The organism is Micrococcus cohnii, assembly GCF_014205175.1.
Classification (GTDB): Bacteria; Actinomycetota; Actinomycetes; order Actinomycetales; family Micrococcaceae; genus Micrococcus; species Micrococcus cohnii.
Genome location: NZ_JACHNA010000001.1, coordinates 455,820 through 513,010 on the forward strand (window position 1 = coordinate 455,820; position 57,191 = coordinate 513,010).

The window sequence follows — 57,191 nt, forward strand, 5'->3', positions numbered from 1 at the left end:
AGATCGAACCGAAGGCGGACGCGGGATCGCGGCAGGCGAAGGTCGCCCTGTACGCGATCGAGCACGTGACGCAGATGCTCGCGGTGTGCCAGCTGGGCATCACCGTGTGCTCGCTGCTGATTCTCAACGTGTCCGAGCCGGCGCTGCACCACCTGTTGGTGGCCCCGATGCAGACGGTGGGCCTGCCGACCTCCGTCGCGGACGTGGCCGCGTTCGTGCTCGCGCTGCTGGTCGTGACGTTCCTGCACGTGACGATGGGCGAGATGGTGCCCAAAAACGCGGCGGTGTCCTTCGCCGATCGCGCCGTGATGCTGTTGGCGACGCCCCTGGTCTGGCTATCCACGGCGCTGGCTCCGCTGATCTGGGCGCTGAACTGGCTCGCGAACCTCGCCCTGCGCGCGATGCGCGTCGAGCCGAAGGAGGAGGTCGCCTCGGCCTTCACGCTCGAGGAGGTTCAGTCGATCGTTGCCGAGTCCACGCGCTCGGGAACGCTCGAGGACGAGTCCGGCGTGCTGCATTCAGCGCTGGAGTTCTCCGACCGCAGCGCCGGGGACGTCATGGTGCCCCTGGCCGATGTGGTGACCTTGCCCGAGGACGTCACTCCGCAGGCCTTCGAGTGGAACGTGGGGCGCGTGGGTTACTCGCGATTCGCGGTGGCTGACGGCACCGGCGGACTCACCGGCTACCTGCACCTGAAGGACGTGCTGACCGTCGACGCGAGCGCGTACGAGCGGCCCATCTCGGTGACCCGGATCCGCTCGCTGGCGAACGTGCGGATGGACGACGAGATCGAGGACGCCCTCGCGCTCATGCAGCGCACGGGCTCGCACCTGGCCCGTGTGATCGACGGCGGCGGCATCACCGTGGGTGTGCTGTTCCTCGAGGACGTGCTCGAGGAGCTCGTCGGCGAGATCCACGACGCCACGCAGTCGCGGCGGCGTCTGCGCCCGGTGTGACGGGGCTCGTGCCGGGTGGGCGCACGCAGCACCTCGCCGCCGGTGCTACGATGAGAATCGTTTTCATTTAATTCTCTCGCTTCGGCCCTGAAAGGTGCGTGACCTCGTGTCCGCTTCATCGTTCCGCGCCCCGGCGCGCGTACGCCGCCAGTGTGTCGGCCTCGGCGTCGTGCTCGGCGCTGCACTGCTGACCCTGACCGCCTGTGGCGGGTCCTCGGGGGCGGGCTCCGGGGGCGGCGGAGACGGTGAGGTGGTCGCGGTCGCGACGACCACGCAGATCGGCTCGGTGCTCGACGAGATCGCCCAGTGCAACGGCGGCTCCGCGACCTCCGTGATGGGTCCGGGCGACGACCCCCACGACATGGCCGTCTCCTCGCAGCAGGTGGCTGAGATGACGCAGGCCGGCCTGGTGTTCAGCAACGGTCTCGGTCTTGAGGCCGGTATGGGCTCGGCGTTGCGCAACGCGCAGGCTGACGGCGCCGAGATCATCGAGGTCGCACCCGAGGTGGACCCGCTGCCCTTCGGCACCGGTTCGCACGGCGACCATGACCACGGCGGTCACGATCACGGTCACGCGCACGCAGACCAGGACCCCCATTTCTGGATGGACGTGGCCCGCATGGCTGACGCGGCCGAGATGATGGGCGAGAGGCTCGCAGCACACAAGGACGACGAGAAGTTCGCCGAGTGCGGTCGTCAGGTCGCCGAGGACCTGCGCAGGACCGATGAGAAGGTCGCGACGATCCTCGCGCAGGTCCCCGAGGACAAGCGCACGATCATGGTGGACCACGACGCCTATGGCTACTTCGCCGACGCCTACGGCTTCGAGGTCTCCGGAATCGTGGTGCCGGGCGGCTCGACCGACGGCACTCCCTCGTCGAAGCAGATGGCCGAGCTCTCCGCCACGGTCAAGGACGGCGGCGCCGACGCGCTGCTCACATCGGCCGGTTCACCGATGGGCGAGATCGAGGCGCTCGGCGGGGAGGCCGGGGGAGAGGTGCCGGTCGTCGAGCTCTATGAGGCCGGCATCGGCCCGGAGGACTCCGAGGCCTCCACCTATCGCGACGCCATGGTGCACAACGCCCGCACGCTCGCCGAGGAGCTGGGGGCGCGATGATCGAGTGGATCATGGCCCCGTTTGAACTCGGCTTCCAGCGGCGAGCGCTGCTCGGCGGTCTCATCGCGGCCGTGATGTGCTCGGTGGTCGGGACCTGGCTGGTGCTGCGCGGCATGAGCTTCTTCGGCGACGCCTTCGTCCACGGCGTCATGCCCGGCATCGCGACAGCGGTGCTGCTCGACGGCAACGTCTACGTCGGGGCGGCTGTCGCGGCGCTCGTCATGCTCGGTGGCATCTCGCTGGTGCACCGGGCGACCACGCTCAAGGAGGACACGGGCATCGGCCTGCTGTTCGTGGGCATGATGGCCCTCGGCGTGGTCATCATCTCGACGTCGTCGTCCTACACCGGCTCGCTCACCGCGATCCTGTTCGGCGACGCCCTGGGCGTGCGGCCCGAACATCTGTGGGTGCAGGGGATCATCGCCGTGATCGTCGTGCTGGCCGCCGTCCTGCTCTACCGGCCGCTGCTGACCCTGAGCTTCTCGCCGGCCAAAGCGGTCAGCCTCGGCATGCGGCCGGGCCTGACGCACGTGCTGCTGCTCATGATGATCGGCGCGGCCGTGATTGGCTCGTTCCAGGCGGTCGGCACGGTGCTGGTCTTCGGCCTGCTCGTCGGACCGCCGGCCACCGCGGCCCTGCTGTGCCGGACGGTCCCGACGATGATGGCGACCGCCATGGTCCTGGGCGCGCTGAGCGTGAGCGCCGGCCTGGTCCTCAGCTTCCACCTGGGCACCGCCGCCTCCGCGACGATGGCCCTGGTGCCGATCCTCCTGTTCTTCGTCGTGCTCGCCGTGCGCTCCGCCGTGAGCGCGGTGCGTGGCCGACGGGGCCGCCCCGGGCCCGGCGGGTCACAGTCCGCGCTGGGCCCGGAGGCCGCCGAGCGGACCGCCACGAGGAGGGTGTCGGCATGAGGGGCGCCCGCGAGAGCTCAGATCTGCTGGCCGAGTGCGCTGACCTCGTGCTGCGGCACGGTGACCACCTGGCCGTGGACCGCTCCGACCTGACCCTGCCCAGCGGCTGCGTCGTCGCGGTGATCGGTCCCAACGGTTCGGGGAAGTCGACGCTGCTGCAGGCCCTGGCCGGTGTGCTGCACCCGGCGGCCGGCGTCGTGCGGGTCCGCGGTGAGCATGCGCGTCGGCATGCACGTCGCGTGGCCTTCGTCATGCAGTCCGTGCCGGCCCCCGAGGGCGTCCCGATGACCGTCAACGACGTCGTGACGATGGGCCGTTACGCCTCCCGCGGCTGGTTCGCGCCGCTGCGCTCGAGGGATCGGCGGATCGTGGCCGAGGCGATGGAGCGCATGGAGATTGCCGATCTGTCTCGGCGCCACCTCTGCGAGCTCTCCGGCGGTCAGCGTCAGCGCGTGCACGTCGCCCAGGGACTGGCCCAGGAACACGATGTGCTCATGCTGGACGAGCCGCTCACGGGACTGGACATCACCTCGGCCCGGACCATCGACCGGCTCATCCACGAGGAGCCAGAGCGCGGGGTCTCCGTGGTGTTCACGACGCACGATATGGCCGAGGCCCACGCCGCCGACCACGTCGTGCTGATGGACGGCCGGGTCGTCGCCTCCGGGGCGCCGACGCAGGTGCTCACCCGAGAGAACCTCGAACGCGTCTACGGGGTGGGAGCACTGCACGCGCCTCGGGGCATGTTCCTGGACGAGCCGCATGAACAGCCGGTGTCTGAGGGCCGCCGGCGCCCGCTGTCCTGACACCGTGCCCGCGCGATCGCCGCGGCGCGGTCAGTCGCGGTCGGAGCCGGCGCAGTCGGTGCACACGCCGCTGATCTCGACGGTGTGGTCCGGGTCCGCGAAACCGTGCTCGCGCGCGATGGTCGCCGCCCACTGTTCGACGTCGGGGGCGGTGATCTCCACTGTGCGCCAGCAGCGGCGGCACACCAGGTGGTGGTGGTGCTCCTGCTCCTCGCAGCGACGGTAGACCGACTCGCCGTCGTCGCGACGCAGCACGTCCACTCGGCCGGCGTCGACCTGCTGCTGCAGCGTCCGATAGACGGTGGCCAGGGAGACCCGCTCGCCGGCGTGCTGGAGATGCCCGTGCAGCTGCTGTGCGCTGACGAAGTCCTCGAGCGAGTCCAGGGCGCGGTCGACGGCGGCCTTCTGCCGCGTCGCACGGGGGCGGGAGGCGGGGGAGGGGGTACCGGAGGTGCTCACGGACGAGGGCCTTTCTGCGGGCGCAGGGACGAATTCTCAGCCTAACAGCGGGCCCGCTCAGCGGGTTCGTTCGGCGGGCCGTGCGGACGTCGCGCGGGTTGACCGCCTGAGTAGACTCCGGGGGGTGCACACAGAGATCTCAGCGTCGCAGCCCGGGCACGCCGACAGGCAGGGCCACACCGCGTCGGCCACAGCACGGGTGGATGAGCCCGCCGCGCCGCCGGTGCTGGTCGATGTCGACGTGCTCGCCGGCTGGCTGGGTGTGCCACGACCGACCCCGCCGCAGGGGGCCGGACGACGCGGCACGCACCGCTCGGAGGCCTTCGCTCGAGAGGACGATGAGCTCGGGCGCGGTCAGATCGTGCTGCTCGACGTGCGCTGGACCCCGACCGGCGGCGGCGATCACGACACCTACGTGCGCGGGCACCTGCCCGGTGCCGTCTACGTCGCGCTCGAGTCCCAGCTGGCCGGGCACGCGGGACCGCAACAGGGCAGGCACCCGCTGCCGGAGCCGGCACGCTTCGCCGAGGCCGTGCGCATGTGGGGCATCGAGGACGGGGACACCGTCGTGGTGTATGACGACGTCTCGGGCGCCTCCGCCGCGCGGGCGTGGTGGTTGCTGCGACATGCCGGCATCACGACCTCCCTGCTGCTCGACGGCGGCCTCAGCCGCTGGCGAGCGGCCGGACTGCCGTTGCAGGCCGGTGAGGTCATTCCCGCGCCCGGATCCGCGCACACCTCGTGGGGTCGCATGCCGGTCGTGGACTCGGCCGGGGCCGAGGCAGTCGCCGCCGGCGGCCTGCTGCTCGATGCGCGGTCCGCGCAGCGCTACGCCGGTCGTGACGAGCCGCTCGACCCGGTCGCCGGGCACATCCCCGGTGCCGTGAACGTTCCGGCAGATCAGCTGCTCGACGCGGACGGGCTCCTGTTGCCGCCGGCGCAGCTGAGGGAGCGTTTCGACGCTCAGGGCATGCGCGAGGATCTGCCGGTCGCGGCCTCCTGCGGCTCGGGCGTCACGGCCTGCCACACGGTGCTCGCGCTCGCCGCGGCCGGGCGTCACGGGGTGGCCCTGTACCCGGGTTCGTGGTCTGCTTGGTGTCAGAATCCCGACAATCCGGTCGCCACCGGGCCTGAGCCGGCCGGCAGCTGAGCACGCGGCGCTCGGGCCACGTCGACCGCACGGCGAGGCCGACCGTCCGTCGCCCTGCGTCGCAGTCCGTCGCTCTGTACCCGTTCGTCCCTCTGTATCCAAGGAGCCCTCATGTCCCAGCAGACCGTCTTCTCCCGCATCATTGCCGGCGAGATCCCCGGCCGGTTCGTCTGGCGGGACGAGGTGTGTGCCGCGTTCCTGGACGTCGCACCGCTGCGTCCCGGCCACACGCTGGTGGTCCCCGTCGAACCGGTGGACCGCTGGACCGATGCGCCCGCCGAGACCCTCGCCCACGTCATGCAGGTCGCCCAGGCGATCGGCGCGGCCCAGGTCGAGGCGTTCGGCTCCGCCCGCGCGGGTCTGATGGTCGCCGGCTACGAGGTGCCGCACATGCACGTGCACGTGTGGCCGTCGAACTCCATGCGCGACTTCGACACGGACCAGGTCGACCGTCACCCGGACCCCGCCGACCTCGACGCCGCCGCCGAGAAGATCCGCGCGGCGTTGCGTGCGGCCGGCCGCGGCGAGCACGTGCCGTCAGCCGGGGCCTGAGGCGGCAGCCGCTCAGCGCGCGGTCGCCGCGTCCAGCGCCTTCCGCACTCGCTTCTCGGAGACAGAGACGGCCGTGCCCAGCTCCTGGGCGAAGAACGAGACACGCAGCTCCTCGATGAGCCAGCGCACCGCGTCGAGCTCGGCCGGCAGCGGGGTCTGCGGGAACCGGGACCGGTGGGCCTGCACCGCCGCGTCGAAGTCGTCCTCGAGCTCCTGGATGAGAGCCATGTGCTGACCGTCGCGTTGGAGACGCCCACCCGCGTCCAACGAGGCCAGCCGCGACTCGATCGCCGCGAGGTAGCGCGGCAGATGCTGCAGCTGGGCCCAGCCGGTGGCCGCGACGAATCCGTCGAACACGAGCTGGTCCAGGTGCGCCTTCACGTCGGCCAGCGCCGGGGCGAGGGCCAGCGAGACCCCACCCTTGAGTCGACGACGGATCCGCGCGGCGGCGGCGAGCACCTTCTCGACCAGGGCCGTCACGAGGAACACCGTGTCGATCAGCTCCGCCCGCACCGCCTCGTGCAGGGCCCGGAATCCGGCCTCGTCGAACGGCAGGGCATCGCCGACGAGCCGGTCCACGGCCGCGGCGGTGCAATCGGCCACGAGCGCCTCGACGGAGCCGTGCGGGTTCTGGCTGAAGGTGAGCTTCTCGCGATTGTCGAGGTGATCCAGCACGTAGCGCTGGACCGAGGGTAGCGAGGCCAGCAACAGGCTAATCAGCCCGGCCCGGTGCCAGGCGGCCTGGTCCTGTGCGGTCCGTGCGACCGTGAGCCCGGCAGCGGGGGAACCGTCCTTGAGACGTTCGGGCACCAGGGTCGGGTGCCCGGTGACGCGCGGCCCGGCCCCCGCCGGGGCCTCGAGTGTCCGCGGCAGCGTGCCCAGGTCCCATGAGGTGATCCCGTGCCGTTCCCGGAAGGCCGGGGAGGGCGCCGTGTGCTCCGCCGCCCCGGCCGACCCGGGCCGATCCCGGGCGCCGCGCTCGCCCTCGCGTGCACGGCCGTCTCGGCGGCCGGCTGCGCCGCGACCGCTCCCGGGTGTCGGGGTGCCCGCCGCGGGCGGCTCGCCGGCCAGCCGGGCCGCGATCGCCGTGCGATTGGCCTCGGCGAGGCGGACCTGCAGTTCGCTGAGGTCCTGGCCGGCGCCGATCACGGCGCCACGCGAGTCCACGATCCGGTAGTCCATGCGCAGGTGCTCCGGCACGGCGGCCAGGTCCCATTCGCTCGGCTCCACGATCTGCCCGCGCAGTCGGCGCACCGCCTGACTGAGCGCCTCGGGCAGGGCGTCGTGCTCGGGGTCGGCGTCGGCCTCGAGGGCCGTGACGAGCTGGACGGCCACATCGGGGGCCGGCACCAGGTGCTTGCGCTGGGACTTCGGCAGGGCGCGGATGAGCGCGGTCACCAGCTCGACGCGCAGCCCCGGCACGAGCCAGGCGAACCGCTGTGGGTCGACCCGGCCGAGCAGCACGACGTCGATCGTGACGGTGATGCCGTCGGTGCCCGAGGCGCCGGTGGGGTCGTAGGTGTAGTCCAGCGGCAGCTGCACGCGCTCGCCGTCGAGCGGATGGTCGAAGACGGTGGGGAAGGCGTCGGCGTCGAGCTGATCGGCGGCCGTGGTCATCAGGGCGGACGGGTCGAAGTCCAGCAGCTCGGGGGTCTGGTGCCGCTGCTTCTTCCACCACGCGTCGAAATGCCGCTCCGAGACGATCGTCGCCGGCAGCCGCTCGTCGTAGAACGCGAACAGATCGTCGTCCGAGACGCGCAGGTCACGGCGGCGCAGGCGCGTCTCGAGGGCCTCGACGTCCTCGAGCGCAGCGCGGTTGCGGGCGAAGAACCGGTGCCGCGTGCGCCAGTCGCCCTCGACGAGTGCATGGCGGATGAACAGCTCACGCGCCAGCGGCGGGTCGATCCGGCCCAGACGGACGGGCCGGTCGTGGACGAGAGTGACGCCGAACAGCGTGACCTTCTCTCGCGCCATCGCCGAACCGGAGCGACGGGACCAGTGCGGCTCAGAGTGGCTGCGCTTGACCAGATCCGCGCCGACCTCTTCGACCCATTCCGGTTCGATGCGGGCGGCGGCTCGAGCCCACAGTCGCGTCGTCTCGACCAGCTCGGCGGCCATGACGAACGGATGCCGCTTCTTGAACAGCGCGGAGCCCGGGAACACCGCGAACCGGGTGCCGCGGGCGCCGGCGTAGTCGCGCCGCCGCTCGTCGTAGGAGCCGATCTGCCCGAGCAGACCGGCCAACAGCGCCTTGTGGACCTGCTCATGCCGTCCCACGGGGTCGACCGGGCCGGCCTGAACTGACACGCCCACGGGTGCGGCCATCTGGCGCAGCTGCTGGACGAGATCCTGCCACTCGCGTACCCGCAGGTAGTTGATGTGTTCGCGGCGGCACAGACGACGGAACGCGCTGGAGGAGAGCTGGCGCTGCTGCTCACGCAGGTACGACCACAGGTTCAACAGCGAGGTGAAGTCCGAGTTCTCGTCCGAGAACCGGGCATGCAACTCGTCGGCGGTCTCGCGCTGCTCGACCGGACGTTCCCGCGGGTCCTGGATCGTCATGGCGGCGGCGATGACCACCACCTCGCGCGTGCAGTCCCGCTCTCCGGCGGCCAGGATCATCCGGCCCAGGCGCGGGTCGACCGGCAGACGCGCCAGGCGGCGTCCCAGGGGCGTGATGGTGCCGGCCTCGAACGTGCGCGTGCGGCCGCGGGAGAGGGTGACGGGGCGGCCGGTGTTCAACGCCCCGAGCTCCGTCAGCGAGGTCGCGCCAGCGGAGACCTGGCGGGAGTCCGGCGGCTGCAGGAACGGAAACTCGCTGACCTGGCCGGGGGTGCGGGCGACGCCGAGCGAGAGCATCTGCAGGATCACCGAGGCCAAGGATGTCCGCAGGATCTCCGGGTCCGTGAACGCCGGACGGGCGAGGAAGTCCTCCTCCGAGTACAGGCGGATCGCGATGCCCTCCGAGGTGCGGCCGGAGCGACCCGAACGCTGGTTCGCGCTGGCCTGGGAGATCCGCTCGATCGGCAGGCGCTGCACCTTGGTGCGGTTCGAGTACCGGGAGATGCGCGCGGTGCCGGTGTCGATGACGTACTTGATGCCCGGCACGGTCAGGGAGGTCTCCGCGACGTTGGTGGCGAGCACGATGCGGCGCCGGACACCGGACGGCGCACGGCTGAACACGCGGTGCTGCTCGGCCATCGAGAGCCGGCCGTAGAGCGGGAGCACCTCGGTGCCGGAGAGGCGGCTGGTGGAGCCGACGAGTCCGGTCAGATGCTCGGCCGCGTCGCGGATCTCCCGTTCTCCGGGCAGGAACACGAGGATGTCCCCGGCCGGCTCGGCCGCGAGCTCGAGCACCGCGTCGCCGATCGCGTCGAGCGGGTCACGGGTCTGGGCCGCGTCGTCCGCATCGTCGTCGGGGTCCTCGGGCGAAGGGTCCTCGGTCAGCGGCCGGTAGCGGATCTCGACCGGGAAGGTGCGGCCGGAGACCTCGATCACCGGTGCGGGGAGGACACGCTCACCCGAGTCGAGCTCGATGGCGTTGGCGTCGGCGTCGGTGTCGGTGAGGGGGCGGCCGAAGTGGCGTGCGAAGGACTCCGGGTCGATCGTCGCCGAGGTGATGACCACCTTCAGGTCCGGGCGCTGCGGCAGGATCTGCCGCAGATAGCCGAGCAGGAAGTCGATGTTGAGGCTTCTTTCGTGGGCCTCGTCGATGATGATGACCGAGTACCGGCTCAGGAGCGGGTCGTGGGGGATCTCGGCGAGCAGGATGCCGTCGGTCATCACCTTCACCCGGGTGTCCGCCGAGGTCTCGGAGGTGAAGCGGACCTGGTAGCCGACCGTCGCGCCGATCTTCTCGTCCAGTTCCTCGGCGATGCGCTCGGCGACGGAGCGGGCCGCGATGCGTCGGGGCTGGGTGTGGCCGATGACCCCGTCCGCGTCGAGGCCGAGGGCCAGGCACATCTTGGGCAGCTGGGTCGTTTTACCCGAACCGGTCTCGCCGGCGACGATCACGACCTGGTTCTCGGCGATCGCCGCCATGATCTCCTCGCGCCGCTCGGCGACGGGGAGGTGCTCGGGGAAGGCGACGACGCGGGTGTCGGAGGCAGTGGAAGGCTCGGTCATGGCGCGGACAAGTGTACGGCGGGCGGGCCGCCGGGGCCGGGCCCGATCAGACCCACTGAACGGGGCATTATATCACGGTCGGCTCCAAATAGGGTTATGGCCGGATCTGTGTAACCCTGGAAACATGGATACGACATTCCTGTTACTCGCAATCGGCCTGTATTTCGCCGCCATGGTGGCGATCGGGCTCTATGCCTCCAAGCAGAATGACGACCTCGACGACTACATGTTGGCCGGGCGTCAGATGAAGCCGTCTGTGGCCGCCCTCTCGGCGGGCGCCTCCGACATGTCCGGCTGGCTTCTGATGGGACTGCCCGGCGCGATCTACGCCTCCGGCCTGGTTGAGGGCTGGATGGCGATCGGCCTGACGGTCGGCGCCTGGATCAACTGGAAGGTCGTCGCCCCGCGCCTGCGCTCCTACACGGAGGTCTCGGGCAACTCGATCACCATCCCCTCCTTCCTGGAGAACCGCTTCCGCGACAAGACGCATATCCTGCGGATCGTCGCCGGCGTGATCATCCTGGTATTCTTCACCTTCTACGTTTCCTCGGGCATGGTCGCCGGCGGCAAGTTCGTCGAGTCGACGTTCGGCGAGGACCTCGGCATGAATTACCTGACCGGCATGCTGATCGTCTCGGCGATTACCGTGCTCTACACCCTCTTCGGCGGTTTCCTCGGCGCCTCGTTGACCGATGTGGCCCAGGGTGTGCTGATGTTCATCGCGCTCCTTGCGGTGCCGATCACCGTCATGATCACGATGGGCGGCTGGGACGCCATCGTCGACGGCCTGCGCGCGGCCGACGCGGCCTCCGCTGCCAACGGCGAGCCGGTGAACCACTTCTCGATGATCGAGAACGCCACCCTGATCGGTGTCCTGTCCTCCCTGGCCTGGGGCCTGGGCTACTTCGGCCAGCCGCACATCATCGTGCGCTTCATGGCGCTGCGCACCCCCCAGGACGCCGCCACCGCCCGCCGCGTGGGCGTGAGCTGGATGGCCCTGTCGGTCGTCGGCGCCGTGCTGGTCGCTCTCGTGGGCATCGCCTACTTCCAGGCGAACCCGAACCGCACCCTGGATGACCCGGAGACCGTGTTCCTGGTGCTCTCGGACATCATGTTCCACCCGTTCCTGGCCGGCTTCGTGCTCGCCGCGGTGCTCGCGGCGATCATGTCGACCCTGTCGTCGCAGCTGATCGTGTGCTCCTCGGCGCTGGTCGAGGACCTGTACCGCGTGGGCGGCCGCACCGCGGCGCCGACCACCCTGCTGTGGATGGGCCGCATCGGCGTGCTGGTCATCGCGGTGATCGCCGCCCTGCTGGCGCTGAACCCGGATTCCTCGGTGCTGGACCTGGTGTCCTTCGCCTGGGCCGGCTTCGGCTCGGCGTTCGGCCCGGTCATCCTGCTGGCCCTGTACTGGGACAAGTTCACCTCGTGGGGCGCGATGGCCGCGATGGTCGTCGGTGCCGCGGTGGCCTGGTTCTGGTCGAAGGCCTCGGGGGACACCTGGGAGTGGTTCGACCTCTACGAGCTGCTGCCGGGCTTCGTGTCCGCACTGATCGTGGGTGTCCTGGTCTCCATGATCACGCAGCGTTCGCGCCGTGTGCAGGCTGCGATCACGGAGGAGTTCACCGGCGCGATCGACATCGTCAAGGGCAACGAGCAGGTCGCGGCCACTGAGCCCTCCGCCGGCGCCCAGGGCGGTGCGACCGCCGCGGGCCGCGCCTGATCCGACCGGCCTGACCCCGCCGACCGCACCCGAAGCGGTCGGTCGGCGGGGAACACGGCCCCGTATGCGCCGAGGGCGCCTCACGATCCGACCGGAGTCGTCGTGAGGCGCCCTCGCTGTGTGCGGGCAGAAGCCGTGGCGTCAGTGCTGCATCTCGCCCTGCACGGCAAAGAGGCGCTTGTTGGCGAACTCCTCGATGCCCAGCGGGCCGAGCTCGCGGCCGAAGCCCGAGCGCTTCACGCCGCCGAAAGGCAGGTTCGCGCCCATCGCCGCGTCCGTGTTCACGTTGGCCATGCCCACGTTCAGCTGCTGGGCGACGGCCTTGGCCTGCTCGGTGTCCGTCGAGAACACGGCGGATCCCAGGCCGTACTGGGAGTCATTGGCCAGCACGACGGCCTCCTCGGCCGAGGAGACCTTGTAGACCACGCTCACCAGGCCGAACAGCTCCTCGCGGTAGATCCGGTTGTCCGGCTCCACACCGGTGATCACGGCGGGGGAGACGTAGTAGCCGCCGCCCTGGGGCCCGTCGACGCGCTCGCCACCGACGTGCACGGTGGCGCCGTCGGCGCGGGCCGCCGCGACCTGCTCGACGATCGCGTCGGCAGCGGCCTCGGAGGAGAGCGGACCGAAGATGTCCGTGTCGCGCGAGGTGGGGTCGCCCGGGCGCAGAGCCTTGGTCTGCGTCACCAGCTCGTCGACGAACTCGTCGTAGACGTCGTCCATGACGATCATCCGCTTGTTCGAGTTGCAGGCCTGGCCCCAGTTGTCGAGACGGACCGTCAGGGCCTCGCGGGCCGCAGCGCGGGCGTCGCCGGCGGAGAGGACGATGTACGGGTCGGAGCCTCCGAGCTCGAGCACCGCCTTCTTCAGGTGCCGGCCGGCCTGCTCGGCCACGGCGGCCCCGGCCCGCTCCGAACCGGTCAGCGAGACGCCCTGCACGCGGTCATCCGCGATGATCGTGGAGACCTGCTCGTGCGTCGCATACAGGTTCTGGTAGACGCCGGCAGGCAGCCCCGCCTCGGCGAGGATGTCCTGGATCAGCGCGGCGCACCGCGGCGTGATCTCGGCATGCTTGAGCAGGATCGTGTTGCCCAGCACCAGGTTCGGGGCCGCGAACCGGGCCACCTGGTAGATCGGATAGTTCCACGGCATGATCCCCAGCAGCGGGCCGAGCGGCAGCTTCTGGACGACGGCCTGCTGACCGTCGAAGTCCGTGATCGGCTGGTCGGCGAGCAGCTGTTCGGCGTTGTCCGCGTAGTACGCGAAGATCTGTGCGCTGAACCGGACCTCGCCGATCGCCTCGCCCAGGCGCTTGCCCATCTCCTCGGTGACGACCCGCGCAATGTCCTTCGACCGCTCGGCGAACAGGTCCGCGGCCTTCTTCACGATCGCCGCGCGGGCGGGCAGCGGGGTGGCCGACCACGTGTCGAAGGCCGACTGCGTGGCGGCCAGGGCGTCGGTGACCTCGCCGTCTGTGGCGGTCTCGAACCGTTCGATCACGTCCCCGGTGACGGGGTTCTGTGTGCGGTAGCCCAGCTCCGCGGTGGACGGTGCGCTCATGGTGCACTCCTTCGTGTCGGTGGTCAGGACTCTCGTGCCCCGGGGCGCGTCGGCGGCCCCGGCGCCTGGCGCCCATCCTGCCTCAGTGCACCGGTTCAGCCCCAGATGCCCGAGGCCCCTCTTCGCCACGAGCCGAGCAGATGGGTGTCGACCACACCGACGGCCTCCATGAGGGCGAAGCAGGTGGTCGGCCCGACGAAGCGAAAGCCCCGTTGCTTCAAGGCACCCGCCAGAGCGCGCGACTCGTCCGAGGCGGAGGGCACCTCGTCGGCGGTACGGGGTCGCGGCGTCGCCGCCGGTTGATGGGCCCACACCAGTCCTGCCAGTCCGACGTTGGGCCGATCGCCTTCACCCGTCCACCCCGGACCGGCCCCGGGGGAGCCGACCTGCAGCGGCGTGAAGCGCTCCTGCCGGATCGCGGCCACGGCCGCGGCATTGGCCACGGCGGCGGCGATCTTCAGCCGGTTGCGGATGATCCCGGCATCCTGCAGCAGTGCCTGGCGCTCGGCCTCGCCGAACGCGGCGACGGTGTCCGGGTCGAAGCCGGCGAACACCTCACGGAAGCGAGGCCGTTTGGCCAGCACCGTGCGCCAGCTCAGCCCGGACTGGAACCCTTCCAGGGTGAGCCGTTCGTAGAGCCCGCGCTCATCCGTCACGGGCATGCCCCACTCGCGGTCGTAATACTCGCGCAGCAGCGGGCTGAGGGCGGCCCACACCGGGCGTGCCAGGCCGTCGTCGCCGGTCACGAGGTCGGCGGGCGCCGCCGCGCCCGGGGTGGTCTCATCGGTCGACATAAGCCTCACCCTAGGCCGTCTCGACGCCCACGGGTGTGGCCGCGGCCCCGTGACGGCGTCCCGGTTCAGAGCCGGTCGAGCAGCTGCCGCCAGAACGCCTTCCAGGCCGCGGCCTCCTCGGGTGAGACCACGCGGCGGTGGCCCACGGCCACGGTGGACCGCGTTGGCGCGTCCCCGCCGGCGCGGGTGGGCTTCTGGCTCACGGTGAGGTCCACGCGCGAGCCGTCGGCCAGACTCGCCCGCCAATACCGCCACTTCTGCGTGGCCGAGACACGCGGACCCTCGGCGACCGCCACCGAGCGCAGTCTCCCGGCGCCGGAGTCGATCTCCGCGGCGAGCACGGTCACGACCCGGTCGATCGCCTCGTCCAGGCCTCCGGTCACGGTGCGGGAGGCATTCGCATCGAAGGTGCCGTCCGGGCGTTGTCCGGGCAGGCGCCGTCCGAGGTGCTGCTCGTAGGCGACCGCGACGGACTGCGCCCACCACTCGGGATTGGCGCACTCCGGCGACTGCGGGTCGCGGATCTGCGCGAGCGCGAGAGCAGCGATCTCGCCGTGGGTCGGCAGCTGTTGGGCCCCGGCCGCGTCCAGCCGGACGATCCAGTCCGCCCAGACGGTTCCGGTCGCGGCGGCGATCGCCTCGGTGTTCGCCCCGCGGGCGTGCAGGTCGGAGGTGCTCATGGTGGGCACCCTAGCCGCCCCGTGGCCTGCGACGCTGCGCCGTGCCCTGTGGCTCGGCAGCGCGGCTCAGTCTCGGCCGCGCACCGTCGGCTCCGGCAGGTAGACGCTCCCGCCGGCCTCCCGGAACTCGGCTGCCTTCGCTGCCATGCCCGCCTCGGCGATCCGCGCCTGTTCCTCCGCGTCGCCGAACTCGGACCGGATGTCCTGGCTGATGCGCATGGAGCAGAACTTCGGTCCGCACATCGAGCAGAAGTGCGCCGTCTTCGCCGGCTCGGCCGGCAGGGTCTCGTCGTGGTAGTCCTCGGCCAGCTGCGGGTCCAGGGACAACCCGAACTGGTCGCGCCAGCGGAACTCGAAGCGGGCTGTGGACAGGGCGTCGTCGCGGTCGCGCGCACCGGGGTGACCCTTGGCGAGGTCCGCGGCGTGCGCGGCGATCTTGTAGGTGATCACGCCGGTCTTCACATCGTCGCGGTTGGGCAGGCCCAGGTGCTCCTTGGGCGTCACATAGCAGAGCATCGCGGTGCCGTACCGGGCGATCTCGGTGGCGCCGATCGCCGAGGTGATGTGGTCGTAGGCCGGCGCCACGTCCGTGACGAGCGGGCCCAGCGTGTAGAACGGTGCGCCGTGGCACAGCTCCTGCTGGCGCTCGACGTTCTCGCGCACCAGGTGCAGCGGGATGTGCCCGGGGCCCTCGACCATCACCTGCACATCGTGCTCCCATGCGCGCTTGGTCAGCTCGGCCAGGGTGTCCAGCTCGGCGAACTGCGCGGCGTCATTGGCGTCGGCCACCGAGCCCGGGCGCAGTCCGTCGCCCAGGGAGAACGCGACGTCGTAGCGGGTGAAGATCTCGCACAGTTCGTCGAAGTTCTCGTAGAGGAAGTTCTCCTTGTGGTGGCCCAGGCACCAGCCGGCCATGATCGAGCCGCCGCGGGAGACGATGCCCGTCACGCGGTCGGCCGAGAGCGGCACGTGCCGCAGCAGCACGCCCGCGTGGACCGTCATGTAGTCCACGCCCTGTTCGCACTGCTCGATCACGGTGTCGCGGAAGATCTCCCAGGTCAGCGCCTGGTGGTCCCCGTCGACCTTCTCGAGGGCCTGGTAGATCGGCACCGTGCCGATCGGGACGGGGGAGTTGCGCAGGATCCACTCGCGCGTGGTGTGGATGTCGTCGCCGGTGGACAGGTCCATCACCGTGTCCGCACCCCAGCGGGTGGCCCAGCGCAGCTTCGAGACCTCCTCGGCGATCGAGCTGGTCACAGCCGAGTTGCCGATGTTCGCGTTGACCTTCACCGAGAACGCCCGGCCGATGATCATCGGTTCGGACTCGGGGTGGTTCACGTTCGCCGGGATGATCGCCCGGCCGGCCGCCACCTCGGAGCGGACCAGTTCGACGTCGACGCCCTCGCGCAGCGCGACGAAGCGCATCTCCGGGGTGATCTCGCCGCGCCGGGCGTAGTGCATCTGGGTGACGCGGGCTCCCTGCCGGGCCCGCAGCGGCGCCCGGCGCTCGCCGGCCCAGTCCTGGCTCGAGGCGCCACGGCGCACGGCCGAGCGACCGTCGTCGAGCAGGGTGCGTTCCCGCCCGGGGTACTCTTCGACGTCGCCGCGCGCGGCGATCCACTCGGCGCGGTGGGCGGGCAGGCCCTGCTCGGGCGCGCAGGCCGGGCCCATGGTCCGGTAGACGGCCACGGGCTCGTTGGGCGTGCCGTCGGGGGAGTCGTCCTGGTGCACGTGGGTGACCGGCACGCGGATGCCGTGCTCGGCGTCCTCGAGCCAGCCGAGCCGGTGCGTGGGGTAGTTCTCCTGAGCGTCCACAGACGGGCTCGCCGTCGCGGCGGCCTCAGTGCGGGTGGTGTCGGTCTCGGGCGCAGACATGCGTTGCACTCTCCTTCTTCCTTCGCCGGCGTGACCCGGACAGGTTCGGACGGTGTTCGAGCGGCCTCAGCTCGATCTCAGCCCCTTGCCGTGGGGCTCCCGTGGGATGTGCGCGACGCTATCACGTGTGTGAGTCCGAGCACGCGCCGATGTGCTCGACCGGCGGGTCGGCTCGGCTCAGGTCCGCGCGGTCCGGCGCGCGCGTCGCCGGGCCGAGAGCCATGAGGCGAGCAGCAGCGCGATGATGACCAGACCCGCATAGCCGAGCACGGGGTAGACGGTGCCGATCAGGTCCGAGAACCCGATCCCGGACAGTGCCGTCGTCACCACGGCGGTGAGCACGGCGACCACCCAGAACGGCAGCCGGCGCAGGCCGGGCACGCGGCGCAGACGCTCGACGGAGCCGAACAGGCAGGACAGCGCCGTGGTGAACTGCGCCAGCAGCAGCACGACGGTGTAGACGACCGCGATCCAGCCGGCCATGCCCGCCGCGAGCTCGACCATGGGCAGGTCGGTGCGCCCGATGAGCGTGGCGTGGGCCGTCAGGGCGAACATGATCGCGCCGGCCATCACCACCAGGCCGCCAGCGCCCAGCGCCGCGCCGGCCACCAGTGTGCGCGGCGAGGCCGTGGCCGTGGCGCCCATCGGAGCGAAGACCGCGTAGGCCAGCTGGAAGTTGAACGCCACGTACAGCACGCCCGAGATCCACCACTGGTTGATCATGGGCGAGGAGTTCACCAGCGCGGCCACGTCGCCGCCGGTGCTCGGGCCCGGGTGGAGCAGGCCCCACGCGGCCACGCCCACCGCCACGACGACGATGGCCGGCACCACCACGGACTGCACCTTCATGAGCCCGGAGATGCCCGTGAGCACGGACATCACGCAGGCGGCGGCCATCAGCAGGGCCCCGACGACCCCTGGCAGGCCGAGCGCCGTGTTCAGCGCGGTGCCGGCGCCGGCCAGCATGATGACGAGCGTGCCCAGCAGCGAGGCGGTGATGGTCACGTCCGCGAACCACGTGGGCCAGCGGCGTCCGGTCGGGTTCACGATGTCGTGGATCGCGGCCGAGCGCATGCGCTGGGCCAGACGCAGGACGATCGCCGACAGCGCGAAAAACAGGGTGCCCGCGATAAGCAGCGCGGCAGTGCCCCGGACCAGGCCGAAGCTAACGAAATACTGCAGGATTTCCTGTCCGGAGGCGTAGCCGGCGCCGATGGTCGTGCCGATGAAGGTTGCGGCGATGCCGAGCGGGCCGGTGGCCCGCAGGGATCGGTCGTGCGCGTCTGACGTGTCGGGATGTGTGACCTGTGACATTCGACTACCGTCTCATGAAACGCGCCGACCATCGGCCGAATCGACGACGAGGAGCACGAGATCCATGGCTGAGCAGTGTCCCGAGCCCGTCGCCCCCTCCCGCCCGCGGGTGCTCACGATCGCCGGATCGGATTCCGGCGGCGGCGCGGGAATCCAGGCGGATCTGAAGACGGTGGCCGCGTTCGGTGGGTACGGCCTGAGCGTGCTGACGGCCGTCACAGCGCAGAACACCCAGGGAGTGCAGGCGGTCGAGGTGCTCACCCCGGACCTGGTGCGGGCCCAGCTGGACTCCGTGGCCGAGGACATCGCTTTCGACGCCGTGAAGATCGGCATGCTCGGCACGGCGGCCGTCATGGAGGAGGTGGCCGCATGGCTGGAGCGGACGCGACCGCCGCGCGTCGTGCTGGATCCGGTGATGGTGGCCACCAGCGGCGATGCGCTCACCGATTCCTCCGGGGTGGACGCCGCGCGCCTCTGGGGCCGGCTGATGGACGCCGCCGATCTGGTGACCCCCAATCTCCCGGAGTTGGCCGCCCTGCTCGGCATCGTCGACGGGGCGGGGCGAGAGGAGGGGGCGTCGGAGGGCGGGTTCCGACACTCCTGGCAACGGGCCTGCGCGGGGGCCGCTCAGCTGGCCGCCCGGCATGAGGTGGCCGTGCTGCTGAAGGGCGGGCACCTGGGCGAGGCCGCGCTCGAGGCCGACTCTCCGGGCTCCGCGGGGCCCTCGGTCGCCGCGTCGGCGCCGGGAGCCGCCCGACAGGTGCCGGACGCGATCGTCACGGCCGAGGCCGTCGACGAGGTGAGCGGCCCGCGATCGGACGTGCGTTCCACCCACGGCACCGGCTGCACGCTCTCCTCGGCGGTCGCGGTGCTCGCCGCCTGGGGCCTGGACTGGGGGAGCGCCCTGCGCCGGGCGAAGCCGTGGCTGCTTGAGGCGATGCGCGCGGGGCCGGCGCTGCAGGTCGGCGAGGCTTCGCGGGGGACGTGGCACGGGCCGGTCGACCACGGTGTTCCCACGCCGGGGTGAAGCGTCCGGCGCGATGCGCATAAGTATTCAACAGGTGAGATATTGTTGTGCCTCTGGTGAGCGCATGAGGCCTGACGGGCAGGTTCGCGGCGCTCGGCATGATCCCTGATGACCTGGACCACTCCGGAAAGGCCGGCTGCCATGACCTCTCATCCAGGCGCCCCCGGCGCGACGCCGACGCGTGCGTGGCGCGGTGCGGCGCTCGCCCGGTTCCTGATCCCCTCCCTGCTCGGGCTGGCGATGTTCGTCGTGCCCGTGCCCGACGGCGACGGCGCCGTCAGCATCCCCGTGGCCCTGTTTGCCGGGTGGCTCGGCGAGGCGCTCGCCCCCGTGCTGCCGTGGCTGGGGTTGGCGATCATCGCCGTCTCGGCTCTCGGGTCTCTGGCCGTGGCCGTGCTGCGCCCGAGCCTGGATGAGCGGCCGCTGGCGGCAGCGCTGTTCCGGGTCGGCCCGTTGTGGACCGCCCTGCGGCTGCTCGGGCTCCTCGTGGCCATCATGGTCGTCTGCCAGATCGGCCCTGAGCAGGTGTGGGGGGAGAACACCGGGGCGGTGCTGCTCGACCTGGTCACCCTGATGGTGACCGTCTTCCTCGTGGCCGGGCTGCTGATGCCCCTGCTGCTCGAGTTCGGGCTGCTCGAGTTCACCGGAACCCTGATGAAGAAGGTCATGCGGCCGCTGTTCACGGTTCCGGGCCGCTCCTCGGTGTCCTCGTTGGCGGCATGGCTCGGCGACGGGTCCATCGGCGTGCTGATGACCGGACAGCAGTACCAGAAGGGCTACTTCACGCGGCGCGAGGCGGCCGTGCTCGGAACGACCTTCAACGTCGTCTCCGTGACCTTCACCATCGTGATTGTCGGGATGCTCGACCTCATGCACATGTTCGGCCCGTTCTACGTGACGACTGTCGTCGCCGGTCTCGTGGCGGCGCTGATCATTCCGCGGATCCCGCCGCTGTCCCGGTTCTCGGACGAGCGCGCCCCCGGAGCCACCCACACCTCCGATGCGGAAGAACGGCACCAGCCCGGACCGTTGCTGCCGCGCGCGTGGCATGCGGCGCTGGACAAGGCCGCGTCAGTCACCCCCCGTGAGGCGGCGCGGATGAGCGGGGCGAACGTCCTGGAGATGTGGCTGGGCACCCTGCCGATCATCATGGCGCTGGGGACCGCGGCCGTCATGGTCGCGGAGTTCACGGACCTGTTTACGTGGCTGGGCGCCCCATTCGTCGGACTGCTGGGGGCCATGGGGATTCCCGACGCGGGCATCGCTTCCGAGGCACTGTTCATCGGCTTCGCCGACATGCTGCTGCCCGCGGTGATCGTCGAGGGCGCAGCGGAGATGACGCGCTTCGTCATCGGCGCCCTGTCCATCACGCAGCTGATCTACATGTCCGAGGTCGGCGGCCTGCTGCTGGCCTCCTCGATCCCCGTGAAGTTCCACCATCTGGTGGCCATCTTCCTGCTGCGCACCGCGATCACCCTGCCCGTGATCGTCGGGCTGGCGCATCTGTTCTACTGAGCGGTCGCTCCGGCACAGCGCCGCAGCGCCGACGGGCGAATGAATCAGGGGCCGGTCCATCGTGTGTGAACGACGGGCCGGCCCCTGGCGCTGGTGCCCCCGGCAGGATTCGAACCTGCGGCCTTCTGCTCCGGAGGCAGACGCTCTATCCCCTGAGCTACGGAGGCGGGGGTCGCCGGCGAGTCGAAGCTCGCGGCGGACTCGACAACACTACACCATCACCCCGGCGCCGTCAGCGCGGCAGCAGATCCCGCAGACGAGCGGCGGCCTCGTCGGGCTCCTCGGCGTCGGTCACGGCCCGCACGACGGCCACCCGCTCGGCGCCCGTTTCGAGCACGGTGGGAAGGCGGTCGACGTCGATGCCGCCGATCGCGAAGAAGGGGCGTGCGTTCCCGTCCTCGCGTGCCCGCCAGGCGGCGTACGCGGGCAGTTCGAGGCCCACGGCCGCGCGTGAGGGCTTCGTCGGCGTCGGCCAGACCGGTCCGGTGCAGAAGTAGTCCAGGTCTGCCTCGGCACGGGCGGCGTCCACCTGCGCGCGCGTGCGGCACGAGCGGCCCAGCAGCACGTCGGGCCCCAGCAGCGCCCGGCACTGCTGGGTGTTCAGATCGGACTGCCCGGTGTGGAACACGTCGACGCCGGCCAGGGCGGCCAGATCGGCCCGGTCGTTGGCGGCCGAGAGCGCACGATGCTCCGCGGCCAGGGCCACGAGCAGGTGCAGGGCCTCGAGCTCGACGGCGGCATCCACGCTCTTGTCTCGCACCTGAATGATGTCCACCCCGCCGGAGTAGCACGCCGTGACGAAGGCCGAGAACGCGTCGGCATCGAGTGCGCCGTCGTCGAGGAAATCCTGCAGGCCGGTGCACACGTACAACCGGGCCTCGGCGAGTCGGGCACGCCGCTCCTCGCCGCTCAGGCCCGCGCCGACGGCTCGATGACGCCGCGCGAAGCGATGGGGTCGGCAGGAGTGGGGGCTGGGGGCGTCGCCGGTGGGCAGGGCGGGCTTGCGCATGACACCACTGTGGCAGACTGTGCACCATTCCATGGGAGTCCGGGCCGGGCACGCGCTGTGCCGCACCGGGCTGAGAGGGCCGCTGAGCGACGACGAGTCCGGCGCGGCCGACCATCAGCACTCGACGCGGGTCATGCCGCCGGGAGGAGGAGCACCAGGTGCGTGCAGTGGTCGTCGGCGCCGGGGCCATCGGCCTGACCACGGCCGTGTCTCTGCGTGCCGCCGGGCACGCGGTGACGCTCATCGCCCCTGAGCTGCCGGGGCCGGGCGAGGGCCCCTCCGTCGCCCATCAGGTCCGCGGCGCCACCCACGCGGCGGCGGGCATGCTCGCGCCCGTCGGCGAGACCCAGTTCAGCCAGGACGCGCTCGGCGGGCTGCTGCACCAGGGCTGGGCCGCGTACCCCGAGCTGATCGAGCTGCTCGGTCGATTCACGGACGCGCCGACCGGCTTCCGCGCGCAGGGCTCCTGGATCGTCGCCGCGGACGCCGCAGACGCACGCGCATGGTCGCGGCTGCTCGACCATGCCGGATCCCGCGGCCGGCGGGTGGAGCCGATCGCCGTGAGCCGTCTGCGCCGGGTCGAACCGGCGCTGACCCCCGGCCTCGCTCAGGCCCACGAGGCCCCGGACGATCATCAGGTGGACCCACGGCTGCTCGTCCGCGCATGCCTGGCCGCGCTCACAGCCGAAACGGGCCCGGGCGGCGCGCCACTGCCGGAGACGGCGGGTCCGCCGGCCACGCTGCTGCCCGGCACCGTTGTCGCCGCACGGCAGCGGGGCGAGGACGCCGTGCTCGACGTCGCCGAGTCCGCAGCCGGGGCCCTGCACGCCGACGTGGCGGTCCTCGCCGCCGGTCTGGGCCACCGGGACATCGGCGGGGCGCCGGCCGAGGAGCCGCTCGCCTTGCGCCCCGTCCACGGCGACGTGCTGCGCCTGCGCGTGCGCCAGGAGCAGCTGCTGCCGGGGGAGGAGCACCTGCTCGGTCGCACCGTCCGCGCCCTGGTGGGGGGACGGCAGGTCTACCTCGTGCCTCGTGCGGACCGCACCCTCGTGGTCGGCGCCTCCTCGCGGGAGGACGGGCTGGCCGGATCCCATGCCGGGTCGGTGCTGGACCTGCTGGCGGACGCGGCCGCGGTGCTGCCGGCGGTCCGCGAGTGCGAGCTGCTCGAGGTCACCGCGGCCGCCCGACCCGGCACCCCGGACGACGCCCCGCGCGTGGCCGTGTTGCGCGGCGCCCCGAGGTTGATCGTGGCGGCGGGATTCCACCGTCACGGGATCCTGCTTGCCCCGTGGGCGGCCGAGCGGGCCGTGGACCTCGTGGACGCCATGCGGCGCGGCAGCGCCGACGACGCGGCCACCCCGCCACCCGAACCCCGACCTGCTAAGGAGAGACCTGATGACGGAACCGACGGAGACGACGCCGACGACCCCCACGACGCCGAGCAGGGACGAAACGACGCCTGAGGCGGCCGTGTCCGGCGGGGACCAGGCGCACGGGACGGGCCGGGCACGACTGCGGATCACCCTGAACGGCGAGCCCCATGACGCAGACCCCGGCACGACGGTGCGCGGCCTCGTCGAGCACGTGACCGGCCACCGGGTCGGCGACGACGGCCACCGCCCCGACGGTGGCCGCCTCGGCGTGGCCGTCGCCGTCGACGAGACCGTGGTGCCGCGGTCGCGGTGGTCCGCGCGGACGCTGGTCGACGGAGAACGCGTCGACGTCGTCACCGCGGTGCAGGGAGGCTGAACCGTGGATCAGCTGACCGCCCCCGCGCTGCGCCTCGGTGAGGTCGAACTGACGTCCCGGCTGATCATGGGCACCGGAGGCATCACCGACCTCGCCGCCCTCGAGCGTGCCCTGCGCGCCTCCGGCACGACGCTGACGACGGTGGCCCTGCGCCGCTACGCCCCGGACACGCGGGACTCCCTGATCGGCCTGCTCGACCGCCTGGGCGTCGCCGTGCTGCCCAACACCGCCGGCTGCTACACGGCCCGTGACGCCGTGCTCACCGCGCAGTTGGGCCGCGAGGCTCTGGAGACGAACCTGGTCAAAGTCGAGGTCATCGCCGACGAGCACACCCTGCTGCCCGATGTGGTCGAGACGCTCGAGGCCACCGAGCGCCTCGCGGCCGAGGGCTTCGCCGTGCTGGCCTACACGTCGGACGACCCGGCGGCGGCCGTACGACTGGAACAGGCCGGCGCGGCGGCCGTCATGCCGCTGGGCTCGCCCATCGGTTCGGGGCTCGGGGTGCTGAACCGGCACAACATCGAGCTGATCTGCGCCCGTGCCCAGGTGCCGGTCGTGCTCGACGCGGGGGTCGGCACGGCCTCCGATGCGGCGCTGGCCATGGAGGCCGGCTGCGACGCGGTCCTGGCGGCCTCGGCGATCACGCGGGCGGCGGACCCGGCCCGCATGGCGCAGGCGTGCCGGCTCGCCGTCGAAGCCGGGTACCACGCGCGTCGCGCCGGCCGCATTCCTCGCCGCGAGCACGCCCTCGCGTCCTCGCCGGCCGCCGGGCGGGTGGGACGATGACCTCGCCGGCCTCGCCTGTGCCCGCGGACCGGGCCCCGCACTCACTGGCGGAGCTGGCCGACGATCAGCTCGAGCGATTCTCTCGGCACCTCGGTCTGTCCGGGTTTGGACCCGAGGCCCAGCTGGCCCTGTTGCGCGCTCGGGTGCTTGTCGTGGGGGCCGGCGGTCTGGGCGCGCCCGTGCTGTCCTATCTGGCGGCAGCCGGCGTCGGGGAGGTCCACGTCGTGGACGACGACGTGGTCGAGCGCAGCAATCTGCACCGTCAGGTGATCCACGCCGAGTCGGACCTCGGGCGGGCCAAGACGGCCTCGGCCGCGCAGACCATGCGCGGGCTGCATCCGCAGATCCGGGTCGTGGAGCACGCCTGTCGCCTCACCGCAGACAATGCCCTGGCACTGGTCGAGGGCGTGGATCTGGTCGTCGACGGCGCCGACAACTACGCGACCCGGTACCTCGTGGCCGATGCCTGCGAGATCGCCGGAGTCCCGGTGGTGTGGGGCGCGATCCTGCGCTTCGCCGGTCAGGTGGCGCTGTTCCACCCCGGCGGCGCCCTGTACCGGGACGTGTTCCCCGAGCCGCCGGAGGCCGGCGATGCGCCCTCCTGCGCTGAGGCCGGCGTCCTCGGGGTGTTGCCGGGAATCGTCGGGTCGATCATGGCCGCCGAGACGATCAAACACCTCGCCGGGGTGGGGCAGACCCTGCGGGGCCGACTGCTGAGCCTGGACGCGCTGACCATGACGACCACGCGGCTGTCGCTCACGCCGGACCCGGACCGGCGGCCCGTGACCGACCTGGACGCGCACCGGGTGCGCGCCACCGCACGGAACACCCGTGACGCGCCCGCCGAGATCGCCCCGGCCGGACTGGCCGCCCTGCTGGCCTCCCCGGAGGCGCGCTCGGTGGCCCTGCTCGACGTGCGTGAGCCCTGGGAGCGTCGCTTCGACCGGATCCTGCCGCCGGTCGGCGTGGCCGAGGCGCATGTGCCCCTGGCCGAGCTGGAAGCCGACCCCGGCGCGTATGCCTCGGAGGCGGCGACCACGGTCGTGTACTGCGCCGCCGGAACACGGTCGGCCCGGGCGGCGGCCCGGCTCACCGCAGCCCGCCCGGGCATCGAGGTGCTCTCGCTGGCCGGCGGCCTGGACGCGTGGCGGACGCACGCCGAGCGGGGCAGCTGAGCTTCCGTAGACTGGCCCGCGTGAAACCCGAAGATCTTGCCGCCCTGCTGTCCGCCGTCCTGACCGAGGCCGTCGACGCCGGCGACCTGCCGGCCGAGCTGCGCGCCGACCTGACGCCCGAGCGCGTCAAGGTCGAGCGCCCCCGCAGCCGTGAGCACGGGGACTGGGCGACGAACGTCGCCATGCAGTTCGCCAAGCGGGCCGGCATGAACCCGCGTGAGTTCGCCGCCCTGATCGCCGAGCGCCTCACCGGTCGCGAGGGCATCGCCTCGGTCGACGTCGCCGGCCCGGGTTTCTTGAACGTCACCCTCGACGCCGCGGCCGCGGGCGAGCTGGCGCGCACGATCGTGGAGGCGGGGGCGGACTACGGGCGCAACGAGGCGCTCAGCGGTCACACCGTCAACATGGAGTTCGTGTCCGCAAACCCGACCGGGCCGCTGCACATCGGCCACACTCGCTGGGCCGCGCTCGGCGACGCGATCGCGCGTCTGCTGCGGGCCTCCGGCGCCGAGGTCACGGCCGAGTACTACGTCAACGACGCCGGCAACCAGATGAACGTGTTCGCCGACTCGGTGATCGCCCGCCTGCACGGCCGGGACGTCCCTGAGGGCGGTTATCCCGGCCAGTACGTGGCGGAGATCGCCGAGCAGGTCCGCGCGGACCACCCGGATGTCGTGGACCTCACGGACGAGGCCGCCCGCCCCGTGGTTCGCGAGGCCGCGTATCAGCTGCAGATGCAGGACATCAAGGACACCCTCACCGCATTCGGCGTGCGCTTCGACGTCTTCACCTCCGAGCGGCGCCTGCACGAGACCGGCGCCATCCAGCAGGCCGTCGATCGCCTGCGCGAGCAGGGGCACATCGAGGACCGCGACGGCGCCGTCTGGCTCAGGACCACCGTGTTCGGCGACGACAAGGACCGCGTGATGATCCGCGCCAACGGCGAGCCGACCTATTTCGCGGCCGACGCCGCCTACTACCTGGACAAGCGTGGCCGCGGCTTCCCGGAGAAGGTGTACCTGCTCGGCGCCGACCACCACGGCTATGTGGGCCGCCTCAAGGCGATCGCCGCCGCCGCCGGCGATGACCCGGAGGCGAACATCGAGATCCTCATCGGGCAGCTGATCTCCGTCAACGGCGCCAAGCTGTCCAAGCGGGCGGGCAACATCATCGAGCTCAAGGACCTCGTCGAGTGGCTCGGCCGCGACGCTCTGCGCTATGACCTGGCTCGCTACCCGGCGGACTCGCCGATCACGATCGACCCGGAGCTGCTGCGCTCGAACACCAATGACAATCCGGTCTACTACGTTCAGTACGCCCACGCTCGCGCGTGCGGCGCCGCTCGCACGGCCCAGGCGCACGGCGTGGACCGCTCCGAGTTCGACGCCTCGACGCTGACCGACCCGACCGAGTCCGAGCTGCTCGCGCAGCTGGCGGAGTTCCCCGCCGTCGTCGCCTCCGCCGCGCGCCTGCGCGAGCCGCACCGCGTGGCCCGGCATCTCGAGGTGATCGCCGGCGCCTACCACTCCTGGTACGCCGCATGCCGCATCGTGCCTCGGCCCGAACAGGACGGCAGCGCCGCCGACGTCGAGGCGGTGCACCACACCCGGCTGTGGCTCAACGACGCGACCGCCCGCGTGCTGGCCAACGGCCTGGACCTGCTCGGCGTCTCGGCTCCGGAGTCGATGTGAGCGGCGGCGGAGCCAACACCGCGTCCGGGCCGGCTGCGGCCGGCGCCGGGGTGGGCAGCCCGCTGGCGCCGGCGTGGTTGCCGGCCCCGGCCGACGCGGCCGCGGTCAATGCCGTCGGGGCCCCGCTATGGGCCAGTGGTGTCGCCCGGTCGGACGACGGCGAACTGACGGTGCAGGGGATCGGCGCCGCCGAGCTCGCCGAACGCTTCGGCACGCCGCTGCTGGTGGTGGACGAGGACGACTTCCGTGCCCGTGCCCGCGCCTTCCGGGAGGGATTCGACGCCGCCTTCGCCCAGCTGTGCGGCGGCGTGGACGTGTACTTCGCCGGCAAGTCGTTCCTCACGCTGTCCACCGCGCGGTGGGCCGCCGACGAAGGGCTGCGGGTGGACACGGCCTCCGGCGGTGAGCTGGCCATCGCGCTGCGCGCCGGAGTGGACCCGGCGCACATCGGTCTGCACGGGAACAACAAGTCCGACGCGGAGCTGCACGAAGCGCTCGAGCAGGGTGTCGGGCGGATCATCGTGGACTCGGTCGACGAGCTGCGGCACCTGGCCGCGCTCGCGGGGCGGCAGGGCCGGGTCGCCCCGGTCATGCTGCGGCTGACCCCGGGCGTGCACGCCCACACCCACGACTTCATCGCGACCGCGCACGAGGACCAGAAGTTCGGCCTGTCCCTGGCCGCCTCCGCCCAGTCCGAGGACGGCAACCTCGTCGGCCGTTCACCGGCGTCGATCGCGGTGGAGGTCGCGCTCGCCGAGCCGAGCCTGCGCCTGCTCGGCGTGCACTGCCACATCGGCTCGCAGATCTTCGAGCCCGAGGGCTTCGGCCTGGCCGCCGAGCGCGTGCTCGCGTTCCTGGCGCAGGTGCGCGACGAGCACGGCGTCGAGCTCGAGGAGCTGGACCTCGGCGGCGGACACGGCATCGCCTACACCGCCGCGGATGCCCCGCGGCCGCCGGCCCAGATCGCGGCGGCGCTCGCCGAGCACGTGGCCGCGGCCGTCGAACGACATGCGCTGGTCTGCCCGCGCCTGTCGATCGAGCCGGGGCGCGCGATCGCCGGACCGGCCGGTTTCACGCTGTACCGGGTGGGCGTGACCAAGACCGTCGACGTCGACGTCCCGGAGGGGGCCGATGCGCCGGAGCCCGCGCAAGACCGGACCGCCGCGCGTCGCTATGTGGCCGTCGACGGTGGCATGTCCGACAATCCGCGCCCGGTGCTGTATGACGCGGACTACACCGCGGTCCTCGCCTCGCGGTCCTCACAGGTCGAACCGGTGCTCTCCCGGGTGGTCGGCAAGCACTGTGAGTCGGGAGATGTCGTCGTCAAGGACGTCTACCTGCCCGGCGACGTGCGCCGCGCAGATCTGCTCGCGGTGCCCGCCACCGGCGCGTACACGCACGTGATGGGCTCGAACTACAACGCGCTGCCGCGCCCGGCGGTCGTCGCGGTCGCCTCGGGGCGCGCCCGGACGATCATCCGGCGTGAGACGGTGGATGACCTGCTGCGTCGCGAGGTCGATCCGCACACCGAGTCCGGGCCGCCCGTCGATCCCGACTCGCCGACCGGCCCCGCCGCCTGACCTGCCCGTCGACACGCCCCGGAGGACCATGACTCAGCCCACAATCCCGACCGCCCTGTCCGTCGCCCTGCTCGGCGGCGGGACCGTCGGCTCCCAGGTGGCCCGCCTGCTCACCGAGGACGCGGACCTGTTCGCCGAGCGTGTGGGCGCCCCGCTGCACCTGACCGGCATCGCGGTGCGCTCACTGGACCGACCGCGTCAGGCCGCGGTGGACCCTGCCCTCTACACCACCGACGCCGAGGCCCTCGTCGAGGACGCGGACATCGTCGTCGAGCTGATGGGCGGCATCGAGCCGGCCCGTTCGCTCATCGAGCGTGCCCTGCGCCGCGGTGCCGTGGTCGTCACCGGCAACAAGGCCCTGCTCGCCCGACACGGCGCGCAGCTGAGCGCGCTGGCCGCCGAGCACGGCGGTTCGCTTGACGGTGAGGCGGCCGTCGCCGCCGCCATCCCGATCCTCCGCCCGCTGCGCGACTCGCTGGCCGGGGACCGCGTGCACCGCGTGATGGGCATCCTCAACGGCACCACCAACTTCATCCTGGACCGCATGGACACGGACGGAGCCGCTTACGACGAGGTGCTCGCCGAGGCTCAGCGGCTCGGCTACGCCGAGGCCGATCCGACCGCCGATGTGCAGGGTCATGATGCGGCCGCCAAGGTCGCGATCCTGGCCGGCCTCGCCTTCGGCGGCAGCTTCACGATCGACCAGGTGGACTGCACCGGCATCGCGGCGATCACGGCACAGGACAGCGCCGCGGCCGCTGAGGCCGGACTCGTCGTCAAGCTGCTCGGCATCGCCGAACGTCAGGTCGACGGCGCCGTGCTGCGCGTGCACCCCACGCTCGTGCCGCGCGAGCATCCGCTGGCCGCGGTGCGTGGTGCCTTCAACGCGGTCTTCGTGGAGGCCGAGAACGCCGGAGAGCTGATGTTCTACGGCCCCGGTGCCGGCGGGCGCGAGACTGCCTCGGCGGTGCTCGGCGACGTGGTGACGGCGGCTCGCCACCGGGTGCTCGGCTCTGCGATGCGCGCGGATCGCGCGGGGGCGACGGCGGGTCCGCCGGCCCTGCCGATCACCCAGGCGAGCACGTCCGAGATGATCGTGCTGCGGGTCTGCGACGCCCCGGGCGTGCTGCGGGACGTCGCCGCGGTGTTCGCCGAGCATGACGTGTCCATCGAGGCGATGCGGCAGGGCCCCGACGCCTCGGATGACGCCGTCGCCGAGGCCGAGGGGCGCTCGTCCGTGCGTCTGCGGGTCATTACCCACCGTGCGCCACAGGCCGCGCTCGACGCCGTCGTCGCCGATCTGAGCGCCGCCGAGTCCGTCTACGAGGTCGTCTCCGTTCTCCGAGTCGAAGGAAAGTGAATCCCTGCATGGCACAGCCCTGGCGCGGCGTCGTCCGCGAATACGCCGATCGGCTCCCGGTCACCGAGTCCACCCGCGTCATCACCCTGGGCGAGGGTGGAACGCCGCTGGTGCGGGCCCCGCACCTGTCCGCGCTCGTCGACGGCGAGGTCCACATCAAGGTCGAGGGCATGAACCCGACCGGGTCCTTCAAGGACCGCGGCATGACGATGGCCATCACGGCCGCCGTGGCCGAGGGCGCGAAGGCCGTTGTGTGCGCCTCGACGGGCAACACCTCGGCCTCGGCCGCCGCCTATGCGGCGCAAGCCGGTCTGACGTGCGCGGTTCTGGTCCCCGAGGGCAAGATCTCGATGGGCAAGATGTCCCAGGCCCTCGCCCACGGGGCGCAGATCCTGCAGGTGCAGGGCAACTTCGATGATTGCCTCGAGGTGGCCCGGAAGCTGGCCGAGAGCTACCCGGTGTTCCTCGTGAACTCGGTGAATCCGTCGCGCATCGAGGGGCAGAAGACCGCGGCCTTCGAGGTCGTGGACACGCTCGGCGATGCTCCGGACTACCACCTGCTGCCGGTCGGCAACGCCGGCAACATCACCGCCTACTGGGCCGGCTACCAGGAGTACGCACGCCCCTATGTGAATCCGCATCCGGGCACGTCCGACGCCGAACTGCCGGCCGCGGCCACGAGGACCCCGACGATGTGGGGGTTCCAGGCCGCCGGCGCGGCGCCCATCGTCGCGGGCCACCCGATCGACGAGCCGGACACGATCGCCACGGCGATCCGCATCGGCAACCCCGCCTCGTGGGACCGGGCCACCGACGCCCGCGACGCCTCCGGCGGGCTGATCGCGTCGGTGACCGACGAGCAGATTCTCGAGGCCCACCGGTGGCTGTCGTCGAAGGAGGGCGTGTTCGTCGAACCGGCCTCGGCCGCCGGCGTCGCTGGACTGCTCGCCCAGCACGCGGCCGGGAATGTCCCCGCCGGCAAGACGTGGGTGATCACCGTCACCGGGCACGGGCTGAAGGATCCGCAGTGGGCGCTCAAGGGCGCCGACGGCGATGACGTCACGCCCAGGAGTGTGCCGTTCGATGTGGTGACGGTCGCCGACGCACTCGGACTGGCATGAGCCGCCCCCTCACCCCCGGGGAGCGACGGCTGCCGGTCGGTCGCGCCGTCCGCGTGCATGTGCCGGCCACCTCGGCGAACCTCGGCCCGGGCTTCGACTCCATGGGCCTGGCGCTGCAGTTGGACGACGAGGTGACGCTCGAGGTGGTCGAGGGAGTCTGGGCCGCGAGCGTCGAGGGTGAGGGTGCTGAGTCGTTGCCGACCGACGGCTCACACCTGATCCTGCGCCTGGCGCGGGAACACCTGGCCGCGCGCGGCGTCACCGTCCCGGGGCTGACTCTGCACGCCGTCAACCGGATCCCGCACGCTCGCGGGCTGGGTTCGTCCGCGGCGGCCGTCGTCGCCGCGATCGCCGGGGCGGAGGCGCTGCTGGACCCCGAGGACCGGCTCGACGCCGACGGCCTGCTCGGGGTCTGTTCCGCGCTGGAAGGGCACCCGGACAATGTGGCCCCGGCCCTGCGCGGCGGCGCGACCGTCAGCTGGAGCCGCGGAGGCGACGCCGCCGGCGAGGTCGGCACGGCGGAACTCTCCCTGCATCCCGGGGTCGTCCCGGTGGTGGCGGTGCCGGACGTCGAGGTCTCGACGCACGCCGTGCGCGCGCTGCTGCCGACGAGCGTGCCGCACGCCGAGGCCGCGGCCCAGGCCGGACGCGCCGCGCTGTTGGTGCACGCCCTGTCCCGGGAGCCACGGCTGCTGGCCGAGGCGACCGTCGATCTGCTCCACCAGGGTCCACGGTCCTCAGCGATGCCAGAGACGGCCGCGCTGATCACGCGCCTGCGCGCGGCCGGCCACGCGGCGGTGGTGTCGGGAGCGGGGCCGAGCGTGCTGGTCCTCGCACCGGGGGAGCGGGCCGCGACCACCGCCGCCGAGTATGTGCGTGAGTTGTACGCCGACTCGAGCTGCGGCTGGCGTGTGCAGGTCACGGGCATCGCGCGCGGTGGTGCTAGGGTGGAGCACGTCCGCCACGGCTGAGCGAGACTACGTCTCGCCCTGTTTCCCACGGTTTTCCGCACTGCCTGTTCGTCTCGGACCCGTTCGCGCGTCAGGCATGTCGAGTGGTGAAAGACCCCGGACGGAATCCTCTTGACACCCCGGTTTTCAGGGGCGCCGCTGCGCGCTCCGGCCGGATGCACACCCACGGCCCGCAACACCGCACGATGACGCGGTCGGGCTGCCGACGAGGGAGAAGGAAACCTTCGTGACCGAATCCATGGAACAGACCGAGCCGAACACCGGCGGCGGCCTGGCCTCGCTCAAGCTCGCCCAGCTTCAGGCCCTGGCCTCGCAGCTGGGCATCACCGGCGGCTCGCGCATGCGCAAGTCCGATCTTGTGGCCGCCATCACCGCCCACCAGCGCGGCGGTGCCGTCGCCGACCGTGAGGCGAAGAAGGCCGAGGCCGCTGCGCCGCAGCCCGAGCAGGCTGAGAAGGCCGAGCGTCCGGCCCGCCGTTCGCGTCGTGCCGAGTCCTCCGGCCAGCCGGAGCCAGCCACAGCCACCGACTCGCCGTCGACGACCGACGCCGCTGCCGGCGCTGAGAGCACCGCAGCGCAGGCTCCGGCCGATCAGCAGGTCAATGATCGCCGCTCCGATCGGTCCGAGTCGCAGCAGCGGCACGGTGACGCCGAGAAGCCCGGTTCGGACGAGAGCGACAACGACGGCGGCCGTGAGGGCCGCGGTCGCGGTCGGCGCCGCAACCGCGACCGCGATGAGAAGGGCGAGCGGAACGAACGCCACGACCGTCATGACCGGGACGAGAAGCCCGGACGCGACGAGAAGGGCGAGCGGAACGACCGCCATGACCGGGACGAGAAGTCCGGTCGCGGCGACAAGAACGAGCGCCGTCGTGACGACCGTGAGGGCAAGCGGGGCGACGACGACCAGCGCGGCGGCCGCGGGCGCAACCGCGACCGCGACGAGGAGCGACGGGGGCGTCGGGGGCGCAACCGCAATGAGCGCGGCCGGAACCGTCGTGGCCGCGGCGGCCCCGAGGTGGACGACACGGAGCTGCGCGAGGACGACGTGCTGCAGCCGGTTGCGGGCATCCTCGACGTGCTCGACAACTACGCGTTCGTTCGGACGTCCGGCTACCTGCCGGGGCAGAACGACGTGTACGTGTCGCTGTCGATGGTCAAGAAGTACGGGCTGCGCAAGGGCGACGCGGTCGTCGGTGCGATCCGCGCCCCCCGCGAGGGCGAGAAGCCGAACAACGGGGGCGGCAACCGGCAGAAGTTCAACGCGCTGGTGAAGCTCTCGGCCGTCAACGGCCAGCCGGCCGTCGAGCACCCCGAGCGCGTCGAGTTCTCCAAGCTCGTGCCGCTGTACCCGAACGAGCGCCTGCGCCTGGAGACCGACCACAAGCTCACCGGCCCCCGCGTGATCGACCTGGTCAGCCCGATCGGCAAGGGCCAGCGCGGCCTGATCGTCTCCCCGCCCAAGGCCGGCAAGACGATGGTGCTGCAGTCGATCGCCAACGCGATCACGCAGAACAACCCCGAGGTGCACCTGATGATGGTGCTCGTCGACGAACGCCCGGAGGAGGTCACCGACATGCAGCGCTCGGTGGCCGGTGAGGTCATCGCCTCGACCTTCGACCGTCCCGCCGACGACCACACGACGGTGGCCGAGCTCGCGATCGAGCGTGCCAAGCGCCTCGTGGAGATGGGGCGCGACGTCGTCGTCCTGCTGGACTCGATGACCCGGCTGGGCCGCGCGTACAACCTGTCCGCGCCCGCCTCGGGCCGCATCCTCTCCGGCGGTGTGGATTCCTCGGCGCTGTACCCGCCGAAGAAGTTCTTCGGGGCGGCCCGGAACATCGAGAACGGCGGCTCGCTGACCATCCTGGCGACCGCCCTCGTCGAGACCGGATCGCGCATGGACGAGGTGATCTTCGAGGAGTTCAAGGGCACCGGCAACATGGAGCTGCGCCTGTCGCGTCAGCTCGCCGAGCGCCGCATCTTCCCGGCCGTCGACGTCAACGCCTCGGGCACGCGCCGCGAGGAGGCGCTGCTGTCCCAGGACGAGATCAAGATCATGTGGAAGCTGCGTCGCGTGCTCTCCGGTCTGGACACGCAGCAGGCGCTCGAGCTGCTCACGAACAAGATCAAGGACACCGCGTCCAACGCGGAGTTCCTCATGCTGGTCTCCAAGACCACGCTGGGCGCCAAGGGCGAGGACTAGTCACCCGCTCCACGGCCCCGGTCACCTCGTTCTGCGAGGCGGCCGGGGCCGACGTCGTCTCCCGCCGCCGACCGTGCGTGCGCGCACCGCGGCCGCCCGCCCCGTTGGAAGGAACCGCCCGTGTTCGACTCCGTCGACCCCCTGCTCGCCGAGCACCGTGAGCTCACCGAGCGTCTCGCCGATCCGGCCGTGCATCAAGACCCGGCGCTGGCGCGGCGTCTCGGGCGCCGGTACGCCGAGCTCGGGGCGGTCGTCGCGGCGCACCGGGACTGGGCGACCGCCCGGACCGACCTGGCCGACGCTCGCGAACTCGCCCAGGAGCCGGGTGAGGACGCGGCGGTGTTCGCCGCCGAGCTGCCCGGCCTGCAGGAGCGGCACGACACGGCGGCCGAGCGGCTGCGCCGCGTGCTCATCCCGCGGGATCCGGACGACGGACGCGACGTGATCATCGAGGTCAAGGCCGGCGAGGGCGGTGCAGAGGCCGCGCTGTTCGCCGCTGACCTGGTGCGCATGTACCTGCGCTTCGCCGAATCGCGCTCCTGGAGCACGCAGGTGCTCTCGTCGACGGACTCCGAGCTGGGCGGGTACAAGGACGTGCAGGTAGCGGTGCGCGGCTCGTCCTCCGACCCGGCCGAGGGCGTGTTCGCCGCCCTGAAGTTCGAGGGCGGCGTGCACCGGGTGCAGCGCGTGCCGGCGACCGAGTCGCAGGGGCGCATCCACACCTCCGCGGCCGGCGTGCTCGTCTTCCCCGAGGCCGATGCACCCGAGGAGATCCAGATCGACCCGAACGAGGTGAAGGTCGACGTGTTCCGCTCCTCCGGCCCCGGCGGACAGTCGGTGAACACCACCGACTCCGCGGTGCGTCTGACGCACGTGCCCACCGGCATCGTCGTGTCGATGCAGAACGAGAAGTCGCAGATCCAGAACCGCGAGGCGGCGATGCGCGTGCTGCGCTCGCGTCTGCTGGACCTGCAGCGCCGCGAGCGGGAGGAGGCCGAGTCCGCGGCTCGGCACTCCCAGGTGCGCACCCTGGATCGGTCCGAGCGCGTGCGCACCTACAACTTCGGTGAGAACCGCATCGTCGACCACCGGTCCGGGTACAAGGCGTACAACCTCGACGCGGTCCTCGACGGCGCCCTCGATCCGGTCATCGAATCGCTGCAGGCCATGGACGAGGCCGAGCGCCTGGCCGCTGTGGGGCAGCAGAGCCGGGCCGAGCAGAGCGAGCCGACCGAGCGGTGCGGAGCCCGCCGGTGAGCGGCACTCCCGACTGGTCCCGGGCCGTGCGCTCGGCGACCACCCGGCTGGCCGCCGCGGGCGTGTCGAGCCCGCGCGTGGACGCCGAACTGCTCGCCGCGCAGGTGCTCGGCGTCGACCGCGGCGCCGCCGTGGCGGCCGTGCTGCGCGGTGACGCCCAGAGCGCGGCGCACGCCCGGGCCTTCGACCGCCTCGTCGACCGCCGGGCCCAGCGTGAGCCGCTGCAGCACCTCACCGGCGTCGCGGACTTCCACCGGGTGCGACTGCGGGTCGGCCCCGGTGTCTTCGTGCCCCGGCCGGAGACGGAGCTGCTCGTCGACGCGGTCCTGAGCGCGGTCGAGTCCCGTGAGGCGCCTCGGATCGCGGATTTGTGCACCGGATCGGGGGCGCTCGCCGCCGCGATCGCCGAGGCCCGACGTCGTGCGGGCCGTCCGGCGCAGGTGCACGCCGTCGAGCTCGATCCGGTGGCGCATGCCTGGGCCCGAGAGAACCTGGAGCCGCTCGGGGTGCACCTGGTCCTGGCCGACGCGGCCGACTGCTGGACCCACCTGCGTGCAGACTTCGACGCGGTGGTGGCCAATCCGCCCTATGTGCCCGCCGGCCAGGTTCCCGATCAGACCGAGGCACGAGCCGACCCGGAGATCGCGCTCTACGGCGGCGACGTCAGCGGCACACGGATTCCGCTGCGCATCGCGGCGGCGGCCTCCCGGCTGCTGCGCCCGGGCGGATTCTTCGCCATGGAACACGACGAGTCACACGCCGAGTCACTGCTCGCGTCGTTGCAGGTCACCGGGGACTGGTCGGGGCTTCGAGGTCACGAGGACCTGGCCGGGCGCCCGCGTTTCGTGACGGCGACCCGTGCGGCGACGACCAGTCGGGTCGGGGAGTGGAACAATGGCCCCCGTGACTGAGCTGATCGACGTGACCCAGACCGACTCCCTGTCCGATGCCGTCGAGCGTGCCCACGAGGCGGTGGGCCGGCGCGAGTGCGTCGTGCTCCCCACGGACACCGTCTACGGCATCGGCGCGGACGCGTTCTCGCCGCAGGCCGTCGCCGTGCTGCTTGCGGCCAAGGGCCGCGGTCGGACGATGCCCCCGCCGGTGCTCATCGGCGATCGCCGCGTCATGGACGGGTTGGCCATCGAGGTTCCGGCCGAAGCGGAGAAGCTCGCCGAACGGCACTGGCCCGGCGCGCTCACCCTGATCCTGAAGTCCCAGCCCACCCTGACGTGGGATTTGGGGGAGACCCGCGGCACCGTCGCTCTGCGCGTGCCGGACGACGCGATCGCTCGCGAGCTGCTCTACACGACCGGCCCGTTGGCGGTGTCCTCGGCGAACCGCACGGGGATGGAGGCGGCCACGACGGCTGAGCAGGCCCGCGAGATGCTCGGGGAGTCCGTGTCGGTCTACCTCGACGGCGGACCCCGCACCGAGGGTGCGCCCTCCACGATCGTGGACTGCACCGTGACCCCGTTCCGGGTGGCCCGCCAGGGTGCGATCTCCCTCGAGGTGCTGCGCGAGACCGTCCCGGACCTCGTCGCCGAGGGCGAGGAGGCGCCCGTGCCGGCTGAACGCCTGCTGCAGGAGGATGACGAGCGGCCGCAGTCTGCTGACGCCGCTCAGGGTGCGCACGCCGTAGGCGACGCCGCGCCCGAGGCTGACAGCACCCCGTCGTCGGAGTCGGCCGAGCCGCGCGGCTGAGGCGCCGCCCCGCGTCGAGCCGCTCATCCTGCGTTCCCGTCCCCACTGATCCGAGGTCCACGAACCCGCCATGCGCGCCTATCTGCTGGTCATCGCCGTCACCGCGCTGATGTGCGCGGCGGCGACCCCTGCGGTGCGCCGCCTCGCCCTGCACGGGCGGGCCTACACGCCGCGGCGGCTGCGGGACGTGCACACCCGAGCGGTTCCGAAGCTCGGTGGCATGGCGATGGTCTTCGCGGCGCTGACGGGTTTCACCGTGGCCGGCACGATCCCGTTCATGGACGGGATCTTCGCCGACTCCAGGCCGTTGCATGGACTGCTGGTCGCCCTGGGCGTCGTGGTGATCACCGGCCTCGTCGACGATCTCTGGGACCTGCGCTGGTGGGGCAAGCTGACCGGACAGATCGCCGCCGCCCTCGCCGTGGCGGTCGGTGGCATCCGCGTGGAGGCGATGCCCGTCGGGTGGATCGCCGTGGGCAGCGAGCTGGCCCAGATCGCGCTGACGGTGTTCGTCATCGTGCTGACGATGAACGCGATCAACTTCGTCGATGGGCTCGACGGGCTGGCCGCCGGCGTCGCGCTGATCGGCGGCTCCGCGTTCTTCGTGTACAGCTACCTGCTGACCCGGACGATCGACCAGTTCGACTACTCCAACCTCGCGACCCTGCTGATGGCCTTGCTTGTGGGAGCCACGGCCGGGTTTCTGCCCTACAACGTGTACCCGGCCCGCATCTTCATGGGGGAGACCGGGGCCCTGCTGATCGGCCTGTTGCTGTCCACCGCGGCCGTCGCTGTCACCGCGGACGTGGGCGCTCTCGGCGGGTTCCGCTTCCGGAACGTGCCGGCGTACATGCCGATCCTGCTGCCCCTGGCCGTGCTCGCCCTGCCCCTGCTCGACCTCGTCACTTCGGTGATCCGCCGCACGGCCCGCGGTTCCAGCCCGTTCACGGCGGACCGCGGCCACCTGCACCACAAGCTCGTCGACGGCGGCTACACCCACCCCCAGGCGGTGGCTCTGCTGTGGCTGTGGAGCTTCCTCGTCTCCTGGGGGGCGGTGTCGCTGAACTTCGTCGACGATGCGATCGTGCTGCCGGTGCTCGGGGCGGTGCTGCTCGCGACGGCCGCCGTGGTCATGCACCCCGGGCGGCGTCGGGAACGACGGCGGCGTCGTGCGCTGCGGCGCGGAGAGGACGGTCCAGCATGAGCCCGAACCCGGCAGGCGCCTCACGCCCGAGGCCGGTGCCTCGTCCCCGTCGAGGCCGTGAGAACACCCGCGGCTGGTGGGGCATCCTGCGCGCCTGCCTCGTGGTCACGGGCATGGCCGTGGCCGCGAGCACAGCAGTCTGCGCGCTCGTCGCCGGCGCCGCTGCCGCCGCATCGGCGGTGCTCGGGGGCGGACTCGTCGTGGCGCTGTCGGCCGGCACCCTGGCCGTGACGGCCTGGGCCTGGGACCACGCACGGGAGCAGGCGATCCCCCTGACCCTCGGGGCGTTCGTGCTCAAGCTGATCCTCTTCGGCGTCCTGCTTGGCGTGGTGCCGACGCCCGGTTGGGTCATGGCCGTCCCGGCCGGCGTGAGCGCACTCGTGGCCGTCGTCGTGTGGCAGGGCGCCGAGATGACTGTGTTCTCTCGCACACGTCGCCGGATCTACGACTGAGCGACCCGGTGAAACCCGCTGTCACACGCTGATTTCGTGGGCGAGAGCACCCCTGGTCGGGTCGAGCGCATCCTCACGGTTTGGTATCGTTATCTCAGATCACAATCGACGGCCAGAGCGTGCCGCCGCATGCGACCACACTCCTTTCACGGCACCGCTGCCAGCGTCTGTCCGTGCGCGGATCGGGACGCCGGGGCCGGGTTCGTCGACGCATCACTTCAGAGAGGAATCGCGTGCTATCCCTCGTGCTCGCCAGCGGCGGCTTCACCCCGCCCACCATCAGTGACGGCCACCTGCCGGAAATCTTTCCGTGGGGCGCCGAATACGAGACCGGGTTCGGCAAGCAGATGCTGCTCATCTTCCTCTCGGTGGCCCTGATCACCGGCTTCTTCATGTGGGCGATGCGCCGGCCGAAGCTGGTTCCGGGCCGCGCCCAGTGGCTCGCCGAGTCGGGCTACTCCTTCGTGCGCAACGACATCGCGAAGGACATCCTGGGCGAGAAGAACTTCAAGCAGTGGGTCCCGCTGCTGTTCGGCTTGTTCTTCTTCATCCTGGTGAACAACATCTTCGGCGCCATCCCGCTGCTGCAGCTGCCGAGCTTCTCCCACGCCGGCTCCGCCTACGCGATCGCGATCATCGTATACATCATCTGGATCGCCGTCGGCGTCCGCCATCACGGTCCTGGCTATTTCAAGCTGGCCGTCGTGCCCTCGGGCGTGCCCGGCTGGATCCTCCCGCTGCTCGTGCCGCTCGAGATCATCTCGAACTTCATCGTCCGTCCGCTGACGCACTCGCTGCGTCTGATGGCGACGATGCTCGCCGGCCACATGATCGTGATGCTCGCCGGCGCCGGCGCGGCATACCTGATCACCGAGACCGGCAACCCGATGCTCGCCGGCACCGGCGTGCTCGTCGTGATCGCCTCGGTCGCGCTCTACTTCCTCGAGCTGCTGATCATGTACCTGCAGGCGTTCGTCTTCACCCTGCTGACGGCGATCTACGTCCAGGGTGCGATCGACGCGAACGACCACTGACACAGACTTCCGGGGCGGCGCCGTCGCCCCGGGGTGGACGTCGGCGGGCAGCGCCCCGCCGGGGGACACGCAACGGCTTCCCGGGCCGCGGCACAGGCCGTGACCCGTCCGGGAACCTCCGCACAACACTGCCGGGAAGGTGTCCCGGCACTGCGAAAGGAACACAATGGAAATCCACGGCAGCCTCAACCTCATCGGCTACGGTCTGGCCTCCATCGGCTCCGCCATCGGCGTGGGCATGATCTTCGCGGCCTACATCAACGGCGTCGCCCGCCAGCCGGAGGCGCAGCGCATCCTCCAGCCGATCGCCCTGCTCGGCTTCGCCCTCGCCGAGGCCCTCGCCATTCTGGGCCTGGTCTTCGCCTTCGTCATCGGCGGCTGACTCCTGCCTCGCAGCCAGGGGCGTGAGACGGCAGCGCGCCGTCGCCGTCCCGTGAACGTAGGACTCACAGACCGAAGGATGGTTGAAACATGATCAGCTCTGCACTGATCCTCGGAGCGGCTGAGGGCGCGAACCCTCTCGTCCCGAACCCGTGGGAGATTCTCATCACCGCGGTGGGCTTCGCCGTTCTGATGTTCCTCGTCATCAAGTTCGTCGTCCCGTCCCTCGAGAAGTCCTACCAGGACCGTGTCGAGGCGATCGAGGGCGGTCTCGCCAAGGCCGAGAAGGCCCAGGCCGAGGCGAACCAGATGATGGCGGACTACGAGCAGCAGCTCGGCGACGCCCGCCAGGAGGCGAACCGCATCCGCGAGGAGGCCCGCACCGAGGCCGCCCAGATCGTGGCCGAAGCGCGCGAGCGTGCCCAGGCCGACGCGGACCGCATCACCGAGCAGGCCCACACCCAGATCGCCGCCGACCGCGCGCAGGCTTCCACGCAGCTGCGGACCGAGGTCGGCACGCTGGCCACCACCCTGGCCGGCAAGATCGTGGGCGAGTCGCTCAACGACGACGCTCGTTCCCAGCGCGTCGTGGACCGCTTCCTCGCTGACCTCGATCAGCACCAGAGCGCGGGTGTCGCCAAATGATGGCGGGCGCATCGAGGGACTCGCTGAACGCCGTGCTCACGGCGTCCGGACCGGCACTGGCCGAGGGCGGCGTGGCCCTGTCCTCTGAGCTGTTCAGCGCGCTGGACGTGCTGGACGAGCACGGTGCGCTGCGCCGCTCGCTCACGGATCCGGCCTGGAGCACCGAGCGTCGTCACGGGCTCGTCGACTCCCTGTTCGGCGGGCGTCTGACCCCCGGTGCGCTCCAGGTCCTCAAGGACCTGGCCGGCCGTCGCTGGTCGGCCGAGCGTGATCTCGGCGACGCTCTCGAGACCGTCGCGGCGCATGCGGCGGCGGCCGAGGCCGAGCGCGGCGGACATGACGGGCTGGCGGGACTGTCCCGCGAGCTCCTCGCGTTCAACCGCACCGCCGAGACCTCGCATGAGGTCCAGTGGGCCCTGACGGACCAGCAGGCGCCGGTGGAGGCGCGCAGGCGCCTGGCCGAGCGGCTGCTCGGAGCCGACTCCTCGCAGTCGGGACGCCTGCTGGTGGCGCGCGCCGTGACGGCACCGCGTGGGCGCAAGCCCTTCCGTGCCGTGCGCGAGTTCGCCGACGTCGTGGCCCAGCGCCAGCGTCAGTGGATCGCGGACGTCACCGTGGCCCGGGAGCTGGACGAGGGGCAGCGTGCACGCCTGTCCTCGGGTCTGAACCGAGCCTTCGGCCGGGACCTGGTGCTCGACGTCACCGTCGATCCCGCCGTGGTGGGCGGCATTCGCGTCCAGGTGGGCGATGACGTCATCGACGGCTCCATGTCCAACCGACTCAATGACCTCCAGCGCCGGATGGCGGCCTGAGCGCCGTCTCCGCACGGGAGAGCGAACCTACGAACCTCACGCATCATCGTCACGTCGATGATCACCAACGCAAAGAGAGCAGGGACTGCAGATGGCCGACTTGACCATCAATGCTGACGATGTCCGCAATGCCTTGAACGACTTCGCGGCATCGTACGAACCGACCGGCAACGAGCGCACCGAGGTGGGCCACGTGCTCACCGCCGCGGACGGCATCGCCCGTGTGGAGGGGCTGCCCTCCGTCATGGCGAACGAGCTGCTGCGCTTCGAGGACGGCACCCTGGGCCTGGCCCAGAACCTCGAGGCCCGCGAGATCGGCGTGGTCGTGCTGGGCGAGTTCCAGCACATCCGCGAGGGCATGCAGGTGCACCGCACCGGGGAGGTCCTCTCCGTGCCGGTGGGCGACGCCTTCATGGGCCGCGTGGTGGACCCGCTGGGCCAGCCGCTCGATGACATGGGACCGATCGAGGCCGAGGGCCGTCGTGCCCTCGAGCTGCAGGCTCCGACCGTGACCGAGCGCAAGTCGGTGCACGAGCCGCTGCAGACCGGCATGAAGGCCATCGACGCGATGATCCCGATCGGCCGCGGCCAGCGTCAGCTGATCATCGGCGACCGCCAGACCGGCAAGACCGCGATCGCCGTGGACACGATCCTGAACCAGAAGGCCAACTGGGAGTCGGGCGACGTCAACAAGCAGGTGCGCTGCGTGTACGTGGCCGTGGGCCAGAAGGCCTCGACGATCGCCGGCGTCCGCGCGACCCTCGAGGAGCACGGCGCGCTGGAGTACACCACGATCGTCGCCTCCCCGGCCTCGGACCCGGCGGGCTTCAAGTACCTGGCTCCGTACGCGGGCTCGGCCATCGGCCAGCACTGGATGTACGGCGGCAAGCACGTGCTGATCATCTTCGACGACCTGTCGAAGCAGGCCGAGGCCTACCGTGCCGTCTCCCTGCTGCTGCGTCGTCCGCCGGGACGCGAGGCCTACCCGGGCGATGTGTTCTACCTGCACTCCCGCCTGCTCGAGCGCTGCGCAAAGCTCTCGGACGAGATGGGCGCGGGCTCGATGACCGGTCTGCCGATCATCGAGACCAAGGCGAACGATGTGTCGGCCTACATCCCGACCAACGTCATCTCGATCACCGACGGCCAGATCTTCCTGCAGTCGGACCTGTTCAACGCCAACCAGCGCCCTGCCGTGGACGTGGGCATCTCGGTGTCCCGCGTCGGCGGCGCCGCGCAGGTCAAGGCCATGAAGAAGGTCTCCGGCACCCTGAAGCTGGATCTCGCCCAGTACCGCGACATGCAGGCCTTCTCGATGTTCGCCTCGGATCTGGACCCGGCCACGCGTCGTCAGCTCGCCCGCGGTGAGCGCCTCATGGAGCTGCTCAAGCAGCCGCAGTACTCGCCGTACCCGGTGGAGGAGCAGGTCGTCTCGATCTGGGCCGGCTCGAAGGGGCACCTGGACGAGGTGCCCGTCAGCGACGTGCTGCGCTTCGAGCAGGAGTTCATCGATCACCTGCGCCGCAAGGACCTGGTCCTGCCGGCCATTGCCGACACCGGCAAGATCGAGGACGACACGCTCGAGGTCCTGACCCGCGAGATCGAGGACTTCAAGAAGGGCTTCCAGCATTCGGGCAGCGACGGCGTCGCGGCCGGCACTGAGGAGCATCAGGCGATCGACTCCGGCGACGTCGCCCAGGAGCAGATCACCAAGCAGAAGCGCTGACCAGCGTGAAGTGACCGGGCGGTCCGGCGTCAGCCGGCGCCGGACCGCCCGGGCTCCACCAGGGAAAGGACCACCATGGGAGCCCAGATCCGGGTCTACCGTCAGAAGATCGCATCGACGAAGTCGATGAAGAAGATCTTCAAGGCGATGGAACTGATCGCCACGTCCCGCATCACCAAGGCGCGTGAGCGGGTCAATCAGTCGCTGCCTTACGCGAACGCCATCACGCGCGCCGTGTCGGCTGTCTCGACTCAGCACGACCTCGACCACGTGCTGACCACCGAGCCGGAGAACCCGACTCGGGCTGCCGTGCTGATCATGTCCTCGGACCGCGGTCTGGCCGGCGCCTACTCGGCGAACGTGCTGCGCAAGTCCGAGGAGCTGCTCGCTCGCCTCGCCGACGAGGGCAAAGAAGCCGATGTGTACGTCGTGGGCCGCAAGGCACAGGGCTACTTCGACTTCCGGCACCGCGAGTACAAGGGCGTGTGGACCGGTGAGACCGACGCCCCGGCCGCGGAGCGCGCCCGGGAGATCGGCGAGACGCTCGTGAACGCGTTCCTCACGGACACCTCCGCCGGCGGCGTCGACGAGATCCACATCGTCTTCACCGAGTTCGTCTCGCTCGTGAAACAGAACCCGCACGTGGTGCGTCTGCTGCCGCTGGAGATCGTCGAGAAGGACGTCTCCGAGGCGGACGAGGTGCTTCCGCTCTACGAGTTCGAGCCGGACGCGGAGGAGGTGCTCGACGCGTTGCTGCCGAAGTACATCGAGTCGCGCATCTTCAACGCGATGCTGCAGGCAGCGGCATCCGAGCTCGCGAACCGCCAGCGCGCCATGAAGTCGGCCGGTGACAACGCCTCGAGCCTCATCGACGAGTACACCTTGTTGATGAACAACGCTCGCCAGGCCGAGATCACCCAGGAGCTCACCGAGCTCATCGCCGGCGCCGACGCGCTGAACAACTCCTGAGCCAGCGGCTCCAGACGTCCAGACCCGCCATCCACACACGATTTCAGAAGTGAGAGAGATGACTGCCACCATCAACGATCAGGGCACCGGCACCTCGACCGGCGGCGCCGCCGGGCGTATCGCCCGCATCATCGGCCCCGTGATCGACGCCGAGTTCCCTCCGAACGCCATGCCCGAGGTCTATAACGCGCTGACCGCGGAGCTGACCGTCAACGGCAAGACCCGCACGATCACCTTCGAGGTCGCCCAGCACCTCGGTGACAACATGGTCCGCGCGATCTCCCTGCAGTCGACCGACGGCCTCGTCCGCGGCGCCTCGGTGCAGGACTCCGGCCAGCCGATCTCGGTGCCGGTCGGCGACGTGGTCAAGGGCCACCTGTTTAACGTCCTGGGTGACACCCTGGACATGCCGATCTCCGAGCTTGACGTGCAGGAGCGCTGGCCGATCCACCGTCCGGCCCCGAACTTCGCCGACCTCGAGGGCTCGACCGAGATGCTCGAGACGGGCATCAAGGTCATCGACCTGCTGACCCCGTACATCAAGGGCGGCAAGATCGGCCTGTTCGGCGGCGCGGGCGTGGGCAAGACCGTGCTCATCCAGGAGATGATCACCCGCGTGGCGCGCAACTTCGGCGGCACTTCGGTGTTCGCCGGCGTGGGCGAGCGCACCCGTGAGGGCAACGACCTCTGGGTCGAGATGGACGAGGCGGACGTGCTCAAGGACACCGCCCTCGTGTTCGGCCAGATGGACGAGCCGCCGGGCACCCGCCTGCGCGTGGCCCTGTCGGCTCTGACCATGGCGGAGTACTTCCGCGATGTGCAGAACCAGGACGTGCTGCTGTTCATCGACAACATCTTCCGCTTCTCGCAGGCCGGCTCCGAGGTCTCCACGCTGCTGGGCCGCATGCCCTCGGCCGTGGGTTACCAGCCGAACCTCGCGGACGAGATGGGTCTGCTGCAGGAGCGCATCACCTCGACGCGCGGCCACTCGATCACCTCGATGCAGGCCGTCTACGTCCCGGCGGACGACTACACGGACCCGGCTCCGGCCAACGTGTTCGCCCACCTGGACGCCACGACGAACCTGACCCGTGACCTCGCCTCGCGCGGTCTGTACCCGGCCGTGGACCCGCTCGCGTCGACCTCGCGCATCCTCGACCCGCAGTACGTGGGCCAGGAGCACTACGACGTGGCGACCCGCGTGAAGCAGATCCTGCAGAAGAACAAGGAGCTGCAGGACATCATCGCGATCCTCGGCGTGGACGAGCTCTCCGAGGAGGACAAGATCACCGTGGGCCGCGCCCGCAAGATCGAGCAGTTCCTCTCGCAGAACACCTACACGGCGAAGCAGTTCACCGGCGTCGAGGGCTCGACCGTCTCGATCAAGGACACCGTCGAGGGCTTCAAGGCCATCTGCGACGGCGACCTGGACCACGTCGCCGAGCAGGCGTTCTACAACGTCGGCGGCCTCGACGACGTCGAGCGCGAGTGGGCCAAGATCCAGGCCGAGGGCTGATCGGGATGGCTGAGCTGAACGTTCAGATCGTCTCCGAGGAGCGTGCCGTGTGGGAGGGGACCGCATCCTCGATCTCCGCGCGCACCATCAACGGTGAGATCGGCATCATGCCCGGCCACACCCCGCTGCTCGCCGTCCTCGGCGACGGCGAGGTCGTGGTGCGAGCCACCGACGGTCAGACCATCACGGCGCAGGCCGAGGGCGGCTTCTTCTCGGTGGACAACGACACCGTCGTGATCGCCGCGCACAGCGCCTCGCTCGGGTCGGCCGCCACGGCCTGACCCCCGCTCACCCGACGCGGACCGTCCCGACGGTCCCGGCCTCAGGCCCGACACCGGATCCGCTCCGGTGCCGGGCCTGAGGCGCGTCAGGAGGGTCTGCTGGGCCGACGTGGCCCGCTCGCCACCGGCGCACGCTCGCCACTGGCCCGGTCCTCCGGCTCAGCGTCGCCAGAGGACCCAGCCGTGGGACCGCCGCTGCTCGGGGTCCAGGCTGCGGCGGGGCACGCTCGTGACCGCGGGCACGAGGGCCTCGACCGGCGTTCCCTGACGCAGCAGGCGCAGGAACTGGGCGTCGAGACTGGACGCGCCGCCCGCGAGCGTCGGCGCTGTCCGTCCGCGGCGGTCGTCGGGCTCGCCCGGGCCGAGGCACGGCACGGCGTCGCGACTGTGCAGCAGGGCGTGGCCGAGGCGCAGGGAGGCGTCGTCACCGGCTCCGGTGGCGGCCACCGCGTCGGAGACCAACAGCAGCGCCCCGCGCAGGGACCGATCGCCCAGCAGCGCGGCCACCAGAGCGTCATCGACGTGGACGCCGTCGGCGATGAGCTCGAGTCGGGCGTGCCCGGCTCGGCCGGCGGCGAGGGCCGACGGCACCGGTCCGGGATCGCGGTGGTGGAAGCCGCGCATCGCGTTGAACAGGTGCGTCACCACGGTGTTCGCGTCGGCCTCGTCGCGGTGATCTCCGCCATCGGCGGCAGCCGCGAGGGCGCCGGCCATGGTCGGCATGTCGGCGTCGGTGTGCCCCGGGCAGGCGAGCACGCCGCGGCCGCGCAACTGTGCGGCCAGCTCCGCCGCGCCGTCCAGTTCTGGGGCGTAGGTCATGGCGCGCAGCAGACCTCGGGGCAGCCCGTCCAGCCACGCGCGGAGGCGCCGCCCGGCACGGCTGCGGGGCTGCAGCAGCACCGATGACGGGTGCGCACCGGCGCGGTCGGGGGAGAGGAACGGGCCCTCGAGGTGCACCCCGGCCAGCAGCCCGCGCCGCCACAGGGGCTCGAGCCGGGCCACCGCGCAGACCGTCTGCTCCTCGGCCAGTGACGGCAGCGAGCCGATCACGTGTTCCACACCGGCGGCCCGCCGAGCGCGCAGCCAGTGCTCGGCCTGCTCGGTCCAACAGGTGGCCAGGTCGACGCCGGCACCGCCGTGGACGTGATGGTCCATCAGGGACGGGGTCAGCAGCAGCGACTCGTCCCGCTCAGCCCGTGCCACCCCGGCCTCGGCGCTCGCGGCCGGAGACCATCCGGTGACGCGGCCGTCCTCGACCCGCACGAGGGCCTCGCCGAGCGGGGAGCCCGGTCGCCCGTCGTGCATCGGCACGCGGACGTCGTGCACCGGAGCGGCGCCGACGACGACCAGGGACTCAGAACAGGCGTGAGTCCGCATCGTCCACCCCGCGCATCGCGTCGTAGTCCAGGGTGAGGCAGCGGATCCCGCGGTCCTCGGCCAACGTCCGGGCCTGCGGCTTGATCTGCTGGGCGGCGAAGACCCCGCGCACCGGTGCCAGACGAGGGTCGCGGTTCATCAGTTCCAGGTAGCGGCTGAGCTGTTCGACGCCGTCGATATCGCCGCGGCGCTTGAGCTCGACGGCCACCGTCGCGCCCTCGGAATCACGGGCGAGGATGTCGACCGGGCCGATCGCCGTCATGTATTCGCGCCGCACGAGCGTGTACCCGTCGCCGAGCGTCTCGATCTGCTCGGCCAGCAGGCGCTGCAGGTCGGCCTCGACACCGTCCTTGACCAGGCCGGGGTCGATGCCGAGGTCGTGGGAGACGTCGGAGTGGATCGTGTGCAGCAGCACGGTCAGCCGGTCGTCGGACTTCTTGGCTTGCACGCGCCACACCTCGGTCGCGCCCTGTGCGGCCTGGTCCTCCGAGGGCTGCTCGACGTGCAGTGTGGCCGGCGGCGACATCCAGTTCAGCGGCTTGTAGGAACCGCCGTCGGAGTGCACGAGGACGGAGCCATCGGCCTTGACCATCAGCAGGCGGGTCGCGGCGGGAAGGTGGGCGTTCAGCCGGCCTTCGTAGGTCACGGAACAGTGGGCAATCACCAGACGCACCGGACCAGTGTACGGGCCGGTTCCTGCAGGGCCCGTCCGGGCTGTGCCACGATGGGCCGCGTGCCTCGCAAGAACTCGCGCCGCCGCCGCGGCACCCGTACGCCGGCCCCGGGAGCGGGACGCCGTCCCGCCGGACCGGGACGCGCTGACGCACTCGAGGCGATGCTGGGCATCGACACCGGCTACAGCCATGATCTGGCCGGCGACGGTGGCTGGCACGTGCGGCAGATCCCGGCGTGGCGGGCTGTGAAGGACTACACCTGCCCCGGATGCGGCCGCACCATCCGTCAGGGCGTGGCGCATCTGGTCGCGTGGCGCAGCGACTGGATCATGGGCGATGAGGAGGCGGCCGCCGACCGCCGCCATTGGCACCCGGTGTGCTGGCGGACCCGCCCGACGCGCTGAGCGCGCGCTGCCTCAGCGGCGGTCCTGCCGGGGGATGAACACCTCGCGCAGCAGCAGCATGACGGCCGCGGCCGTCGGGATCGCCATGAGCGCGCCGAGCACGCCCAGCAGCGTGCCGCCGGCGATCACGGCGATGACGGCGACGGTCGCGGGCACGGCGACGGCGCGTCGCATCACGCGGGGGGAGACCACGTAGGCCTCGATCTGCAGGTACAGGAAGTAGATGGCCGCGAACACGGCGGCGGTCTGCCAGGAGACGGTCAGCGAGATCAACGTGAGCAGGATGCCGCCGAGCATGGCCCCGACCAGCGGGACGAACGCGAACAGGGCCGCCACGAACGCCAACAGCGCGGGGAACGGCGCGCCGACGATCATCAGGGCGATGAACGCGACCACGCCGTTGAGCAGCGCCACGAGGGACTGGCCCATCACGTAGTGGCCGACTGAGGAGGTGATTTCCTCTGCGAGGTACTCCACGCGGGCTCGCTTGGAGTGCGGGGCCAGCCGGTAGGCCCAGTACTTGATGTGCGGCAGCGAGGCGAGGAAGTAGAGCGTGAGCACGAGGATCACGATCGTCGAGCTGACCGCGTTCATCAGGGCCGTGCCGATGCCGACGAACGTGGTGGCCAGTCGCTCTGGGTCGCCGCCGGCGCCGCCTCCCGCCAGCTGCGCCTGGATGGCCTCCTGCACGTGGAACTGGCGGTCCAGCTCTTGGAACCAGGCGGACGCCATGATCTCGTCGATCGTTCCCGGCAGGCCCTGCACGAACTGGGTGCCCTGGTCGATCACCGTCGGCACGAGCAGCGCGAGGAATGCCGCGAGCAGGGCGGCCAGGCCGAGCACGGCGGCGCTCACGCCGACCCCGCGCGGGGCTCCCCAGGACTCGAAGCGGCGCACGATCGGGTCCAGGCCGAGGGCGATGAACAGCGAGGCCATGATCCACACCAGCAGCTGCTGGTTGGCGGAGATGACCGTGAAGATCACCAGCGCCAGGCCGACGCCCGTGGTCAGAAGGAATCCGAGGGCCACGGGCGAGCCGAACTGCAGCCCGCTGTGCGGACGGTCGTGACGATCAACCGGCCGGGCCGGGTCGCCGTACCCGGCCGGTTCCTGACCGTCCTCGTCCGTCGGGGCCGGAGCCACGGCCCGGTCGTGACACTCCTGCACCGTGAAGGTCGGCCGAGGACGCGCAGGGTTGAGCCGGCGCGCCCGCTCGAGCAGCCGTGCCGTCCGAGAGGCGGGCGCGCGGTCACCGGGGAGGGAGTCGCCGTGCTGGTCCACACCGGACAGGGTACGGGAGGGCGCCCACCGGGAGCCCGCGCCCGTCCGCCCGCGGAGCAGCGCCCCGCGGACCGGAACTGCCGCGTCCGCGCCGATGAGGCGACGGACGGGGCCGCCAGGCGCTAGCGTGGGCCCTCGGACCACGTGGAGCACGTCAAGGAGTCACACTGCCATGCCGACGAACACCCCTCAGCCCTCGCGCTCCGGCGCGGACCCGATGAGCCGAGCCGCGAGCCTGCGCGGCGCGGTGGACCTGTCGAGCCTGGCCGGGCCCGCCCCCGCCGCGGCAGCCGGTCCTGCCGCGGGTGCCGAGGCGGCCGGTCAGGCCGGTTCCGCCGACGGGTCCTGGGTCATCGGGCAGGCCGACCAGCAGGTGCTGCAGCAGCTCGTGCAGCTCTCCGCTCAGGTGCCAGTGCTGGTGCACCTGGATCTGCCCGGTGATGAGTCGTCGCAGCAGCTCTTCGACGTCTTCGCCGATGCCGTCGACGCCCAGGGCGGCCGCATGGTCATGGCCCGCGTCGACGCGCAGGCGCAGCCGCAGCTGCTGCAGGCGTTCGGCCTGCAGGCCGGGCCCGCCGTCGTCGGGCTCGTGGGGGGTCAGCCGGTGCCGTTGGTCAACCAGCCGGTACCCGCGGACGTCGTGCAGGATCTGATGGGCCAGATTCTGCAGGTCGCTCAGCAGAACGGGGTCTCGGGGCAGGTTCCGCCCGTCGCCGAGTCCCGTCCGGGCGCCCAGGACCCTGAGCCGGCCCCGATCCCCGAATCGCACCGGGCCGCCCACGAGGCGCTTGCGAATGACGATGCGCAGGGCGCCGTCGCGGCGTGGGAGAAGGCCCTCAACGAGAACCCGGCCGACGAGGCCGCTGTGCAGGGTCTGGCCGCGGCGAAGCTGATGGTGCGCACGCAGCACGCCGATCTCGCCGCCGCGCGCGAGGCGGCGGCGCAGAACCCGGACGATGTGGACGCGCAGATCGCCGTCGCGGACCTGGACGTGCTCGGCGGGCACGTCGAGGACGCGTTCTCACGCCTGGTGCGGTTCATCAGCGCGCACCGTGACGAGCACCGCGAGACAGCCCGTCAGCACCTGGTGGAGCTGTACACGGTCGTCGGGGGAGAGGACCCGCGGGTGAACACGTCGCGTCGGCAGTTGGCCATGGCCCTGTTCTGAGCCGGCGCGTCGGGGGCGGGGACCGGTCGCGTTCGCGCGGTGCGGCGCTGATACGGTGCGACCATGCGCGCCGAGAATGCCCCGGATCCTGACCTGGCCCTCGTCACGAGGGGACTGACCAAGCGCTTCGGCGAGAAGGAGGCCGTCGCGGGGCTGGACCTCGACGTGCCGGCCGGCTCGTTCTACGGCGTGGTCGGCCCCAACGGCGCCGGCAAGACCACCGCCCTGTCCATGGCGACGGGCTTGCTGCGCCCGGACCACGGACGCGCGTGGATCCACGGTGTCGACATGTGGGCCGACCCGCTCGAGGCGAAGTCCCGCGTCGGCGTCCTGGCCGACGGCGTGCGCACCTTCGACCGCCTCTCCGGTGCCCAGCTGATCACCTACTCGGGGCTGCTGCACGGCCTCGACGCGGAGACCGTCGCCCGCCGCACCGAGGACCTGCTGCGGGTGATGGACCTGCAGGAGGCCGGGCGGAAGCTGGTCGTGGACTACTCGGCGGGCATGACAAAGAAGGTCTCGCTGGCCGCGGCCATGATCCACGCGCCCGAGCTGCTCGTGCTCGACGAGCCGTTCGAGGCCGTCGACCCGGTCTCTGCGGCGAACATCCGCGACATCCTGGCCGACTACGCCGACCGGGGCGGCACCGTGATCGTCTCGAGCCACGTGATGGACCTGGTGCAGCGCATGTGCACGCACGTCGCGGTGATCGCCGACGGGCGGCTGCGCGCGGCCGGCACGGTCGACGAGGTGCGCGATGGCCGCGACCTCGAGGACCGCTTCGTGGACCTGGTTGGCGGGCGGCACACGGGCGAGGGGCTGGCCTGGCTGTGATGCGCACCGTCGCGACCCTGATACGCCTGCGCTGGGCCCTGACCGTCAACAGCTGGCGCAAGTCCACCGCCACGCTCGTGCTGAGCATTCTGGGCGCCTTGTACTTCGGCGGCCTGGCTCTGATGGTCGTCGTCTCGCTGCTGCTCGGCCTGCCCGGGGTCGACCACGGCGTGCGTGCGGCCGTCACGATCGGCGCCGCCTCGGGCGTCGTCCTCGCCTGGGCGGTCCTGCCTCCGGTGCTCACGGGCGTCGACGCGACGCTCGACCCGCGCAGCTTCCAGATGTTCCCGCTGCGTCGTGTGCCGCTGGTGACCGGTCTGGCCGTCGGCGCGCTGACGACGCCGATCGGCGTGTGCACGCTGCTGGTCTTGCTGGGCGTGGCCGCCTCTTGGTGGGACGTGCCCGGGGCCCTGCCCGTCGCCCTGGTCGGCGCCGGCGTGACGGCCGTGACCGCCGTGTGCCTGGGCTACGGCCTGACGGGCCTGCTCTCGGCGTACACCGGTCAGCGCCGCGTGCGCGAGGTCATCTCGCTGGTGCTGTTCGTGCCGCTGATGCTCGGCGGCATTCTCATCAGCCAGGCGGTCGAGTCGCTCGCACAGATCGCCTCCGTGCTGCCCGCGGTCGCCGAGGCACTGGCCTGGACGCCGCTCGGCGCGGGCCTGGGCGCGGGCTCGGCCGCCGCCGGCGGTTCATTCGGCCTGGCGGCGGTGCGGCTGCTCGTCGCCCTGGGCTGGTGCGCGGGCGCCGTCTGGCTGTGGACGCTCGCCCTGCGGCGGATCGTCGAGCCCGTCACGGTCGTCGGCGCGAGGACGCGACCCGCCGGTGTGAGCGAGTCTCGACCGCTGCGCTGGCTCGGCCGGCCGGCCGCCGGACCCGTGACGGCCATCGCCGCGCGCTGCCAGGTGTACTGGCTTAAGGACCCCCGGTACTCCGCCTCGCTCGTGGCTCTGCCTCTGCTGGCCGTCATGATGGTCTGGTTCTCCCAGAGCGCCGCGGGTCCCGGCGCGATGCTGCTTTTCTTCCTGCCGCCGCTGGTCGCCTGGTCCCTGGGCTTCGCGATCAGCGCGGACATCGCCTACGACAACACGGCCTTCCACCTGCACATGGTCTCTGCCGTGGCTGGGGTACACGACCGGGCCGGACGCGCGCTCGCCGTCGCCCCGGGCGGGGTGAGCGCCACGGTGCTCACGAGCCTGTTCGCCGCGGGATTGGCGGACGCGTGGCACCACCTGCCCGCGCTGCTGGGCTTGAGCCTCGGCACCTTCGCGGTGATGCTCGGCCTGGCCTCGTTCGTCTCGGCCCGGTTCGTGTACCCGGTGCAGAAGCCGGGCGAGAGCCCGTTCGCGACGCCTCAGGGCTCGATGATGCGCACGGCCCTGGTGCAGGTCGCCACCATGGCGGTCAGCGCTCTGCTGACCCTGCCGATGCTCGGCCTCGCCGTCGCCTATGCGGTGACGCAGGCGGCATGGCTCGGCTGGGCGACCGGGGTGTTCTGCCTGCTCTGGGGCGCGGCGGCGCTGTGGCTGGGCATCCGCCTCGGCGGACGGTGGCTCGATCGGTGCCAGGCCGAGACCTTCCAGGCCGTGCAGTCGTTCTGAGCCGACCGTGCCGCCGCCCTCGGCAGTGGCCTCGGCGGCGCGGCGTCGTAGAATCGACCGCATGACTGGCATCGCTGAGTTCGTGACGACCCCCCGCAGCAGCCTCGACTCCGTCTCGGCCCCGGCCGGCGGCGGCACCTCGGTGCTCGACCGTGAGGAGCAGCTGCAGAACGTCGAGCCCGGCGATCACGAGCGTTTCGCGCACTACGTCCGCAAGGAGAAGATCACCGAGTCGGCCGTGACCGGTGAGCCCGTGATCGCTCTGTGCGGCAAGGTGTGGGTGCCCGGCCGGGACCCGCAGCGTTTCCCGGTGTGCCCGCAGTGCAAGGAGATCTACGACGGTCTGCGCGAGCCGCAGGACGGCGGGGGCGACTCGGGCGGTTCGGGTCGTCGGGGCGGTTTCTTCGGCCGCGGTCGTCGCTGATCCGCGCCGGTTGATGAGTCAGAACTCTCCCGAGGCGCTCTTCCACGTCGGCGAGGACCTGCCCCCGGCCATGCCGGAGCGGGCGGCCTGGGGCACGGCCCCCAAGCTGCGCCAGTGGCAGCAGGAGGCGCTGGAGAAGTACCTGTCGGAGGCCCCGCGGGACTTCTTGGCCGTCGCCACCCCCGGAGCCGGCAAGACGACGTTCGCGCTGCGCGTCGCCAAGATCCTGGTGGACTCTGGTGTCGTGCGCCGCGTGACCGTCGTCGCGCCCACGGACCACCTCAAGCGGCAGTGGGCGGACAACGCGGCGCGGGTGGGTCTGGCGATCGACCCGAACTTCAAGAACTCCGACGGGCGCCACGGCGCCGAGTACATCGGCGTCGCGCTGACCTACGCGCAGGTGGCGAACAAGCCCGTGCTGCACCGCAACCGGACCGAGGCCGAGAAGACCCTCGTGATCCTCGATGAGATCCACCACGGCGGTGACGCGCTGAGCTGGGGCGACGGCATCCGCGAGGCGTTCGACCCGGCGACCCGTCGGCTGGCGCTGACCGGTACGCCGTTCCGCTCGGACACGGCGACGATCCCGTTCGTCGAGTACGTCGAGGGCCAGGACGGCATCCACCGGTCGAAGGCGGACTACACATACGGCTACGGTCCGGCGCTGCGAGACAACGTCGTGCGCCCCGTGATCTTCATGGCGTATTCGGGCCAGATGCGCTGGCAGACCTCGACGGGCGAGGTGATGGAGGCCCAGCTCGGTGAGGCGGCGACGAAGGCCATCACGAACTCGGCGTGGCGCACCGCCCTCGACCCGCAGGGTGAGTGGATCCCGGCGGTGCTGCGCGGCGCCGATCGCCGGCTGAGCGAGGTGCGTCAGCGCGTACCCGACGCCGGTGGGCTGGTGATCGCCTCGGACCACGAGGACGCGCGCGCCTACGCCGCCCAGCTGGAGGCGCTGACCGGGCAGAAGCCGGCACTGATCCTCTCCGACGACAAGGGCGCCTCCGAGCGCATCGAACAGTTCTCTGAGTCCGATGAGCGGTGGATGGTCGCGGTCCGCATGGTCTCCGAGGGCGTCGACGTGCCCCGGCTGTGCGTGGGCGTGTACGCGACGAGCACCTCGACGCCGCTGTTCTTCGCCCAGGCGGTCGGCCGTTTCGTCCGTTCGCGCAAGAAGGGCGAGGTGGCCAGCGTGTTCCTGCCCTCGGTGCCGCACCTGATGCTGCTGGCCAATGAGATGGAGACCGAGCGGGACCACGCCCTCGATAAGAAGGAGGGCGGCGTCACCGTCGAGGACCTCGAGCAGGCTCCCGAGGAGGACCTGCTGGCCGAGGCCAATCGCGAGGACCGGGCCTCAGACGCGCTGAACCAGGTGCGATTCCAGGCACTCGAGTCCCAGGCGAGTTTCGACAAGGTGCTCTTCGACGGTGCCGAGTTCGGCACCGGAGGTGCCGTCGGCTCGGAGGAGGAGCTGGACTTCCTGGGCATCCCCGGCCTGCTCGACGCGGACCAGGTCTCCGAGCTGCTGCGCGCCCGACAGGCCGAGCAGATCAAGCGCCGGCCCGCGGCGGCCGAGGCGCCCAAGGAGTCCGCCGACGTCGTGGACCACCGGCGGATGAAGCAGCTGCGATCGGAGCTGTCGAAGATGGTCTCGGCGTGGGCGGCGCGCACGGGCACCCCGCACGGGGTGATCCACAACCGGCTGCGCGAGATCTCAGGCGGCCCGGCGGTCGCCCAGGCCTCGCGCGAACAGCTCGAGGCGCGCCTAGAGCGGATCCGCGGCTGGTTCGTCGGGCGGTCCTGAGCCCCCGCCGGAGCGCTGGCTCAGCCCTCGACGACGTGCGCCCCGGCTCAGCCCAGATGCCGCAGGTAGCGCTGCGGGTCGGCCAGGAACCGGCGATGGTGCTGGACGAGTTCGAGCTCGTCGTAGTCGGTCTCGGTGAGGCCGCGGTCGTCGACGGCCAGGATGCGGGCGCCGGGCAGGGCGGCGAGCACGGGAGAGTGCGTCGAGAGCAACACCTGGGACCCGCTCTCGAGGAGCACGCGCAGCTGGGCGAGCAGGTCGAGGCAGCCCTCGAACGAGAGTGCGGACTCGGGCTCGTCGAGCACCCACAGGCCCGGGACGCCTGCTCGCTCGCGGCAGAAGGCGAGGAACGCCTCGCCGTGGCTCATGCGGTGCAGGGAGGGTCCCCGAGAGACGGACTCGAGGTACGTGAACACCCCGTACATGCTCTCGGCGCGCAGGTGCACGCCGGAGCGCGGCGCCCCGGCCCCGCGGACGAGCTGCAGGTGCTCGTGCAGCTCGGAGGAGGTCCGCCGGGTCTCGTGGCGCACGTTCTGGGTGCCGCCTTCTGGGTTGAGACCGAAGGCCTCGGCGATCGCTTCCACCAGCGTGGACTTGCCGGCCCCGTTCGGCCCGACGAGCACGGTCGCCGCGTCCAGATCCAGGCCCGTCTCGAGCAGCTGCGTCACTGCCGGCACGTCGGCCGGCCAGCGGTCGCGGGGCAGGGGCGCGAGCGGGTGCTCCTCGACCCGGCGCAACGGCAGCCGGTTCAGTTCCATCCCGCTGTGCTCCTCTCGGCAGGGCGTGCCTCGGGGTCCCTGCTCGGTGTGTCGGCGAGCTTGGCGCGCCTCGGCGAGCACAGTCCGCCGCGGCGCGCCGGCTCAGCCCTCGACGACGTGCGCCCCGGCCTCGGCCATCTCCTCGAGCGCGGCGGCGGTGCTCTCCTCGGCCACGCCCGCGGTCAGCCCGGCCAGCACCGTGACGTCGTAGCCCGCGTCCAGGCCGTCGAGCACCGTCGCCTTCACGCAGTAGTCGGTCGCGATGCCGACCACGGTGATCGCGTCGACGTCCTGCTCGCGTAGCCACTCGTCGAGGGTCGGCGCGTCGTCGGCGACCGCGGCCTCGTCGCCGGCGGTCGCCCCGTAGGGCCCGGCCGGTGCCGAGGCGCCCTCGCCGGAGCGGACGAGGTCAGGCTCGCCGAGGCGGCCGTCGAAGCCGGAGTAGGACGCGTCGTGCAGGCCCTTGAGGAATTCGGCGTCCGCGGCGATCTCCTCGACATCGAGCTGCTCGTGCAGCTCGGCGCCGGGGGTGCCGGCCACGCAGTGCACGGGCCAGGTCTGGGTGAAGTCCGGCTCCGTGCCGGCGGGGGCGAAGTGCGTGCCGGGGTCCACATGCCAGTCGCGGGTCATCACGATCGCGTCGTAGTCGCCGCGGCGCTCGCTGACGTGTTCGGTG

51 protein-coding genes and 1 tRNA gene (2 of these 52 cut by a window edge) are annotated in these 57,191 nt (G+C 71.5%); 38 read left to right on the plus strand and 14 right to left on the minus strand.

Translation table 11 applies throughout. The annotated features are described in order from the left end of the window. From HDA30_RS02155 to HDA30_RS02170, 4 genes are all read left to right on the plus strand, one after another. Positions 1-956, plus strand: the 3' portion of a protein-coding gene (locus HDA30_RS02155; protein WP_158495628.1) for a hemolysin family protein. It extends 103 nt beyond the left edge of the window; 956 of the gene's 1,059 nt are visible here — the last part of the coding sequence; its start codon lies beyond the left edge, outside the window; the stop codon is at positions 954-956. Between the two features lie 106 nt (positions 957-1,062). Continuing rightward, entirely contained in the window at positions 1,063-2,073 is a 1,011-nt protein-coding gene (locus tag HDA30_RS02160) for a metal ABC transporter substrate-binding protein (RefSeq protein WP_288817898.1), read from the plus strand. After that, positions 2,070-2,984, plus strand: a complete 915-nt coding sequence (locus tag HDA30_RS02165) for a metal ABC transporter permease (RefSeq protein WP_221419034.1) — start codon at positions 2,070-2,072, stop codon at positions 2,982-2,984. Before HDA30_RS02160 ends, HDA30_RS02165 begins: the two co-directional genes overlap by 4 nt. Then, entirely contained in the window at positions 2,981-3,790 is an 810-nt protein-coding gene (locus tag HDA30_RS02170) for a metal ABC transporter ATP-binding protein (protein ID WP_158495629.1), read from the plus strand. The genes HDA30_RS02165 and HDA30_RS02170 overlap by 4 nt, the downstream gene beginning before the upstream one ends. Before the next feature lie 30 nt (positions 3,791-3,820). Here the strand turns inward: HDA30_RS02170 and HDA30_RS02175 are convergent, their stop codons facing one another. Then, positions 3,821-4,249, minus strand: a complete 429-nt coding sequence (locus tag HDA30_RS02175) for a Fur family transcriptional regulator (protein WP_184240981.1) — start codon at positions 4,247-4,249, stop codon at positions 3,821-3,823. Positions 4,250-4,373: 124 nt separating this feature from the next. Between HDA30_RS02175 and HDA30_RS02180 the strand changes: the two genes are divergently transcribed. Together HDA30_RS02180 and HDA30_RS02185 are read left to right on the plus strand one after the other, a co-directional pair. Further along, the gene (locus HDA30_RS02180) at positions 4,374-5,399 is read left to right on the plus strand and encodes a sulfurtransferase (RefSeq protein WP_343059268.1); all 1,026 of its coding nucleotides are present in this window, start codon (positions 4,374-4,376) and stop codon (positions 5,397-5,399) included. A gap of 111 nt (positions 5,400-5,510) precedes the next feature. Next, positions 5,511-5,951 (plus strand): HIT family protein, encoded by a 441-nt coding sequence (locus HDA30_RS02185; protein WP_158495631.1) that lies wholly within the window; start codon positions 5,511-5,513, stop codon positions 5,949-5,951. Positions 5,952-5,963: 12 nt separating this feature from the next. On the opposite strand, the gene hrpA is transcribed toward HDA30_RS02185, so the two are convergent. Beyond that, entirely contained in the window at positions 5,964-10,076 is a 4,113-nt protein-coding gene (hrpA, locus tag HDA30_RS02190; protein ID WP_184240982.1) for an ATP-dependent RNA helicase HrpA, read from the minus strand. A 124-nt stretch (positions 10,077-10,200) separates the two neighbouring features. Between hrpA and putP the strand changes: the two genes are divergently transcribed. Continuing rightward, positions 10,201-11,799, plus strand: coding sequence for a sodium/proline symporter PutP (gene putP, locus HDA30_RS02195; RefSeq protein WP_184240983.1), 1,599 nt, complete (start codon positions 10,201-10,203; stop codon positions 11,797-11,799). A gap of 141 nt (positions 11,800-11,940) precedes the next feature. Here the strand turns inward: putP and HDA30_RS02200 are convergent, their stop codons facing one another. The 5 genes from HDA30_RS02200 to HDA30_RS02220 form a co-directional block, all read right to left on the minus strand. Continuing rightward, a complete protein-coding gene (locus tag HDA30_RS02200; RefSeq protein ID WP_184240984.1) occupies positions 11,941-13,359 on the minus strand; it encodes an NAD-dependent succinate-semialdehyde dehydrogenase in 1,419 nt (472 codons plus the stop codon). Between the two features lie 95 nt (positions 13,360-13,454). Then, a complete protein-coding gene (locus HDA30_RS02205) occupies positions 13,455-14,153 on the minus strand; it encodes a DNA-3-methyladenine glycosylase I (protein ID WP_184240985.1) in 699 nt (232 codons plus the stop codon). Between the two features lie 65 nt (positions 14,154-14,218). Further along, positions 14,219-14,833, minus strand: coding sequence for a hypothetical protein (locus HDA30_RS02210; protein ID WP_158495636.1), 615 nt, complete (start codon positions 14,831-14,833; stop codon positions 14,219-14,221). A 66-nt stretch (positions 14,834-14,899) separates the two neighbouring features. Continuing rightward, the gene (gene thiC, locus HDA30_RS02215) at positions 14,900-16,708 is read right to left on the minus strand and encodes a phosphomethylpyrimidine synthase ThiC (RefSeq protein ID WP_158495637.1); all 1,809 of its coding nucleotides are present in this window, start codon (positions 16,706-16,708) and stop codon (positions 14,900-14,902) included. Positions 16,709-16,885: 177 nt separating this feature from the next. Then, positions 16,886-18,022, minus strand: a complete 1,137-nt coding sequence (locus HDA30_RS02220; protein ID WP_184240986.1) for a YkvI family membrane protein — start codon at positions 18,020-18,022, stop codon at positions 16,886-16,888. Between the two features lie 64 nt (positions 18,023-18,086). Between HDA30_RS02220 and thiD the strand changes: the two genes are divergently transcribed. Continuing rightward, positions 18,087-19,049, plus strand: a complete 963-nt coding sequence (thiD, locus tag HDA30_RS02225; RefSeq protein WP_158495639.1) for a bifunctional hydroxymethylpyrimidine kinase/phosphomethylpyrimidine kinase — start codon at positions 18,087-18,089, stop codon at positions 19,047-19,049. A gap of 141 nt (positions 19,050-19,190) precedes the next feature. Next, the gene (locus HDA30_RS02230) at positions 19,191-20,564 is read left to right on the plus strand and encodes a YjiH family protein (protein ID WP_184240987.1); all 1,374 of its coding nucleotides are present in this window, start codon (positions 19,191-19,193) and stop codon (positions 20,562-20,564) included. A gap of 91 nt (positions 20,565-20,655) precedes the next feature. Here HDA30_RS02230 and HDA30_RS02235 read toward each other — a convergent pair. Both HDA30_RS02235 and thiE read right to left on the minus strand, forming a co-directional pair. After that, positions 20,656-20,731 (minus strand) — tRNA-Arg (locus HDA30_RS02235). Between the two features lie 65 nt (positions 20,732-20,796). After that, positions 20,797-21,573, minus strand: coding sequence for a thiamine phosphate synthase (gene thiE, locus HDA30_RS02240; protein ID WP_184240988.1), 777 nt, complete (start codon positions 21,571-21,573; stop codon positions 20,797-20,799). A gap of 158 nt (positions 21,574-21,731) precedes the next feature. Between thiE and HDA30_RS02245 the strand changes: the two genes are divergently transcribed. The 23 genes from HDA30_RS02245 to HDA30_RS02355 all read left to right on the plus strand — a co-directional run bounded on the left by HDA30_RS02245 (position 21,732) and on the right by HDA30_RS02355 (position 46,190). Beyond that, the gene (locus HDA30_RS02245; protein WP_184240989.1) at positions 21,732-23,036 is read left to right on the plus strand and encodes an FAD-dependent oxidoreductase; all 1,305 of its coding nucleotides are present in this window, start codon (positions 21,732-21,734) and stop codon (positions 23,034-23,036) included. Positions 23,037-23,043: 7 nt separating this feature from the next. Next, positions 23,044-23,322: a sulfur carrier protein ThiS gene (gene thiS, locus HDA30_RS02250; protein WP_288817910.1), complete on the plus strand. Its 279-nt coding sequence runs from the start codon at positions 23,044-23,046 to the stop codon at positions 23,320-23,322. A 66-nt stretch (positions 23,323-23,388) separates the two neighbouring features. Then, positions 23,389-24,108: a thiazole synthase gene (locus tag HDA30_RS02255; protein ID WP_184242277.1), complete on the plus strand. Its 720-nt coding sequence runs from the start codon at positions 23,389-23,391 to the stop codon at positions 24,106-24,108. Then, complete coding sequence (locus HDA30_RS02260; RefSeq protein ID WP_184240991.1) at positions 24,105-25,283, plus strand: ThiF family adenylyltransferase; 1,179 nt, start codon at positions 24,105-24,107, stop codon at positions 25,281-25,283. The genes HDA30_RS02255 and HDA30_RS02260 overlap by 4 nt, the downstream gene beginning before the upstream one ends. Before the next feature lie 20 nt (positions 25,284-25,303). Further along, a complete protein-coding gene (gene argS, locus HDA30_RS02265) occupies positions 25,304-26,974 on the plus strand; it encodes an arginine--tRNA ligase (RefSeq protein WP_184240992.1) in 1,671 nt (556 codons plus the stop codon). Continuing rightward, positions 26,971-28,554 (plus strand): diaminopimelate decarboxylase, encoded by a 1,584-nt coding sequence (gene lysA, locus HDA30_RS02270; RefSeq protein ID WP_343059269.1) that lies wholly within the window; start codon positions 26,971-26,973, stop codon positions 28,552-28,554. The genes argS and lysA overlap by 4 nt, the downstream gene beginning before the upstream one ends. Before the next feature lie 28 nt (positions 28,555-28,582). Then, on the plus strand, positions 28,583-29,914 hold the full coding sequence (locus HDA30_RS02275; RefSeq protein WP_184240993.1) for a homoserine dehydrogenase: 1,332 nt from the start codon (positions 28,583-28,585) through the stop codon (positions 29,912-29,914). Between the two features lie 8 nt (positions 29,915-29,922). Continuing rightward, the gene (gene thrC, locus HDA30_RS02280; protein ID WP_158495647.1) at positions 29,923-31,035 is read left to right on the plus strand and encodes a threonine synthase; all 1,113 of its coding nucleotides are present in this window, start codon (positions 29,923-29,925) and stop codon (positions 31,033-31,035) included. Next, complete coding sequence (gene thrB, locus HDA30_RS02285) at positions 31,032-32,006, plus strand: homoserine kinase (protein ID WP_158495648.1); 975 nt, start codon at positions 31,032-31,034, stop codon at positions 32,004-32,006. Before thrC ends, thrB begins: the two co-directional genes overlap by 4 nt. A 238-nt stretch (positions 32,007-32,244) precedes the next feature. Beyond that, entirely contained in the window at positions 32,245-34,212 is a 1,968-nt protein-coding gene (rho, locus tag HDA30_RS02290) for a transcription termination factor Rho (RefSeq protein ID WP_221419115.1), read from the plus strand. A gap of 120 nt (positions 34,213-34,332) precedes the next feature. Then, the gene (prfA, locus tag HDA30_RS02295; protein WP_158495650.1) at positions 34,333-35,469 is read left to right on the plus strand and encodes a peptide chain release factor 1; all 1,137 of its coding nucleotides are present in this window, start codon (positions 34,333-34,335) and stop codon (positions 35,467-35,469) included. Beyond that, entirely contained in the window at positions 35,466-36,380 is a 915-nt protein-coding gene (prmC, locus tag HDA30_RS02300) for a peptide chain release factor N(5)-glutamine methyltransferase (RefSeq protein WP_184240994.1), read from the plus strand. The genes prfA and prmC overlap by 4 nt, the downstream gene beginning before the upstream one ends. Continuing rightward, positions 36,364-37,170 carry an L-threonylcarbamoyladenylate synthase gene (locus HDA30_RS02305; RefSeq protein ID WP_184240995.1) on the plus strand — a complete coding sequence of 269 codons (807 nt, stop codon included), beginning with the start codon at positions 36,364-36,366 and terminating at the stop codon, positions 37,168-37,170. The genes prmC and HDA30_RS02305 overlap by 17 nt, the downstream gene beginning before the upstream one ends. A 70-nt stretch (positions 37,171-37,240) precedes the next feature. Beyond that, complete coding sequence (locus HDA30_RS02310) at positions 37,241-38,374, plus strand: MraY family glycosyltransferase (protein ID WP_184240996.1); 1,134 nt, start codon at positions 37,241-37,243, stop codon at positions 38,372-38,374. Continuing rightward, positions 38,371-38,826 (plus strand): hypothetical protein, encoded by a 456-nt coding sequence (locus HDA30_RS02315; protein WP_184240997.1) that lies wholly within the window; start codon positions 38,371-38,373, stop codon positions 38,824-38,826. The genes HDA30_RS02310 and HDA30_RS02315 overlap by 4 nt, the downstream gene beginning before the upstream one ends. A gap of 233 nt (positions 38,827-39,059) precedes the next feature. Next, entirely contained in the window at positions 39,060-39,860 is an 801-nt protein-coding gene (atpB, locus tag HDA30_RS02320; protein ID WP_158495655.1) for a F0F1 ATP synthase subunit A, read from the plus strand. Positions 39,861-40,026: 166 nt separating this feature from the next. Beyond that, a complete protein-coding gene (locus HDA30_RS02325) occupies positions 40,027-40,242 on the plus strand; it encodes a F0F1 ATP synthase subunit C (RefSeq protein ID WP_158495656.1) in 216 nt (71 codons plus the stop codon). 89 nt (positions 40,243-40,331) lie between these two features. After that, on the plus strand, positions 40,332-40,886 hold the full coding sequence (locus tag HDA30_RS02330) for a F0F1 ATP synthase subunit B (protein WP_158495657.1): 555 nt from the start codon (positions 40,332-40,334) through the stop codon (positions 40,884-40,886). Beyond that, positions 40,883-41,698, plus strand: a complete 816-nt coding sequence (locus HDA30_RS02335; protein ID WP_158495658.1) for a F0F1 ATP synthase subunit delta — start codon at positions 40,883-40,885, stop codon at positions 41,696-41,698. The genes HDA30_RS02330 and HDA30_RS02335 overlap by 4 nt, the downstream gene beginning before the upstream one ends. Before the next feature lie 91 nt (positions 41,699-41,789). Next, positions 41,790-43,424, plus strand: a complete 1,635-nt coding sequence (gene atpA / locus HDA30_RS02340) for a F0F1 ATP synthase subunit alpha (RefSeq protein ID WP_158495659.1) — start codon at positions 41,790-41,792, stop codon at positions 43,422-43,424. A 75-nt stretch (positions 43,425-43,499) separates the two neighbouring features. Next, complete coding sequence (locus HDA30_RS02345; RefSeq protein ID WP_158495660.1) at positions 43,500-44,393, plus strand: F0F1 ATP synthase subunit gamma; 894 nt, start codon at positions 43,500-43,502, stop codon at positions 44,391-44,393. A gap of 58 nt (positions 44,394-44,451) precedes the next feature. Further along, a complete protein-coding gene (atpD, locus tag HDA30_RS02350; RefSeq protein ID WP_158495661.1) occupies positions 44,452-45,909 on the plus strand; it encodes a F0F1 ATP synthase subunit beta in 1,458 nt (485 codons plus the stop codon). Positions 45,910-45,914: 5 nt separating this feature from the next. Beyond that, a complete protein-coding gene (locus tag HDA30_RS02355) occupies positions 45,915-46,190 on the plus strand; it encodes a F0F1 ATP synthase subunit epsilon (protein WP_158495662.1) in 276 nt (91 codons plus the stop codon). 159 nt (positions 46,191-46,349) lie between these two features. On the opposite strand, the gene HDA30_RS02360 is transcribed toward HDA30_RS02355, so the two are convergent. Both HDA30_RS02360 and nucS read right to left on the minus strand, forming a co-directional pair. Next, positions 46,350-47,567: a hypothetical protein gene (locus tag HDA30_RS02360; protein ID WP_184240998.1), complete on the minus strand. Its 1,218-nt coding sequence runs from the start codon at positions 47,565-47,567 to the stop codon at positions 46,350-46,352. Beyond that, entirely contained in the window at positions 47,545-48,240 is a 696-nt protein-coding gene (gene nucS, locus HDA30_RS02365; protein WP_184240999.1) for an endonuclease NucS, read from the minus strand. Before nucS ends, HDA30_RS02360 begins: the two co-directional genes overlap by 23 nt. 51 nt (positions 48,241-48,291) lie before the next feature. Between nucS and HDA30_RS02370 the strand changes: the two genes are divergently transcribed. After that, positions 48,292-48,645 (plus strand): hypothetical protein, encoded by a 354-nt coding sequence (locus tag HDA30_RS02370; RefSeq protein ID WP_425488380.1) that lies wholly within the window; start codon positions 48,292-48,294, stop codon positions 48,643-48,645. A gap of 12 nt (positions 48,646-48,657) precedes the next feature. Here the strand turns inward: HDA30_RS02370 and HDA30_RS02375 are convergent, their stop codons facing one another. Beyond that, the gene (locus tag HDA30_RS02375; protein WP_343059271.1) at positions 48,658-49,926 is read right to left on the minus strand and encodes an AI-2E family transporter; all 1,269 of its coding nucleotides are present in this window, start codon (positions 49,924-49,926) and stop codon (positions 48,658-48,660) included. 172 nt (positions 49,927-50,098) lie between these two features. Here HDA30_RS02375 and HDA30_RS02380 point away from each other — a divergent pair, with 172 nt between their 5' ends. From HDA30_RS02380 to HDA30_RS02400, 5 genes are all read left to right on the plus strand, one after another. After that, positions 50,099-51,094 carry a co-chaperone YbbN gene (locus tag HDA30_RS02380; RefSeq protein WP_246418679.1) on the plus strand — a complete coding sequence of 332 codons (996 nt, stop codon included), beginning with the start codon at positions 50,099-50,101 and terminating at the stop codon, positions 51,092-51,094. Between the two features lie 63 nt (positions 51,095-51,157). Continuing rightward, positions 51,158-51,928, plus strand: a complete 771-nt coding sequence (locus HDA30_RS02385) for an ABC transporter ATP-binding protein (RefSeq protein WP_184241000.1) — start codon at positions 51,158-51,160, stop codon at positions 51,926-51,928. Continuing rightward, positions 51,928-53,526, plus strand: a complete 1,599-nt coding sequence (locus tag HDA30_RS02390; RefSeq protein ID WP_184241001.1) for a Tat (twin-arginine translocation) pathway signal sequence — start codon at positions 51,928-51,930, stop codon at positions 53,524-53,526. Before HDA30_RS02385 ends, HDA30_RS02390 begins: the two co-directional genes overlap by 1 nt. Positions 53,527-53,587: 61 nt before the next feature. Beyond that, on the plus strand, positions 53,588-53,950 hold the full coding sequence (locus HDA30_RS02395; protein ID WP_158495667.1) for a DUF3039 domain-containing protein: 363 nt from the start codon (positions 53,588-53,590) through the stop codon (positions 53,948-53,950). Between the two features lie 13 nt (positions 53,951-53,963). After that, entirely contained in the window at positions 53,964-55,757 is a 1,794-nt protein-coding gene (locus HDA30_RS02400; RefSeq protein WP_184241002.1) for a DEAD/DEAH box helicase, read from the plus strand. 47 nt (positions 55,758-55,804) lie between these two features. Here the strand turns inward: HDA30_RS02400 and HDA30_RS02405 are convergent, their stop codons facing one another. Both HDA30_RS02405 and HDA30_RS02410 read right to left on the minus strand, forming a co-directional pair. Continuing rightward, entirely contained in the window at positions 55,805-56,515 is a 711-nt protein-coding gene (locus HDA30_RS02405) for an AAA family ATPase (RefSeq protein WP_184241003.1), read from the minus strand. Between the two features lie 102 nt (positions 56,516-56,617). Next, positions 56,618-57,191, minus strand: partial view of an isochorismatase family protein gene (locus HDA30_RS02410; RefSeq protein ID WP_184242285.1) — the 3' portion only. 104 nt of this gene lie beyond the right edge of the window; 574 of the gene's 678 nt are visible here — the last part of the coding sequence; its start codon lies beyond the right edge, outside the window; its stop codon occupies positions 56,618-56,620.

Excerpts from the sequence above, each read along its gene's own strand:
- HDA30_RS02165 (WP_221419034.1), top strand. The coding sequence starts at position 2,070 with ATGATCGAGTGGATCATGGCCCCGTTTGAACTCGGCTTCCAGCGGCGA.
- HDA30_RS02170 (WP_158495629.1), top strand. The coding sequence starts at position 2,981 with ATGAGGGGCGCCCGCGAGAGCTCAGATCTGCTGGCCGAGTGCGCTGAC.
- HDA30_RS02185 (WP_158495631.1), top strand. The coding sequence starts at position 5,511 with ATGTCCCAGCAGACCGTCTTCTCCCGCATCATTGCCGGCGAGATCCCC.
- hrpA (WP_184240982.1), bottom strand. The coding sequence starts at position 10,076 with ATGACCGAGCCTTCCACTGCCTCCGACACCCGCGTCGTCGCCTTCCCC.
- putP (WP_184240983.1), top strand. The coding sequence starts at position 10,201 with ATGGATACGACATTCCTGTTACTCGCAATCGGCCTGTATTTCGCCGCC.
- HDA30_RS02200 (WP_184240984.1), bottom strand. The coding sequence starts at position 13,359 with ATGAGCGCACCGTCCACCGCGGAGCTGGGCTACCGCACACAGAACCCC.
- HDA30_RS02205 (WP_184240985.1), bottom strand. The coding sequence starts at position 14,153 with ATGTCGACCGATGAGACCACCCCGGGCGCGGCGGCGCCCGCCGACCTC.
- HDA30_RS02210 (WP_158495636.1), bottom strand. The coding sequence starts at position 14,833 with ATGAGCACCTCCGACCTGCACGCCCGCGGGGCGAACACCGAGGCGATC.
- thiC (WP_158495637.1), bottom strand. The coding sequence starts at position 16,708 with ATGTCTGCGCCCGAGACCGACACCACCCGCACTGAGGCCGCCGCGACG.
- HDA30_RS02220 (WP_184240986.1), bottom strand. The coding sequence starts at position 18,022 with ATGTCACAGGTCACACATCCCGACACGTCAGACGCGCACGACCGATCC.
- thiD (WP_158495639.1), top strand. The coding sequence starts at position 18,087 with ATGGCTGAGCAGTGTCCCGAGCCCGTCGCCCCCTCCCGCCCGCGGGTG.
- HDA30_RS02230 (WP_184240987.1), top strand. The coding sequence starts at position 19,191 with ATGACCTCTCATCCAGGCGCCCCCGGCGCGACGCCGACGCGTGCGTGG.
- thiE (WP_184240988.1), bottom strand. The coding sequence starts at position 21,573 with ATGCGCAAGCCCGCCCTGCCCACCGGCGACGCCCCCAGCCCCCACTCC.
- HDA30_RS02255 (WP_184242277.1), top strand. The coding sequence starts at position 23,389 with ATGGGCACCGGAGGCATCACCGACCTCGCCGCCCTCGAGCGTGCCCTG.
- HDA30_RS02260 (WP_184240991.1), top strand. The coding sequence starts at position 24,105 with ATGACCTCGCCGGCCTCGCCTGTGCCCGCGGACCGGGCCCCGCACTCA.
- HDA30_RS02275 (WP_184240993.1), top strand. The coding sequence starts at position 28,583 with ATGACTCAGCCCACAATCCCGACCGCCCTGTCCGTCGCCCTGCTCGGC.
- thrC (WP_158495647.1), top strand. The coding sequence starts at position 29,923 with ATGGCACAGCCCTGGCGCGGCGTCGTCCGCGAATACGCCGATCGGCTC.
- thrB (WP_158495648.1), top strand. The coding sequence starts at position 31,032 with ATGAGCCGCCCCCTCACCCCCGGGGAGCGACGGCTGCCGGTCGGTCGC.
- rho (WP_221419115.1), top strand. The coding sequence starts at position 32,245 with ATGGAACAGACCGAGCCGAACACCGGCGGCGGCCTGGCCTCGCTCAAG.
- HDA30_RS02305 (WP_184240995.1), top strand. The coding sequence starts at position 36,364 with ATGGCCCCCGTGACTGAGCTGATCGACGTGACCCAGACCGACTCCCTG.
- HDA30_RS02310 (WP_184240996.1), top strand. The coding sequence starts at position 37,241 with ATGCGCGCCTATCTGCTGGTCATCGCCGTCACCGCGCTGATGTGCGCG.
- HDA30_RS02315 (WP_184240997.1), top strand. The coding sequence starts at position 38,371 with ATGAGCCCGAACCCGGCAGGCGCCTCACGCCCGAGGCCGGTGCCTCGT.
- HDA30_RS02325 (WP_158495656.1), top strand. The coding sequence starts at position 40,027 with ATGGAAATCCACGGCAGCCTCAACCTCATCGGCTACGGTCTGGCCTCC.
- HDA30_RS02330 (WP_158495657.1), top strand. The coding sequence starts at position 40,332 with ATGATCAGCTCTGCACTGATCCTCGGAGCGGCTGAGGGCGCGAACCCT.
- HDA30_RS02335 (WP_158495658.1), top strand. The coding sequence starts at position 40,883 with ATGATGGCGGGCGCATCGAGGGACTCGCTGAACGCCGTGCTCACGGCG.
- atpA (WP_158495659.1), top strand. The coding sequence starts at position 41,790 with ATGGCCGACTTGACCATCAATGCTGACGATGTCCGCAATGCCTTGAAC.
- HDA30_RS02345 (WP_158495660.1), top strand. The coding sequence starts at position 43,500 with ATGGGAGCCCAGATCCGGGTCTACCGTCAGAAGATCGCATCGACGAAG.
- atpD (WP_158495661.1), top strand. The coding sequence starts at position 44,452 with ATGACTGCCACCATCAACGATCAGGGCACCGGCACCTCGACCGGCGGC.
- HDA30_RS02355 (WP_158495662.1), top strand. The coding sequence starts at position 45,915 with ATGGCTGAGCTGAACGTTCAGATCGTCTCCGAGGAGCGTGCCGTGTGG.
- HDA30_RS02360 (WP_184240998.1), bottom strand. The coding sequence starts at position 47,567 with ATGCGGACTCACGCCTGTTCTGAGTCCCTGGTCGTCGTCGGCGCCGCT.
- HDA30_RS02370 (WP_425488380.1), top strand. The coding sequence starts at position 48,292 with ATGGGCCGCGTGCCTCGCAAGAACTCGCGCCGCCGCCGCGGCACCCGT.
- HDA30_RS02380 (WP_246418679.1), top strand. The coding sequence starts at position 50,099 with ATGCCGACGAACACCCCTCAGCCCTCGCGCTCCGGCGCGGACCCGATG.
- HDA30_RS02385 (WP_184241000.1), top strand. The coding sequence starts at position 51,158 with ATGCGCGCCGAGAATGCCCCGGATCCTGACCTGGCCCTCGTCACGAGG.
- HDA30_RS02390 (WP_184241001.1), top strand. The coding sequence starts at position 51,928 with ATGCGCACCGTCGCGACCCTGATACGCCTGCGCTGGGCCCTGACCGTC.
- HDA30_RS02395 (WP_158495667.1), top strand. The coding sequence starts at position 53,588 with ATGACTGGCATCGCTGAGTTCGTGACGACCCCCCGCAGCAGCCTCGAC.
- HDA30_RS02400 (WP_184241002.1), top strand. The coding sequence starts at position 53,964 with ATGAGTCAGAACTCTCCCGAGGCGCTCTTCCACGTCGGCGAGGACCTG.
- HDA30_RS02405 (WP_184241003.1), bottom strand. The coding sequence starts at position 56,515 with ATGGAACTGAACCGGCTGCCGTTGCGCCGGGTCGAGGAGCACCCGCTC.